The sequence below is a fragment of the Nisaea sp. genome, from assembly GCF_040217065.1.
Classification (GTDB): domain Bacteria; phylum Pseudomonadota; class Alphaproteobacteria; order Thalassobaculales; family Thalassobaculaceae; genus Nisaea.
The window spans coordinates 57,496-115,166 of record NZ_JAVJNX010000003.1; the positions used below are offsets into that span (position 1 = coordinate 57,496).

A 57,671-nucleotide genomic window follows, 5' to 3' on the forward strand; every position below is an offset into this window, starting at 1 on the left:
GAATCTTCAGCGTCCATCGCATTGATGTTTGTCGGCGTCGCTGCCTTTTTCTGGATCGTCCTAACGTTGTCAATCCGCAACGTCAACAAAGGGGTGCAGAGGACGACCAGGGAACACAAAGCGGAAGATCTTGAAAAGGATATCGACGCGGAAATTGCTGAATTGCGCAAGCAAAGAGGGTTTTCGAAACACCCTACAATTTCCGCCTGACCTTAAGAAACGGTGCGGCCTCGAAAACAACAATGCGGCGCGACAAGATAGCCGCGCCGCAAACCTAATTTCAGCTGTTGCTGCCCATATCGAGCGTGCGCCCGATTGCCGTCGCAATTGGCCGCATGGCTTTCATCATGCCGTCGAACTCTGCAAAAGAGCTGGCCTGGAGCGGGTCCACTGCCGCGTTCCGTGGATCCGGGTGGACTTCCAGCATGAGGGCATCCGCACCAGCCGCGACAGAAGCCAGCATCATCGACTTCACCCACGGCTGCCAGAAGGTGGCGTGCGACGGATCGGTCATCACCGGAAGATGCGTGACTTCCTGAGCCGCCGGCACGACCTGGAGATCAAGCAGGAAGCGGGAGGTTGCCCGGTGTGTATGCGGCACGACCACGCCGCGCTCGCACAGCACGATCTGCGGTTCCATGCCGAGCCGGTCATGCTCAAGCGCGATATATTCCGCCGCCATCAGCCAGTCCCGGAGAGAGGAACCATACCCGCGCTTCAGCATTACCGGCATCCCGGTCTTGCCGACCTCAGTCAGCAGCGGATAGTTCTGCATGTTCCGGGTACCGATCTGCAGCATGTCGGCATGCTTGGCGACGATCTCGATCTTGTCGATTTCCATCACCTCTGTGACGATCGGCAGACCGGTTTCCTGCTTGGCAACGGTCAGCCATTTCAGACCGTCTTCCCGGCTTTCGAAGAATTTCGGGCTGCGATACGGGAAACTCAGCGGCTTGAAGGCTCCGCCGCGCAGGAAGTGGCCACCGGCGGCCTTGATTGCCTTGGCGCTCTCGACGATCATTTCCTCGTTCTCGACCGTGTTCGGACCGGCCATGACCGGGATCAGCGGCCCACCGATTTCGATGCCGCCGCAGGTGAAGACCGTTCTGTGATCCGCTGACTTCTTTGCGACAAGCGGGATCTTTCCGGCAATATCGTCTTCGGTCAGGTCTTTACCGGGGAATTTGTTCTCTACGGCCATGATGCGTCCTCTCCTGCGGAAAATCGTTTTCTTCAGCGCGCGTTCAATGTCGATAAGACATAGTCTGTGATACGGGCAAGCAGATTGAACGGCCCCCGACGCTCAAGGTCTGCCGCCGCAGCCCTGGCGTTCGCAGCAAACCGTTCCTGGGTGAGCGTCGCCGAAACCGCCTGCACAATATGCTCGGGCTGGAACTTGTTTCCGCTTTTCATCACGGTGGCAGAACCGAGTTTACCGAGATATTCCCCGTTTTTCTGCTGCTCGAAATGCCGCGGCACAATGCATTGCGGTCGGCCGATAGCGAGCACCTGCTCCAGTGTTCCGATACCACCGTGATGAATGACAACCCTGGCGTCCGATACAGCTTGTTCAATCGGCCGCGGCGCATCGTGGATCGTCAGGCCGCGTTTCCGCCATTGCGTCCGGACTTCTTCATTCGCGTCACGCAAGTAGATGTCCCCGCTCCAGCTGGAGGCCGCCAGAGCCTCCAGGACCTTCTGCGTTCCGGCATATCCGTGAGAGAGATACGCAAAATAATCCTGCACCGACTCTTGCGTTGTCGGCGCGGAAAGCGGCTGCAACGGAGATGCTTCCGTGTTTTCCCGGAAGCTGTGATAGGGGTCGAGCTCGGGAATCGTAACGACGAAATTGCGCGCTCCATGCATCAGCGCCGGGACCCGGTCGGGCAACGTTTTGCCGCGGCGGCGCTGAACTTCCTGAACGGTCTCCAGCAACCGTGCCGGTGCGACACGGTTCGGGGCGTCCTTGAAGGTCCGGAACTCCGACCAGTTGCCCGGCGGCAGCGTAAACCAGTCACCAATCGGAACCACTGGCCGCTCGCCGAATGCGGCGAGTCCTGCGGTCGGCGAATAATCCGTAATCAATAGATCCGGATCGAAACTATCGATGATGGCGGCCCACCCATCTGTCAGGGCGGTAAGCTTGTCCGGCTCGACATAGCCGACGGTCGCCAGAACGTCCCCGATGGAGGCAATCACTTTATCACGCACCTCTGGCGGCGCGTACGGTGCCACCAGAGGTGCCTGGAAAACTCTGAAGCCCGCATGCACGATCATCGAATGCGTGACGATCAGGTTGCGCACGACAAAAGCGCATTCGACGCCATTGTCCTTCAGGATACTTGCGATCGGCAGCAATCGGCTGACATGCCCAAGCCCGTCACCGATTTCCCATGCAAACAGAACCCGCTTCATCTGAGCGCTTTCATTGTCTGCATTTCACGCAATGCGGCGCCGACATTTTCTATGACGCCGGGCCAGTCACCCGGCGTGGCTTGCCGGAACAGGCGCGCAGAAGGATACCAGGGACTTTCGTCGCGATGTTGCAGCCAACGCCAGTCCGGGTTGTGGGACAGCAACACGAAAACCGGGCAGCCCATGGCCCCGACAAGATGGGCCACTGACGTACAGGTCGTGACCGTCACATCGAGTTGACGGACGATCGAGACCGTGTCGGTGAAAGAATTGACATCCCGGCTCAGCGGAATCAGCGCGGGCGGTGCATCCGCAAGATCGGCCTCGCGCGGGCCCTTCTGCAAGCTATAGCACTGCACGCCGTCCAGCCCGAAAAGCGGAGCGTAATACTCGACCTTCGAAGACCGGATATCGTCACCCGGGAAAGCCGGGTTACCGCCCCAGACGACGCCGACATTCAGTTTCGCCGGATCAAGGCCGGGAATCGGAAAATGGTCCGGGCCGATGGAGTTGATGTAGGGCGCTTTCGGCAGATCATCGAGTTCCCTGACACCGAGCAGTTTCGGCAGCGACAATTGCGCGATATGGCAATCGAATGCGGGCTCCTGTCCGGGCCGTCGCGGGACCAGCTCGACCATGTCCTTGTAGTCGACATAGACGTCAAGAATCTCCGGATGTGCCTCCAAGAGGATACGCCCCTTGCTAGCTCCCGCCTGGGCCCGCCTGACGGCCTCGGGGACGAAGCGGAGAAACTGAAGAGCATCTCCAACGCCCTGCTCGGCCACGATCAACAGCGTGCGGCCCTCAAGCGGTGTGCCATCCCATTCCGGTTGCGTCACATCGCGCTTTTTTGTTGGGAAGGATTCCGTCTCCCAACGCCATTCATACTCATCAAACCCCTCGCCGAGCTGGCCGTCCGCCAGCAGGGCGAGCGCCAGGTTCCAATGGAACGTCGCTTCACCAGGGCGGCACACTATGGATCGGCGGAACGCCAAAATGGACGGCGTCATGTTTGCCGCCTCTTTCTGCAGATTTCCCAGATTATAGTAGCCGCCCGCATTGCCCGGCTCAGCCAGCAACGCACGCTTGAGAGCCCGCGCGCCCTCCTCGAACTGCAAATTGTGGCGGTAGGCCGACCCCAGATTGGAATAGGCCGGGGAAAAATCCGGCTCAAGCCGGCTGACCAACTCGTAAATAGCCGCCGCACCGCCGTATTTCTTGATGCGATACCGAGCGTTGCCCAGTTCCAGAAGGCCATCTCGAAGTTTCGGGTCGAATTCCCGCGCCCGACGAAGAACCCTCAGAGCACGCTCCTTCTCACCGATCTCATAGTAAAGAACGGCAAGATCACGCATACCCGGCACGAATTTAGGCTTCAGATTTACAGCCGCTTCATAATGCTCCAGCGCCGCTTTCGTCACGCCCTTGCGATAACAATACCCTGCAGCGGCGTAGCGAATTATCGCATCGCTCGGCGTGTTTTTGAGTGCCACCCGAAATACAGCTTCGAGCAATCCGTCATCGCCGATCTGACGCGCTAGATCGACTGCAACCCGATTGAAGGCCAGATCCCCGGCCGCCGCCATTTTCAGGCCTTTTTCGAGGCATTGGCGGACTTCTTTCTTGTTCTTCCGTGCCCACGCCGCTTTGGCTTCAGCACCCATCAGAATGGCTGTGCTGCCGACGTCCTTGCGCATCTCCGCGATCGCACTGTCAGCCTCTTCAAGCTTGCCATCGGCAATATGTTTGAGGGCGGCGGTGGCGTCTCGGAAAAGCTTTGCCCGGGCCGGGAGGTCCATCGGTTTCATTGTTCACTCAACTTTATGAGGCCAAACTTCGCCAGCCAGGGCAACGTACGATGCAATCTCGACCATCTCCGGTCGTCGATCCATTGCTCGATCTCTCCGACCGTCACTTTTCCGCTTGCCGAAACTCTTCGCAGCAACGCAGCCGTCTGCTCGCTCGGGAGCATCAGTTCCTGTGAAAAGGTACAAACTTCGTGAGCAAGGATAGCCTGGAAATCCGCATCCGGGTCGCCACCGTCAATCGTGACAATATTGTCCGCACCAAGCGCAAAGCTCGGATGCGGTGCGAAGATATGGAATGGATCCGGATAAAATGGACTGGCGGTTTCACTACTCTGACGCGGGGCGACTTCCGGCGCTTTCTCGCGAATATCCCTGAGCTCCAGCCAAAGATCCTCGTAGGACCGGATGATGACGGACCAGTCGTAAAACGCCCGGGCACGGTTCCGGCCGGCCTTGCCCATCGCTGCGCGCAATTCCGGATCTTCCGCCAAACGCACCAGAGCATCCGCCGCCGCATCGAGATCACAGGACGTCACCATGCAGGCCCGTCCGATAAACCGGTCATAATCATCCCGCCCGGTCTGGTAGCGGAAGGCTAGGTCGATGCCGTCCCCTGCCGCGGGCGCAGTCGTGGGCACCCGAAACCCGGTTTCTCCGTCGATAACCGTATCCTTGTAGCCATCCCAATCGCTGACGACCGCCGGCAGCCCCGCCGCCATCGCTTCAATCGGCGTCAGGCCGAAGGTCTCCTGAATATTGTCCGACAGAGAGAGAAAAACATCCGCTCCCTGCCACGAGGCATGTACGAGGTCGTCGTCCTGGCCATCAATAAAATGTACGGATGCGGTCTTCGCAAACTGCTCCGCTCCGGTCCGGTACATCGACATGATCCGGTCGTTCGGCGCCTGGCCGACCATGACCAAATGGACTTTGCGCCCCGGCATCCGTTTTGCCGCCCGCTCTGCCGCAAGATACATCGGGACCGGATGGGCCTTGGCGTGGAATGTGAAGCGGCCGAGGAAAAGGATGACGAAATCCTCGTCAGCCGCGCCGATGCGATTCCTCAGCATCTGCCGCGCCGTCTCGTCTTTCGCGTATCGACTGCCATCCACACCAAGCGGGATGACCGGCAGCTTTAGTGTCGGCTCGATTTTCACCCCGGTGCGGCGACCGAGATAATCCGCGTAGTTTTCCATGGTTCGCGTCACCACATCGCGCGCGACCTGCGACGTGCAGACGAGAGCGTCCCAAGGCTGCAGCGGCAATAGAAGAAAATTGGACAGACCGGCAATGATCCGGTCCGAAGAGAGCGTATGCGTGACACCGCTAAGGCTGTAGGCACGTTGGTTCCCGGCCCGGCGTTCCCACGCAAACGCATCGAAAGTAGGACCTGCGATCATCAGGCATTCGGTCGAAGCGTCGGCCTGCAGCATCGAGTCATGCCGTTTGACCGGCCGATTCCTCCGGTCACGCTCCTGCGCCATTTCGGCAAACTCGGCTGCATGCTTATCACTACCGGTCACGCTGACCAGCTGATTTGCACGACCGTGCCGGAACATCCCGGTCAGGAACCCCGACCCGGCAGAGTGCCGGCCTTTGATACCAGGTCTGTCCGCCCTGTAAGCGTCCGGATGATAGTGAATTGCGCAAACGGGTACGGACGACACTGAAAACCTTCCGGATACGGAAAGACGCGGGAACGGAGATTGGAATGCGTTGCGTTTATAGAGGATGGTACCTCCGGTGCAAAGGCCTCTGCACCTCTGCGACAAACCTTCCCTTTCTGAAGGGATAGCGACCATGCTAATGAGACGCAAATTCGAAATGCCAGGACGGAATGCCGAATGAGCACCACAGCCAAGGATGCAGGCCCTTTACGGATCTATGTCGGATGGGATAGCCGAGAGCCTATCGCATACGACGTCTGTGAAGACTCTCTACAGCGCCATAGTCAGTCCGAGCTTGAGATTGTCCCACTCAAACTGGACGATTTGCGCAAGAAGGGCCTCTACAGCCGTGATGAAGATCCGCTGGCCTCGACGGAATTCACCTATACCCGATTTCTGACGCCGCATCTTGCAGGCTACCGGGGCTGGGCCCTGTTCTGCGATTGCGATTTCCTCTGGACGACCGATGTCGCAAAACTCTTCGCACAGGCAGATGACAACAAGGCGCTGATCTGTGTTCAGCACGACTACAAGCCGACCGAACGAACCAAGATGGACGGCAAGCCCCAGAGTGTTTATCCGCGGAAAAACTGGTCCAGCATGATGCTGATCAATTGCGGCCATCCGGCGAACGCGGTCCTGACGCCGGACGTGGTCAACCGGGAGAGCGGCGCTTATCTGCACCGATTCCAGTGGCTGCCGGACGACCTACTCGGCGCCGTAGACCATACCTGGAACTGGCTGGAAGGCTGGTACGACAAACCCGCCGACGGCTCCTATCCGGCAGCGATCCACTACACCCGCGGCGGCCCCTGGTTCGAAAACTGGCAGGATGTCGATTACGGGGATCTCTGGGTCGCCGAAAGCAAACGGATCAGCCCGTCAGGAAGCGCCTGACAGCCTGTGTTAGTGCGGCTATCGGACCACCCCATCCGGAGTCCGCGCGCCGAAACAGCTGCAGGGTCGGATACCAGCCGGTGCGCGGAGCTTTTCGCCCCCAGAACCAGAGGGGCGATCTTGGCAGCAGCACAAAACCAGGCCGACGCAACGCGCCCGCCATATGGGCATTGACACCGGATATCGACACCGTCGCATCCAGTGCTGTGATGAGAGCGGCGAGACCGTCGAGATCGTTCCGCAAATCTTCCAGCGGCGCCGGATGAAGGTTCCGCGGCCAATCTCCGGCGCCCTCGCCGCTTTTGGCGACGTCGTATTGCAGGCTGACGAAGGTCACGTCGGGCGTATCCAGCAAGCCCGTCCAGTCCGTCAGCTCGGTCGATTTCGACCAGGACGTCCGCTTCCCGCCGCCGCCCCAGGAAAACCCGATCTTTGGACCCGGGCCGAATTCCACCAGATTTTTCCGGAACGTGGACACGCGCTTTGGATCCGCACGCAGGGGCAGCAACGCTTTCCGGCCTCCGTCGCGCGCGTAGAAGCGGGCAAGCAATGCCGACGGGGCATGGAAATCGAAGTCCCCGAGCTCGACCTGTGACCCACCGCGCGGCACGACAGTCACGTCCGGGAAGCTGCGCTGGGCAAGCGAGACCAATCGCGGGTCCATTTCCAGGACAACCGCCGCGCCCCGCCCCGCCAGCCACGCGGCGAGAGGGGAAAAGACAATCTCGTCACCGACCCCGAAATCACCCCAGACGAATATCCTGACGCCATTGGGGTCTTGCCCAAGCCATAACGGCAACGCCGCAAGCTCAAGCGTCCGGGCCTCCGCGTGCGGTTCCGTCCAGCGCACGTGATGCGCCCTGTAGCCACCGGTCACATCCCCCTCACCGATCCGCAGTAAAGAGGAAAGCCAGAGCGCGTCCCAATGCTGAGGCTTTTCCACCAGGGTCCGGCGCAGTGTCTGCTCCGCAGCCGCCGGCTCTCCACAATCAACCAGGGCGGCCGCAAGGTTAGCCCGGGCGTCGATCGCGGTCGGGTCGGCCCGCAGGGAAGCACGGTATAGGGAAACAGCGTCACCGAGGGCTCCTGCCGCATGCCGTAATGCCGCAAGATTCAGCGCCGCTTCAGCGAACTCCCTGCCCTGCGGTTCAGCACAGCAGAGCGCATGAAGAAAGGCGGTTTCCGCATCACTGTCATCGTCGCCCTGTAGCGATTTTCCGGCCTGGACATAAAGCCGCGCCTCGGCCGGATGGAAAACCAGGGTTCGCCGCACCCTGACGGCAGCCACTCGCGCCCCCCGCTGCCCATGTAGGCAGATTGCATGAGCGAGGGTCACTTCAGTATCCGTGTCGTACCGGGCCAGGAATCCGGCGGCACGATCGGGAACAGGGACCCGCATTTCGGCGCATGCCGTCAACAGCGCGACCAATGGGCCTGAATTGTCCGGGTCGGCGAACAGGGCGTAGCGTGTCAGGTCGGCAAGGCTTGATATCGCCACGGTGCGCCGACGCGCGACGGCAAGCAGATTGGCGTAACCCGCACCGTCTTCAGAAAATAGGCAGACATATCTCTTCAGAATGATCTGTGCAGCCGCCAGATTCCCTGCCCGGAAAGCGGCACCAGCTTGTGCCTTGAGCGCAACGCGCCCGGTCTCTGAGACGGGAGGTCGGATCACGCACCCATTTCTGACCATAGCGTCAGATCGCTGGTCTTCGTCACATTCCACCCCATGGCTTTTGCGACATCGGCCGGAATGCTGTCCGTCGCCTCCGGCAGTTCCCCCCGGCCCAGTTTCTCGATAATATCCTTTTGCAACGGGAGGCAAACACGCTTGAGATCGTAACGCTCGACCACGGCCTTGCGGGCCGCCTTGCGCACCGGGTCGAGCTTCTTGCCTTTTTCGAGTGCATCCACCACCGCTGCCGCGAGCGCATCGGCATCCCCATACTCGACCAGCAAACCATTCTTGCCATGCCGGATCACTTCACGCACAGGTGCGGTGTCGCTGGCCACGACCAGACACTCTTTCGCCATCGCTTCAAGCATCGACCAGGACAGCACGAATGGATAGGTGAGATAGATATGAGCCTTGGAGATCGATAGCATCCGGCCGAATTCCTCGTACGGCAACCGACCCAGAAAATGCAGCCGAGAGGTATCGAGCGAGCGGTGCGGAATCAGGGCATCTTTCCAGCTGTCCGCATAACCCGGGCCGTTGCCGTAGCTCACTTCCTCGCCGCCGGTGATCAGGATATGCGCGTTCGGACGCCCCTTCAGAATCTTGTCGAGTGACTTGGCGATCACGTCAAATCCCCGGTAAGGCTCGAGGTTACGGGCAACATAGGTGATGACTTCGTCCTTGGCTGTCAGGCGGCGGCCATCCGCGAGGTCGATATAGGCTTCCCTGTCCCTGACACAGGCATCCGTGTCGATCCCGTCATGCACAACCGTCATGTTCTGCCGGAATGCCTTGGGATGTGTCGACCATTGCCAGTAGGTCGGAACATATCCCCAGTCCGACGCCGCCATGCTCAACAGCATGTGGGCATTCCGCACCCGGGTCCGGCAATCCCGATCGATATCCGGCCCTTTGTTGACAAAATCGGTATCCGTACCGTGTGACCGGTAGAAGAACTCGTTGAAACTCAGCAGCCGGGCCTTCGGAAACACATCTTTCAGGAAGATGGCTTCGCCCCAGCCTGTATGGGCGCAGATCACGTCGGGCTCGAACCCGGACGCCTGAAGCTTGAGGCAGGCCTTCGTCGTCCCCTGGCCGTGCAGGATCTGGTCCTCATACCGGTCGAAATATCGGTGCGTCGGCTGTCCTGCCTGACGATGCAGCTCGTACTCGACCTTGCGAACACCGGGAAGGTTCGGCTTCCTTGGCTTGGTCAGAAACACAACCTCATGCCCGTCAGCAGCCAGCGCCGGCGCCAGGTGCTTGAATTGGCCGGGCATGTTCTGATGTACGAACAGGACTTTCATCGACGCTGTACCTTGTTGTCACAGGAGGAGAATTATCATTGATACTCTAACCGCACACGCTTATGAATTCCCCGAACATGCGATGCAAGCTCGGCTTTGAGGAAGTACGCGGAATTCCAAGGCGCATTCTCAATTCAGATAACGTCGGGGTATTCTGCTATACTCCAGCAATAGATTAATAAGTACGGACAAGATCTTTATGGCGAAAGCAAAAACGCCGTCAGAGGCCAGTTCGGCGCTCGACGACCCGTTGCGGCATATTTTCGAAGGGTGCCGAAGCGCTTTCGTCACCGCTGGCGTGTTCAGCTTTGTCGTGAACATGCTGATTCTGACGATGCCTCTTTATATGTTCTCGTTGTTCTCCAGGGTTTTGGGGACCGGCAATATGGCAACACTGACGCTGCTCGCAGTGATGGCCCTTACGGCCTTGCTGGTTCAGGCGTTGGTCGACATTGCTCGTACTTACGTCTTCACCAATGTCAGCACCTGGATTGACGAGCAGATTTCGCCGCGCTTATTTGAAAAATCCGTTCTTGGCGGCATCTCACGGGGGCAGGGCGGCAGTGACGCACTTGAGCAGCTGCAGGGACTGCGCCAATTTCTCTCTGGCCAAACTATCTTTCAGCTTATGGATGTGCCGTTCATTCCAATTTTCATGATGGTGCTATTTGCGCTGAATTTTGGTATCGGCATGACGGCGACCCTCGGCGGCCTCATTCTGCTTGGCCTTGCCGTTGTCAACAAAATGATCTCCGACGGAAAACTCCAGAAAGCATCAGCGGCAAATAGTAGGGCCCGGAAAATCAGCCGCGCTGCCATCGAGAATGCTGACATCGTTGAAGCGATGGGCATGCGCAAAACGCTGATGGACAACTGGTCAATGTACAATGTCCTGTCCTTGAAACTTCAGAACAATGCCAGCCAGGCATCCGGAATCGTGCAAGCCTTCATCAAGATGATGCGCATGGGTATTATGATGGCTGTTATGACGGTGGCAGCAATTCAGATTGTCGATCCGACAAGCGGCCTGTCGCGTGGCGCCATGATGGCCTCTGTCATTCTCGTATCCCGCGCGCTTATGCCTCTGGAAGCGATCGTGACTTCTTGGGCCCAGGTTGCCGACGCCGTCCAGAGATACAGGTATCTTTCCGACCTTCTGACGAATACCGCAAGCAAGCCCGAAGACAGCGTGTTCCCGCTTGAACCGAAGGGTGCACTTTCCGTCGAGAACGTTCACTTTCAGATTGGAGGCATGAAGCGGCCAATTTTATCACGGGTCTCCTTTGATCTCAAACCGGGAGAGTCGGTTGCGATTATTGGTCCTTCAGCGGCCGGTAAAACCACCCTCGCCCGCCTGCTCGCCGGCATCGATAGGCCGAACGCAGGCGTGGTCCGTTTGGACGGCGCTGATGTTTTCCGTTGGCCGAGCGACGATCGGGGCCGACACGTCGGATATCTTCCGCAACAGGTCATCCTGTTTGACGGTACCATTCGGGATAATATATCGCGCTTCGATGGCACCATCACGAATGAGCAAGTGATCCAAGCTGCAGAAATGGCCGGCCTGCACAAGATGATCCTGCAGATGGAGCAAGGCTACGATACTCAAGTCGGGTTTGGCGGCTCTCTGCTCTCCGGCGGTCAGAGACAGCGGGTTGGCTTGGCACGTGCTCTACTGGGTGATCCGAAGCTCGTTATTCTCGATGAGCCGAACGCCAACCTCGACACGGAAGGTGACAGCGCCCTCCGTCAATCCATCGAACTTTTAAAATCACGCGGCGCGACTGTTGTCGTCATCCTGCACCGACCAAATATTCTTCAAATCGTGGACAAGATCCTCGTCCTACGTGATGGCATGGTGCAGAAATTCTCCGACCGTGACGAGGTCATGCCTTTAATCGGCGGAGTGGCTGCCCAACCTAAAATCGAAAAGCCGTCTGTTAAAGCCGCGGCGGAAATATAACTGGAGTCCTCAATGGCCGAGACACTTCCCACTCCCAGTGGCGACCTAATGCTGAAGAGGCTCCCCATATCTGCTCGACAAATCGAGCATTATAACGCGGTTGGCAAGCCAATACTAAGAGACGGGACGTGGAGCAAGGCTTCGCTATTTGGCTGGACAGTGTTGTTTGCATTCTTCGTTTTGTTCGGCGGTTGGTCGGTTGTCGCCCCTCTGGCGAGCGCTGTCAATGCGCCGGGAACGCTTCATGTCGCCAGTGAACCTCAGGCCGTGCAACATCTCGAAGGCGGGATTGTGGACGAAATTCTGGTGCACGAGGGCGACACTGTGGTGAAGGGTGACGTGCTCGTACGCCTGAATCCTCTGACTACTGATTCCCAGATCGCACAGCTGGAAAACCATCTATTTGCGTTGTTAGCAGAACGGGCCAGACTAGAAGCGGAGCGTGACGGGCTTACAGAGGTTGAGTTTCCCGAACGCATTCTGGACCAGAAAGACGATTCTGATGTTGCAAGCCTGATCCAGCGTGAACGGAACCTCTTTCAAAAACAGGCGAAGTCGTTAAACGATCAGAAGCAGCTCTACGAAGAAAGAATTGCGCAATATAAGACACAGATTGACGGCTCTCTTGACCGGATTGAATCAACGCGCAAACAGATCGAGTTTGTTGATGAGGAGCTCTCCGGAGTCCGTACTCTTTTTGAGAAGGGCCTAGAACGCAAACCACGTGTGCTGGCTTTGGAACGCGGGAAAGAGCAGCTCGTCAGCGCACTGTCCCAGCTGAAAACAAATATCGCGCAGTTCGAGCAGGGTATTAACGAACAAAAGCTTAGGCTTTCAGCTTTAGAAAACCAGAGAGAAACCCAGATTTCCGACCGTTTGCGGGAAAATGCCCTGCAGCTGAAAAACCTTCAGGAGCAAGAAAGTGTCTGGCTCGACAGACAAAAACGCTCCGAGATCCGGGCTCCGATGAGTGGACAAGTAGTCAATTTGAAAGTTCACACCGCCGATGGAATCGTCCGGTCTGGTGAGACTCTGATGACCATCATTCCGACTGAAGACGAATTACTGATTACGGCTGAAATAAAGCCGAAGGATATTGACGTTCTGCTCGTCGGAGCGCCGGTTCAGCTCCAGCTTACGGCTTTTAATCCCAGAACCACACCGCCGATCGAGGGAACACTGACCTCGGTATCCGCTGACACCATGACCAACTCCTCTGGCAAACCCTATTTCGAAGCCCGCATTGTCATGGACCCGAGATCTCTCGCAAAGCACCTTCCAGACACACGGTTGACCGCAGGAATGACTGCATCGGCTCTGATTTCGGTGGGCGAACGGACTTTATTCGAATACATCGTGACTCCATTGAGCCAGAGCCTGAACCAAGCCATGCGGGAGCCATGATCACAACGACGATAGATCTGTCCAGCCATGCATCTGATGGCTAATGACGTTATGGGTGCAGATTTATCAGAAGAGTCTGCAACGGCAATCAGTAGATTTCCGCTTCGTGTAATCCTGTCCACAGGCGAAAAATTGCTTGGACAAAAGCGATATGGAACGGCTGAAAAGGTCTTCAATGAAGCTCTGCAGAAGAAGCCTTGGTCTCTGCGCGGGCTCTCCGGGCTTGGCACGGTCTATATCGCGACGAACAAACCCGAAGAAGCAGCGCGGTGCTTCAGACGGGTCATGTTGTACTATCCGGACCGCCCCAAAGCCATGGAAGGTTACGGCCATGCGTTGTCCTTGCTTGAGGACTTTGCTCATGCACGATCCTGGTTCCAACGCGGAGTTGTGACTGCCCCTGAATTACGTTCTGTTTCCATTGCGCTGGGCGTCACCCAATTGAGGCTTGGGGACTGGCAGAAAGGTTTTACCCTCTATGATCTTCGGGAAGGCGTGGCCACTTTGGGCGCTTCGATCGGTCAGGAAAACATCTGGGACGGGCGCGCTGACCTGAACCGGAAAACGATCCTCGTTGTCGGCGAACAGGGTTATGGCGACCACATCCAGTTCCTCCGGTATTGTACATTGTTGAAGGAGAAGGGCGCGCGCGTCTTCTTCTTCACGCGTGAACCGTTGCGCAGGCTTTGCGAATGGGTCCCGTCCATCGACAAAATCCTCGTCGACGGGCAAAAAGCAGCTTTCGACTATGGCGTAATGGCTATGAGCTTGCCAAGGCTCTTCAGAACGCAGCCTGACACTATCCCGTTCACATCTCCATATATTCTGCCCCCCTGGGACGCTGGAGCCGCTACAGCTCAAAATTCCAAACCGCGAATCGCCATCGCTTGGAAAGGCAACCCTGCGAACTCACGAGATGACGTTCGGTCCTGCCCTCCCAACCTAATGGAAGACCTTATTAGGAGCACCGCAAATGCCTCCTTCCACGCATTGCCATTCGACATTGGGACGGAGAAGAATACGGTTCTCTCCCGTCTCCCGACACTCTGTGACGCTGATGCCAACTTCAGCGATGTCGCGATGGCACTCGAATCGATAGACCTAATCATTTCTGTGGATACGAGCCTCGCCCATCTCGGCGGAGCGATCGGCAAGCAGACATGGTTGCTCATTGGGCGTCAGCCTGACTGGCGTTGGCTCACTTCCGGCGAAGACAGTTTATGGTATGATAACGTTCATCTTTTCCGAGTGGCCACTGATTGGATGCAATTGATTGCCCGGGTGAAAGTCCGTCTGGATCGCTTCATAATCGATCATGTTTCACGAATTTAGACATACCGACTGATGGATAAAAAGGATCAAGAAGTGACCGCTTCCGCTACCCTCCATTCTATCGGCCGTGACCACGCGGTTTCAATTCTTGAGACGCCCGGTGACTCGGAAGCTTGGGATCGCGCCGGTCAGGACTGTATCCGCCTTCAGGATGTCCCATCGGCTCTCAGCTCGTTCAAACGATCCGAAGCCTCGGGACCTCCATTCCTGCAAAACTATCTTTACCGTCTCGCAATGGCGCTGGAGATCAGCGGGCAATTCGATGCAGCGGCAGCGCGGTATATCCGGGTCCACAGGCAAGGATCGGAACATTCACGGGACGCTCTATACCGAGCGATTTGCTGCCTCAACCAAACCAAAGCTCAGAATGAGATTGCCGGATTGTTGGTGTCCCTAAATCCTGCAGAATGGCGTGAATACCAGCATCTGGGACTTATCGGCGGATCAGCCATGTCAAAGCTGGGAAAGCCTTCACAGGCGGCGAGTTGGCTGCTCAATGATCCCGATATCTCGGCTCCCGATACTCCCGCTCGGCTCCTGCTCAACGCTATGATTGACGGCGGAACGTCGGTCGGCAGTTCAGAAGATGTCAGGCGCTTCATTTTCGAGTCAGCCCACACGATTTTCAGAGAGCTTCCATTGTGCCGAAAGCTGCTTCGCTGGATCCTCCGGTGCGGTCATGGAGAGACCTTGGCCTCCATCATTGTAGATCCACGGATTGTCGCACTCAGTAACGGTGCAAACCTTGGCTTTGCAGCAATTTTTTTTCGCGATGCCGGCTTAAACGATAAAAAAACACTCGCCAGCCGCAAAGCCCTCGTTCTGCGCCCGGATGATCCCAATGCACTCCGCTCCATTTTACCGGACGAGAACGGATTTCACACATTCGGAGCCAACTCCGCAATCCTCTGGGCAAAGGCCGTGATCATATGTCCAGAAACCGAGGATTTCTCAGCCAACGAAGCTATCATAGCTCTTAAAATTGCCGATCTGGAGATCCTGACCACACGGTACCTGATGCGCGCGGCCAACCGTTTCAAGGCAAGCCCGATGCTGCTCTACAATGTTGCCTCCCATCTCAATGAAAAAGCACTGGCCGAGATGGCCACGCCCCTATTGAGGCGGGCAATTCTCATGCATCCGTCCTATGCGAAAGCTTGGAGTTCCCTCTCCGTCTCCATGTCAGTAATGCTCGATTTTGAGCGGGGTCTCAAAGCTTCGCTCCGGGCATTGATTGTCGATCCGAAACTGCAATCGGGTCATACCAATCTTGCCATGGCCTATCGTGGCCTAGGTAGACTTGATCTCGCCATTCAGGCGGGAAAACGACAGCTCGAAATCTCCCCGAATGACATCATCGCGCGTATGGGAGTTGCCTTCAACGATCTGTGTATCGGCGCGATTGAAGAAGGTTTTGAGTATTACCGATCTCGGTGGGCTCAAAAAGGTTTCCCGTCACAGAAGCGGCCCTTTCCGCAGAAGGAATGGACACTTCAAAAAATTCCGAAAGACGGGAAAGTCCTGATCTATATGGAACAGGGCATGGGTGACGAGTTCATGTTTTCATGGTTCCTGCATTATGCGGAAGAGTGCGCGCCCGGTAAGATCATTGTCGAATGTGATCCTCGATTGACCAAGATATTCTCTCGATCATTCCCTTCGATCGAATTTTGGCCCTTGTCTAGCCCGGTACAAAAGCGGCTACTCGCCCGTGACGTTCTATACAAAATTCCTATCGGTCATCTCCCCAGTTTGTTCACCCCACGCATTCGCAAGCTGATTACTGACCGCTGGGCGTTGGCACATCAGAAGTGCGTTGCCGGATATGGCTGGATTATCCCGGACTTTAAAAAAGTTTCGCAATGGCGCCACAAGCTCGCATCGATGGGATACGGTGAACGTGTTTGCATCGGCATTTCCTGGCGCAGCGGGAATATTACCCGCGCACGAGAATCACAGTATCTCAAGCCAGAAGAGGTCGTTGAGAGTCTTCCAGATGATTCAATCGCTGTGATACTGCAATATGTTTTTGAAGATTTTGAGCTTCAGGCGATTAAACGGGCAGCTGCTGAGCGTGGAATTGACGTCGTCCGGTTCGACGGCCTGGATCTAAAGAACAATCTTGATGACGTTGCAAGTCTGAGTGCCGCTCTTGATGCGATTGTGACCCCGTTGACTTCCACGGCTTTCATAGGAGGTGTTGTTGGCACACCGACCTGGGTATTTCGAACAGCAACAACAGGTAATATTTGGCAGCAACTTGGAACGCCCCGTATTCCTTGGATCCCCTCGATTCATCTCTTTTTTCGAGGCGCGCATGCGCCTTGGGATCCAACCATCTCTGAAATGCGCCAGGCTTTGTCCGATGCGCGGAATTGGCTTCTTGCTCGACGTGCCAACGCGAATATCGTTTCTGGCGGGGACACGGTGTGACGGATAACTCAGATGTTCTGCGCCTTCCCGAACGATTATTTGAGAGCGGAAACTTTTATCTCCCTTTGAAACAAAGCTCGGGAGATCACTCTGCACTCCACCTGCAGATGCCCGTGGCATTGCTCGAGGACGATGGGCTCAAGCGGTTCATATTCGCTGAATTTCATGGACCCGGGTTTGAGATTATTGAACGCCGGTTGCTCTGCAATCTCTTGGCGGAAGGTGGCATGTTTATCGATGTTGGCGCCCATTTCGGCCTCTATTCGATCGTCTTGGCTGATTCTGTTCCAGATTTGCAGTGCCTCGCTATTGAGCCAGCTGTCGATAACATGCGAGTTCTGTCAGAGAACGTCGCTGCTAACGGTCTTTCTGGGCGGATTACGTTGGCGGAGTGTGCCCTCGGGGACCACACGGGGATTGGGCACTTACGGTCAAATTCGAGCATGGGAAATCACCTTGCTGGCCATAATTCTGCGCCAAGGGAGTCTGATATTCCGGTGCAAGTTCAGACACTTTGTTCGCTTTTGGCGTCTGTCCTACCTTCGGATTATCGGACCGGTCCTCTGTGGATAAAAATAGACACTGAGGGACGTGAGGCGAGCGTGCTCAGAGGGGCTGAGGAGCTATTCTCTGCTGGTGTCGTGGAAGGCGTTCTGTGGGAGTTTCGCGTTGGTCACCTAGTAAATCCCGACACCGATTCAATTGTTTCTTTTTTTAGAAAATATGATTTTGAATCGTTCTCAGTGAGCCACAGCAACATGATTTCGGTCCGCGGAAGAAAGGCAAAGAAAACTCTTTTGGAGCTCGGATTCTTAGCGAGACTCGAATCTCATACCTCGTAGTAGCTGGCAATGGCGTCGGCAACTAAAACATCGTCTTCATAGTCGAGATCGAGTGACCGCCATCCGCCCATCACATGGATGGCGGCGCCTTCATCATAAAGCTTTCCTGTTTCCAAGAAACTCTTTGCGCTGAATATGTAGATTGCACCGTTGACGGCCCATGCCGTGTCGTGGTGTTGACGCATCGCCGTCTCGTGTTCCTGATGCCGCATCCCGAGGCTTCCCTGTGCGTCAGTTGTCCCGAAAGGCGGGGAGGGTGGCGCCCGCCATCGGCACACGGATACGCCACTATGGGTCCCCATATTCTCCATTTTTCGAAGCAGGTCTTTGATATCTGCACCGGTACGAAAGGGGGATGTCAGCTGCAAGAGAACGATCGTGTTTTCTTCCAGGTTGTTTTCTTTGATGACGTACCGGATCACGTCTTCAGTCGAGCTCTGATCTTGCGCCAGGTCGACGGGACGTCGGTCACACTTTAAGAGCGGATATCGCTCCGCTGATTCAACGAGCTTTTCGTCATCGGTCGTGAGGATGGTGCGCGCTATCGCTCCGGAATCTCTAATTGACTCGACCGTACGCTGCAAGAGTGAGCTCCCGCCGATACTCAGACGATTCTTGTTTGGGATTCTTTTCGACCCCTTACGCGCGGGAATGATAGCAACGGAGTCGACGCTAGACATTGATTTCATTGCAATCGCCCCAACAACCAAAACGGGCGGGCCAAACTGGCCCGCCCGCTCATATTAAAGTTGGCCGTACGACTTAGCTGAAAGTGAAGTCGTTCAGATCCAGCGTGGTAACACCGGTCACCCGGATCACCGTGTAGTCACTCGTACCGGAGCCGTTAATTGCAACGGTGACCTCACCGGTGCCAGCTTTCTGGACAAGGCTGTTGGTACCACCGGTAAGCGTCGTGGAAACCTGGAACGCCGGGGTCAGACCGCCGGAGAAGCCGAAGCCAGTCAGGTGAATCTTGTCGCTGCCATCTTCGAAGCTGAAGACGATCGCAACAGTGCTGTTCCCATCACCAACGGAGCCACCAGCAGCAGCCTGGATCACGAAGGTATCATTGCCGGCACCGCCGTACAGTGAATCTTCGCTGGCGCTCGAGGACGAGCCAGCCATGCCATACATGACATCATTTCCGTCCGAACCATACAGGACATCTGACCCGCCGGTGGATCCATACATGATATCATTGCCGGCACCACCTGACATCAGGTCGCTGCCACCTGTACCGCCTGTGGCGTACATGATGTCATCACCGTCATCACCGAACAGAGTATCGTTGACGGCACTGCCGGCAACCATGCTGTCGTTACCGGTACCGCCATAAAGCAGAACAGCGGAGGTGTTGGTCAAAGCACTGAGAGTATCGTCGCCAGCGCCACCATATAGCGTGTCACCGCCGATCGAACCACCGATCAGATCGTTACCGGCATCGCCGAAGATAACATCGCTTTCTGAGCCACCGTTCAGGGAGTCGTTGCCGTCGCCGCCATACAGGGTATCGGCTCCAGCCGAACCAAAGATGCTGTCAACACCGTTATTGCCATGCAACAGATCGTTGCCGTCACCACCGGAGATCACATCATTGTCCGCGCCACCGAAGATGGTGTCGAGGCCAGCAGCGCCGAGAAGAGTGTCAACACCAGCGTTACCGTAAATCAAGTCGTTGCCGCCGGCACCAGTGATGGCGTCATTGTCGGCACCACCGAAGGCAATACCACCCGTGCCCATGACAATCGTGTCAAGGCCCGCTCCGCCATACAGAGTATCTGCACCACCAGAGCCGACAATGTTATCAGCGCCCATGTTTCCGTAGATCAGATCGGCATCCGCACCGCCGGAAATGTTGTCGTTATCCTGACCGCCGAAAATCGTATCCGAACCGGCACCGCCGAGAATGGAGTCGCGACCAGAATTACCATATATCAAGTCTGTACCGGCATCGCCGGAAACGGTGTCGTTACCGCCGCCACCAAAGACTGTATCGGAACCGTCACCAGCAGTGATGGAGTCGTTTCCGAGGTTACCGTACAGCGTATCGGCGCCGGAGTTACCGTCGATAGTGTCATTACCCTGGCCGCCATAGACCACATCCGAGTCGCCATCGGCGAGAATGCTGTCATCGGCAAGGTTTCCGTAAAGAATGTCGTTACCGTCGGAACCGGAGAGCGTGTCCTGCCCTTGACCACCAAACATGGTGTCCGCGCCGGACCCGCCGAGAAGAGTATCGGTACCTGTGTTACCATAGACGAGATCCGCACCACCAAGCGCAGAAACAATATCCGAACCACCGAGTGCGGTGATCTGATCGGAATTGCCTGTGCCAGTAATCGTATCCGTCGAACTGGTGCCCGTTATCGTTGCCATTACAACCCCCTAGTTAGCATCAAAGCTACACCAAACCGTTCTGGGTTAGCTTTGGTGCTGCAGGTGGATTTCGTCAACCAAAAAATCCTGCACACCAAGCGAACGCCAGTCCTATTGCTAGCCGCGACGAAACGGCTCGCGAGATTTATTACACCGCTTGCCCAATGAACGCAAGCGGTTACCGGACAATTTTAGAGCGGGAAAATACCGCTGCCGGTGATCTCGCAGGCGCTCGCTCAGTAATCCGGGCAAGGCGTAGTCACTCACCACTAAATCTTTTAAATCAAACAGTTATGTAGAAATTTATCTCTTTTAAGTCGATCTTACCGGAACCGGGACGAATTCTACGCCCCCTCAAATACGCCGAAGCCAGATCGATCAAGGGGAAATCCAACCCGTAACCGTGTCTTCTCGGCAACAGATTACACACCGATCGGATATACAGTCCGGCGAAAACTACTGAAGCGCGTCGCGTACCGCGCGACATATGGACTCCGGATCCTTGCTGGAGGGTGGCCAAAGCAAGGTTGCATACGGCAGCATCGCTGAATGTTGCGCACCGACGCGATAGCGCCAGTCACGCTGAACTGGTTGCAGCAATGCCACAGACCGGGTCCCGACCGCACTCGCCATCGGGACGATCGCCGTGGCCAAGGTAACAACCACGTCGACGGCCGCCAAGGCATCCGTGAGCCCGAGCAAATCGTCACGCACGTCGAAGTCAGGCCGCACAACCCGCTCTTCACCAAAAAGCCCCACCAAGACACTCCACTCCTCGTCCGCCATACCATATTGCAGCGGGAGGAAAACGGCATCTCCAACATCCAGGAGGGCTGAAAATCTCTCGATCTCTATGGAAAATGATCGATGCTGCAGCGGCTTTGTACTGCGCCAAGCGAGGCCGATGAGCCGCACGGCCGTGCCACCTGTCAGCCGATGCCTGACTGCCGCCACCCGGTCGGGGGCCGGCCGCAGCCAGCCTGCGGGTGTCTGCCGCTCGGCGAGGCCCATGCGATGCGGGAGGCTGAGGAGCGGCAACTGCGCCTGGAAATCCGAGATATCAACAGGTGTATCGAGTCGTCTCGGCACGGGTGTGACAGAAGGGAAGCTTCGCCTCACAAGCGGCACCAGACGCGCATCGATTTCCACCGTAAACTGCTCGGGACGAGCAGCGAGCGCTTCTAGATAGGCCAGTCCCCAGATTTCGTCCCCGACCCCCTGCTCGCCCCAAAGCAGTATCTTTCCGTCTGAAGACTGGTCTGGCTCCCAGAGCGGCAGGTCGTAGGACGCACACGGCCAGAGTGTGCGCTCGGTCGACGACGTCTCCACCGGCGCATACCACCTGTCCTCATAGGCCGCCAAACCTTCAAGGTAACGGCCTGACTTAAGCAGCATAATAGCGAGATTGTTTCTGAAACGCAGGTCATCCGGGGATGCCGCAGCGGCCCGGCGCATATTATCTAGGGCGTGCCTGACGCTACCAAGGTCGTGAAGCACTGTGCCATAGGTAAAATAGCGCATTCCGTTGCCCGGCTCGAGAACCACCAGCCGCCGGGCAATCGTCAGTGCCTCCGTAAGCTGTCCAGTACGTTCGAGAATCGCCGCCCGGTTGGCAATAGTGGCAAGCGCTCCAGGTGCGAGAATGTCAGCCCGGTCGAGCAACCCAGTCGCGCGCGCGAAAGCGCGCTCTTCGATAAAATAGCCTGCCGCCGCGATATGGGCGTTGAGGCTAGCCGGATTGCAGACGAGTTCACGGCAATAACAACGGCAACTTTCATCGTTTTTGTTTAAACACTGTAAAAGAACTCCTCTCAGCCGCCAAATGTCACCAGTCAAAGCAGACGATTGAAGAATTTTCTCAACAACCTCAAGCGGCTCAAAGATCTGACCACGCGACACCTGGCGTTCAATCTGACCTGTCCCCATTTCGCCAGAGGCACCGAGCATCCAGGCGCACGACTGAAACTTCCATCGTTTTGCACTGCCCGGCATCAATGCAGAGAGATTCGCATAGCTGCGTGGAGAACCTGGCTCAAGCAGCGCAGCGCGCCTCAGGCTGCGGACTGCCTGACTGCCTTTGTCTGTCTGTATATGCAGGTTCGAAAGATTGATGTGCAGACGAAAGTCATCCGGAATCAGAACCAGTGCCCGAAACAGCGACAGCCGCTTTCGATCCAGTCCACCGCTGGCAAGTGCCGCCCAACGCATACCGTCAGATGGGTTCAGAATGGCAAGAACCTGAAGAGCGACGCGCTTTTCGTCGCCCGCAAGGTCCCCATGAGAGAGCCGGCTCAACAGCAGGGTTTGAAACTCATCCGTTGGACTTTCGCCACGCCGGCCCGTTTTGGTGGTCATCTGATCATTGCCATAGCCGTGATCTAGAGCCCGAGACGCTCGGACTTCGGAGCATCCTTCAGAGCGACCCAACCGCCGACCTCCATGCTCCGGTAAAGGGCATGGAGAAAGGCGAGCGCCTTGCTGCCCTCGTCTACCGAAACGGGCACATCCGTCTTTCCGGCGCGCCAGCAATCGATCACCTCGCGAATATAGGGGCCGTGCCCGAGACCGTAGCTGGTCGGGACCTCCTGTGAAAACCTCGCCTGCACGTCTTCGTCCCCGGCCTGCGGCTCGATCGACTCCCAAGTCTCGACCAGATTGATCGCCCGGCCGCCGACCTTGGCCAGCGCCTTGTCGCCTACAATATGGAGCGAGGCCTCGAAATCCCGCGGCCGCGCCGCCGTCGTGGCCTCGATAGTCCCCATGGCGCCGTTCTCGAACCGGACGATCGCGGTCGCGGTATCCTCGGCTTCGAGCCTGTTGATCACGGCCCGGCCCTGGGCGCAGACCGCCTCGATCGGGCCACCGAGCCAACGCATGGCATCGAGATGGTGGATGGCCTGCTGGGACAGCACCCCGCCATCCATCCGCCAGCGGCCATGCCACGGATCGTCGTAATAGGACTGGTCCCGGCTCCAGTGCACCCGGACGCCGACGGAGACCAGTGTGCCGAACCGGCCTTCGTCTACGGCATCACGCAGAAAGCGCATCGCCGGATTGTAGCGATTCTGTTTGATCTCGGCGCAGATCAGTCCGCGCTCGCGGGCGATCTTCGACAACTCCTCGGCATGCTCGAGACGCAGAGCGACCGGCTTTTCGACGATCACGTTGATCCCGGCCTCGAGCGCTTTCTTTGCGTGCTCGTAGTGATTTCCCGACTCGGTCAGGATGCACAGCAGATCAGGCTTTTCCGAAAGCAGCGCATCCATGTCGGCCACCACCGGGCTGCCGCCGATATCACCGGCGAAGGAGTCCGATTTGGACCGATCGAGATCCGTCACCGCCACGACATCCGCGATATCCGTCAACTCGTCGCGAAAAACCTCCCGGTACCGCGCCGAAACCCGACCGCATCCCAGAACCCCGATCCGCGCCCGATTCGCCCTGCTCGCTTCCATCCTCGCCTCACTCCACTTGCTTTGACCATATTATCGAACGACGTTGCCGACCTGCACTTTCTCGCGTCAGGACTTCTCGCCGTCGCCCAGATAGGCGAACCAGGTTTTGGTCGCATCCGCGATCGAATCCGGATCCCAGAGCGGGGCGTCCTTCCAGCGTTCGATATCGGCAAGCATCAGCGCCACACCGTCCTCGAAGGACACTTCCGGCGCCCAGCCGAGTTCGCTCTGCAGCTTCGTGATATCTGCCCAGGTCACATCAGGCTCGCCCGGCCGTTTCGGAACATAGACAACCTCGCCGCCGATCAGTTCGACCAGCCTGTTGATCGACTGCGGATTGCCGCCGCCGGCATTGTAGATCTCGCCGCTCTTCTCCGTCAGCGCGGCCGCATGAAATGCCCGTGCCAGATCGGACGCGTAGATGAAATCCCTGCGCTGCGTTCCATCCCCGACCACCGTGAAGGGCTTGCCCGCGAGTTTCTGCCGCAGGAACACGCCAAACACGGCGCCATAGGCGCCGGTCGTCCGAACCCGCGTGCCGTAGGCGTTGAAGATCCGGACCGAATTGGCAGGCAACCCGTAAACCTGGTGCCAGTGCAGCACGGCCTGTTCGCCCTGATATTTGCTCAGGGCATAGGGGTATTGCGGTTGTGCCGGATGCGACTCGGCGGTCGGCGTATCCGCCAGTCCGTAGCAGGAGGACGAGGCGGCGTAGACAAACTTCTCGACTTTGGCCGCGCGCGCGCATTCCAGGACATGGACCGTGCCCTGGGCGTTCGTCATCATGTAATCGACGGGCCGCTCGATCGAAGGCACGATGTCGCCGATTCCGGCGAAGTGATAGACGAGTCGCGCACCGTCGAAGGCGGGTTTCATGGCGTCGGCGTCCCGGATGTCCACCTCGAAGATTTTCAGATTCGGATTGTCCGCATGATGCTTCAGGTTCGATCGGTGACCGCCGACGAAATTGTCGACAACATGCACGTGGAACCCCTCGACCAGCAAAAGGTCGACCATATGGCTGCCAATAAAACCGGCCCCGCCGGTGACGACCGCAATCCCGCGTTTGCTGTTTCCCACCATCGAATCCAAATCCTGCTGTTGAATTTCGCGCGCATCTTCAAGATAACTCGCTGCTTAGCACAGGATATGGCAATTCGGACAGTATGACCCAAATCGCCGTGTCTGACACAGGACAGGCGCGCAATGCCGAGCAAGTGGGTTCTCGAATCCGATCTGATTTTCCTGGAGCCGGCTGCGCGATTTGCCGGGCTCAACCCGAATGCCGTTCGCGCCTATCCGGGGCCAACGAGGGTCGCCGCCCTGATCTATCCGACTCCCTTCTGCCAAAAGTCCATCGACTTCATGCGCACCTTGTCGCACCTCGTTGCCCGGAACCGCAGTTTCGAGCTGTTTCTGGTCACGGTAAATTCGGAAAGCGATCTGCGGGAAACGGACCGGACGCGCATCTATCCGGTGCTGGACGACCAGACCATTGCGCTGCTGGCGACGATCAACGAGTCCGACAGCTTGAGCCTGGCGGAGCAAAGCCGCCGGGTGGAGGATGTTCTGGAGCGGTTGAAACGGCGCGCATCGAACGCATTGCGGGACGAAATTGCCCGTTTGTATGACAAAGACGGGCGCTGATATTCTCTGAAGATCGGAGTACCGTGTCATGCCGCCCCCTTGAACGGAAACACTGCATCGACTAATGAACACGCACGGGCTCCTCGGGCGCCAGCAAGCAACCGACGCGGAACCACTATCAGATCAGGTCCCTATGAAACAGATCCTTGCAACCATTGCTCTCGTGTTGAGCCTCGCAGCCTGCACGTCAGAGGAAGAAGCCATCGATGGTCGGTGGATCGGCACGATTTCTGACGAAGCGCGCAGAGAGCTCCGGATTGAAGGCAAAATAGCCGGCGACGCATTTGTCGTGGTGTTCGAGCCCGACATCATTCACCTGAACGACACGGTTCGAAAAGCTGAATATCTGTCACACAAGGGGCGGACGCTGGTCAAATTCAAAAACGAGAACCGCGTCATGACGATATATTTCGACGAGGATCACAAGACCAAGATCCGGATGACCGCCGTCAGCTATTTCCGGGCAAAGATCTACGAGTTCGAACTGCACCGTGACGGCGACTAACGGAAGAATTCCAGTGTAGGGCCTCGCCAAAGCATGAGATCAAAATACATCGGAATTGCGTGGTCCGTCTTCCTCAAATCGGGTTGGGGAATCTACGGCTACCAGATCGCCCGGCATCTGGGCTTGAAGACGAAATTCACCCCGGTGATGCTTGAAGACATCGGCTTGGATGCCTGCGACACGCTGGAATCTGCACTGATATCCAATGTAATTGAAAGGCCTCTGCAACAGCGCCCCGATAGCCTGATCCCATTCAAGGGCACCGGCAAACGCCTCCCTTTTCCCGTCCTACATGCGCGCGGCGGGGACGTCCGACCACAGTTTTCGAAACACTCGCGTGGAGTTCTCGGTTCTCGCAACCACGCGCTGACTTTTTTCGAGAACGCAAATGTCCGGAAGTCGGACGTGGAGATTTACAACAACTTTGCCAGTGTAACAGCAGGTTCGACCTGGAATGGCGATCTGCTGAAGGCTGCGGGTGTCGAAAAAACCGGCGTGATTTTCCAAGGCGTTGATCCGTCGCAATTTCATCCGGCCCCCAAGAAAGGCCTGTTCGACAGGCGCTTCGTGATTTTCGCCGGCGGAAAAATGGAATTCCGGAAAGGGCAGGACATCGCTTTGGCCGCTTTGAAGATATTTATCGACCGGCATCCTGAAACGCTTCTCATATGTGTTTGGGGCAATCAATGGCCCAATAGCTGGTCCTACGGGCAGTTTGCCCAATCGCCGCATATCGATTCTGTGCCATTATCCGATGCAACCGGACAATTCCCGCTCAATAAATGGTTTGGAGCTTTCGGTCTGGATCGCCGCAATACATATGCCTTCGGCAACTACCCTCATAGTGAGACCCAAGGATTGATGCGTGAAGCCGATGTCGCCTTGTTCCCCAACCGGTGCGAGGGAGGCACAAACCTGGTTGCGATGGAGGCCATGGCCTGCGGGATTCCAACCATTCTGTCCAGCAACACCGGGCATCTCGACATCATTCACGACGGGGCCTGCCTGCCACTCCGCTCCCAGTCGCCCGTGCCGTCGCCGGCACCAGGCTTCGATACGTCCGGTTGGGGCGAGTCCTCGGTCGAGGAAATCGTCGAGGCCCTGGAGTTCGTCTATCAGAACCGTGATGCTGCAGCCGCGATCGGCCTGCACGGCGCCCAGAAGATGCATGAACTTACCTGGGACCGGCAGGTCAGTGAATTGCTCACATTTATCGAATCTTATGGCCTCTCCTGAAGCCAGCACGGCTTCCCGTGACAACCAGCCGGTTCATGCGATCGGATGGTTCGACGGGCGCTTCGGTTACAATGTCCACACCCGGAATTTTTTCGAATGCTTGTCGAGAATTTTACCTGTCGTGGCCTCCCCGCTGATTGGTCATGACGGACCGTGGCGCGAGGATCGCGCCGCGTTGCAAGAGCTTCCGAAACTCCTTCCGCGTGCGAGCATCGCTCTTCTCTATGGCGACATGATGGACATCCTGGACGGCGCTCCGGGCCGGCGGATCGCTTATACAGTCTGGGAATCAACGGAGTTTCCGCCCGGCTGGCTGGACAAGCTCAAACGCGCAGACAAGATCTGGATCCCGACGGCTTGGGGCCATTCGGTGCTCATTGATAACGGCATTTCGGCTGACCAGGTGCAGGTCGTCCCTGAAGGAGTCGATCCACAGCTGTTCAATCCGGAAATCCCACCGACCGACGCGCTGAAGGCATTTAGCGGATTCAAGTTTCTGAATGTCGGGCGCTTTGAAGCGCGCAAGGGCACACAGCTTTTAATCGAAAGCTTCGACAGAGAATTCGGCCCGAATGACGATGTCCGCCTGGTCCTCGCATGTGACAATCATCATGATCCGGAATTCGATATTGCCCGCATTCTGCGTGATCTTTGGCTTCAGCGCCCGGATCGGATCGTTGTCATCCCGCCAGTGCGGAGTCATACTCGGTTCGCCGAGCTCTATCGGGCATGCGATGCATTCGTTTCCCCGTTCCGCGCTGAAGGGTGGGGATTACCGGTCAGCGAAGCCATGGCCTGCGGATTACCCGTGATCGCAACGAACTATAGTGGACCAACCGGTTTTCTGGACGAGTCAGCTTATAAGCTTTCCTACAAACTGGTGCCGATTGAAGATGACTATTATCGGTCCGCGGCCAATGTCGGGGGATTCTGGGCGGAACCGAGTCGCACCCATCTCAGAAAACTGATGCGCGAAATCTACGAAAACTCGGAAGAATCGGCTCGGCGTGGGCGCGCTGGTTCCCGCCACATCCTGGAAAACTTCACCTGGATGGACGCAGCGCGAACCGCAAGCAACCTACTATCGGACTAAGTGCGCGCGTTCGATCAGCCGTCTCCAGACCTCGAGATTTCCGGGGAACGTAGCGTCGACGCTGTTATTTTTTGCAACGGCTGACGCCCCGTCGATAAGCCGCCGGCGCCATGCCGGGTCGGCCTCCAGACGGCTGAGTCCAGCAGACAATTCCTCGGCAATGATCTCGAGCGTTGCGCTATTGATCCAGATCCCGTTTTCCGCGTCGGCAATACCGGATAGGCCTCCGCCATGCGACCCGGCGACGACCACACCCGACGCCATCGCATCCATCAGGGGGATTGCAGATCCGCAGAGGCTCCGAAAAGAGAACAATGTATCGCAGCGCGCAAGATCGTCGCGCCAGCGCTCAGGCATCTCGGAATCCAAGTGAACCCATTGACAGTCAACAAGTTCCGGCATTCTGCGTATCAGGACACTCTTGACGAAGTCGATTACGAGTCGCCCTGCCCCGAAACAGCCGATTAGAGGTCTTCCGGAGCTTGCCAACGGCGGCCCGACATGATCGTCGCATCCGATATAATTCGCAGAAACCGTTATTGTTTCGACCGGTTTTCCCAACGCGAATTTCTGCAGCATTTGCCCTGCAGCCATCCCCGGCACCAACGTTTCGACGACAAGACTGGAAGTCCGAACCCAAGTCTGGCCAATCATAAAAAAGGCATAGGGGTTCCATATCAGAGGAGCGTGTGGGATCCGGCGCTCGTCGAGATGGCGGCGCAGAAACTTGCGGCATTCGATATCGAATACAGCAACCGTCCCACTGTTAGGAAGAGCAGGTGACTGATCTGAAAATTCGTACAAATCGGCTTCCAGCCCTTCGGCGCGCAACCGATCAATCTGTCCCTGATAAAAGCGGCGCTTTTCCGCGGGTACCGGTTCTCCCTCGGCCAGAACAAAGGCAATCACAGGAAAGATCTCCAGAACGCGAGAAGCGCGTCATCCATGGCCTGGTGCGTATATCCGCCTATGGTCCGCCGACCGGACTCGACAAGTTCCGCAAAGGCACCCGCATCCGCACGCAGTGACGAAACTGTCTCGGCAAGCAAGGGAACCAGATTGTCCGGCGTCGCCTCGTCGTACCAACGACCATTTTCCGGCGTTGCGTAGTCGAGACCACCGCCACCGTGATAACCGACAACCACGCAACCGTTAGCCATGGCTTCAAGCGGAGGGAGTCCAAGCCCCTCATTCCGGCTGAGTGAGAGAAAAACCGCACTCTCCGCCATTATGGCCGCAACCTCGTCGGGATGCTTGTCATGGATGCTGATAAAGGGCGTGTCGGCGATCTCCGGATAAAGATACCGGAACCGGTATGTGATAGTGCCGCATTCGACCAGACGCTTACGGGGCATGTAACAAATCTGGACTTTCTTCACGAATCGCTCGCTCCTGCCGGGCCGGATCGGCGGACGAATGATGATCGGATCGGCAACCCCGTGGACGCTCCGCAAGTGGGCCGCAATGGGCTCGGATACACAGTTGAAAGCGTCAATCGGGAAATCCGCCAACCGCTCGTGCGGCTGCAGTGTCCCGCCAAGGAAATAATGATTCTGACAAAAGAAGACCCGCCTCACCGGCATCGCCAAGAAACGATCAAAAACTTCCCGGGGAAGCGAGTCGTGAAGAACGAGAATATCGTCGGGTGAGATTGCCAACTGATTGCTGTTCTCGAAAACCGCATCCTGGTCGACCCATCGGGGAAGCCCTTTCTCATGCAGGCTGGCCAATTTTGCGTCGAATCCTGCGCGCCGTAGACTTGCGACGTGGGCCGCCTGCACGATCACGCCGCCAATGGGCAGGTCGAGATTCTTCACCGTAACGTAGATTATCTGGACCATGGATTTCCGATGAATCGAATCATTCTGACGGATCAAAGTAACGCTTCATGCCGAGCCCGGAAAAAGGCACCGCAGCCAGAAGGCGTTCTACGATACTGTCTGTCGCCCGTCCGTCGCCGTAAGGATTGATCGTACCCGCGCAATCCATCATCGCTGCTCGGGCAATCGCATCGGCTATGGCATGCCGTTCCGGAGGACAGTCGATCACCGAAGCCGCCCGGAGCCGTCCGTCCTGACGCGAGCCGATATTTACCGTCGGAATACCGAAGGACGGCGCTTCATAAAGCCCGCTGGACGAGTTTCCGACGACGATCGATGCGTGCCGCAATACCGAGAGATAGAGCATCTGGCCAAGAGACTTGCGGGCAAGGATATGTGAGGAACGGGCCGCTGTTTCCTCGAGGACTCGGTTGAGAGCCTCTCCACCGGTATCCGCATTGGCGTATGTAATCAGCGAAACATGATCATCCGGAAGCGCCTCAAGCGCGGCGAGCAGCTCTTCGAACTGCTCCACCGGTGCGCCCTTGTCAGCCGTCGCCGGATGGAAAGTGACAACGAGCAGATGCGCCCCCAGCGGCACACCTACACGCTCAGCCACCTCGTCACGGGACAGCAGATTGAGCGACTGGATCGAGTCGAGCGCCGGCGATCCCGTCGTCAGAACCATCGCCGGATCTTCGCCCATCCGAATCAAACGCGCGCTGGCCTCATCGTTGGTGGTGAAATGCAGATGGGAGAATTTCGAGATTGCATGACGCAGGCCATCGTCGAGCGAACCCGACGTCACGTCACCGCCAGCGATATGGGCGATCGGGATATTCAGGAGATATGCGGCCGCGGCCGCCGCAAAGGTCTCGAAACGGTCGCCCAGCAACAGCACAAGATCCGGCCTTTTCCTCTCCCAGGCCCGGGTAAAACCGGCCATCGCAGCACTGGTCGAGAGCGCGATCTCCGCATGGCTGCCGCCGGTCGCGTCGCAATCGATCCTGCCCGCAACAGCGAACCCGGCGGACTCAACCTCTTCAACCGTATTGCCGAAGCGCGGCGACAGGTGCATGCCCGTAACATAGAGATCGAGCGCGAATTCCGGCGCCGCCAGAATGGCTTCATAGACCGGCTTCTGGATGCCGAAATCAGCGCGGCTGCCGGTCACGCCGGCGATGGTTTGAACCTGCACGCTATCAGATCCCACGACCCAGTTTCGGACTGCTCGGCAGATTGACGATGCGATCCACCAGCTCTTCGGTAACCGTGAGCGACGCCTGCGGGCAATCGCTGTTGAAAGACAGCTCGTGCATTGGCGTCCAGCAGGGACGGGCCTGGATGCCGTCCGCATTCAGCGCCTCCAGCAGTGCCTCGCGCGCTGCCCGGTCCGGAACCATGACCACATTCAGCCAGTAGTTGCTCTCGCAGCCCTCCGGCTGACCGAAAAACTGTGCGTCCGGCAGATGCGCCAGCGCCGTGCGATAGCGTTCCGCCAGCACCCGCTTTTCCGCCAGGAATTGCGGCAGCATTTCGAACTGGGCGCAACCGAGCGCCGCGTTCAGGTTCGGCAGCCGGTAATTATAGCCGACCTCGTCATGGTCAAAGGCCCAGCGGTGCGGCAGTTTCGCCGTCGTTGTCAGGTGTTTCAGCCGCTTTGCCAGGGCTTCGTCGTCGGTGACAACCGCGCCGCCACCGCCGGTCGTGATCGTCTTGTTGCCGTTGAAACTGACGGCGGCCAGCTTGCCGCAACTTCCCATCAATCGGCCGTTCCGGGTCGAGCCGAGGCTTTCCGCCGCATCCTCGACCAGGTCCAGGTGCCAGCGTTCGGCAACCTCGACCAGCCGGTCCATCCGGACCGGGTGCCCGAACACATGCATCGGCACGACCGCGCTGATCCGGCGCCCCGTCCGGCGGTTATAGGTCGCGCCGTCGCGACTCTCGGCAATCTCCCCGAGATAGGCGTCGAGCGCATCCGGGTCGAGCCCGAGCGTTTCATGCTCGCTGTCGACGAAATGCGGCACCGCGCCGGCATGATGAACCGCATTGGCGGAGGCAACGAAGGTCAGGGCCTGGACCAGCACCTCGTCATCCCGCTGCACGCCGGCGGCGACCAGGGCGATGTGCAGGGCAGCCGTTCCGTTGACGCAGGCAATGCCGAAACGCGTTCCCGTCGCCTCTGCGCACAGGGCCTCGAAGCGGTCGACATAGGAGCCGACGGAGGAAACCCAGCCGGTATCGATGCAATCCTTCACATACTCCCATTCCCGGCCGATGAATTCCGGCTCGTGCAGGGGCAGCGGCCGGGTCTCGGGAAGCACGGACCGGACCGCGTCAACGATCGCCGACGGATCGAACGCACTGTTCTTCAGAAGCGCACTCATCAGACCTGGTACCCTTCGGGATAGCGGGCGAGATTGGCCGGATCGGAGAACCATTCGATGGTCTTCTCCAGCCCCTTGTCGAAGCCGGCCCGGCCGCCATGGGCCGGTGCCCAGCCGAGAATGTCCTCTGCCACCGAAACGCCGGCGAACAGCCGCTCAACCTCGCTTGCATCCGGCCGCATGCGCTCTTCGTCCGAGATGATTTCCACATTCCGCCCCATCACCCGGCCGATGGCGGCCGCCGTCTCGCCGATGGAGATCTCGAATCCGCTGCCGATATTGGTGACCCGCCCGATGGCGGCATCAGCCAGCATCGCAGCGGCGAATCCGGCGGCGGTATCCCGGACGAAGGTAAAGTCCCGGGTCGGTGAGGTCGCCCCGAGCCGGATTTCCTCGGCGCCGCGGGCAAGCTGGGTGATGATGGTCGGGATCACGGCCCGGGCGGACTGGCGCGGGCCGTAGGTGTTGAACGGGCGCAGGATTGCGACCGGCATGCCGAAGCTCTTCTCGTAGGACAGCGCCAGATGATCCGCCGCCGCCTTCGATGCCGCGTAGGGGCTCTGCGGGTTGACCGGATGTTCCTCGGTGATCGGCACGAACTGGGCGGTGCCATAGATCTCGCTGGTCGAGGTGCAGACGACGCGTTCCGTCTCCCAGAGACGGGCCGCCTCCAGCACGTTCAGCGTGCCGGTGACGTTTGTGTCGATATAGCTCTCGGGTGCCTTGTAGGAATAGGGAATCGCGATCAGGGCTGCCAGATGCAGGATGGCCGAGGCGCCTTTCGCCATGCCGACAACACAGCTCCGGTCGCGGATATCGCCGAGTTCGATCTGCAGCCCGCCGCGCAGCTCTTTCGGAATGGTCTCGAGCCATCCCGTCGAGCCGAAGGAATTGTAGAGCGCGAGCGCCCGGACTTCCCGGCCCTGTTCCAGAAGTGTTTCTACCAGATGCGAGCCGATGAACCCATCGGCGCCGGTCACCAGAACCGGACCCGTCATGCCTGTCCCCATATTGCACTCGCGCGCGGGCAAGGGCCCTCAGCGCATTGTCGCACGGACGATACAACAATCGGTTTGCGGCGCGAAGCCACGCAATTGTATCGATTTGACGCGACATGGTCGTCAGGCGGCGACGATATGCCCGCCTTCAAATCCCCGCGTCCGCATGGCGTTGCGGGTATCGACCACGAGGCGCGCATGTTCCGCGATCAGGCCGTACTCCACATCGTCGTGGTCGGTCACGATCAGCACGGCGTCCGCCGCCGCCAGCCGGTCCGCCGTCAGCGCCTCGCTCTTGCAGCCCGCGAGTGCACCGAATTCCCGGGAGGGCAGGATTTCCGGGATCCAGGGGTCGTGGAAGCCTGCCTGCGCCCCCGCGGCCCCGAGTTTCTCCAGAATGGTCAGGGCCGGGCTTTCGCGCTGGTCCGCCACGTTCTTCTTGTAGGCCATGCCGATCAGCAGGATGTCGGCGCCATTCAGCCCCTTGCCGGATTGCCGGTCCACCGCCTCGCGCAGCCGGTCGATGACGTAATCCGGCATGGCCCGGTTGATCTCGCCCGCAAGCTCGATGAAACGGGTCGACTGCCCGACGCTGCGGGCTTTCCAGGCGAGATAGAACGGATCGATCGGAATGCAGTGCCCGCCGAGGCCCGGGCCCGGATAGAAGGGCATATAGCCGAACGGCTTGGTCGAGGCCGCCTCGATGACTTCCCAGACATCGATATCCATGGCGCCGTAAATCACCTTCAGCTCGTTCACCAGCGCGATATTCACCGCCCGGAACACATTCTCGGTGATCTTCACCGCTTCCGCCGTCGCGGCGCTCGAGACCGGTACGACCTTGTCCAGCACGGCGCTGTAGAGCGCCACGGCAAGCTTTCCGGAAGCCTCGTCGACACCGCCGACCACCTTCGGGATCCGGCCGATGGAATAATGCGCGTTGCCGGGATCTTCCCGCTCCGGCGCGAAAGCGAGGAACAGATCCGTGCCGACCGTGCAGCCCCCATCTTCAAGAATTGGCCGCAGCACCTCGTCTGTTGTGCCGGGATAGGTCGTCGATTCCAGCACCACCAGCGCGCCCGGTTTCAGCACCGGCGCCAGCGCGGCGGCCGTATCGCGGACATAGCGCAGATCCGGGTCGCGCTCCGGCGTCAGCGGCGTCGGCACGCAGATCAGCACCGCGTCCGCATCGCCCAGATCGGCGATGTCCGCCGTGGCCCGGAAATCCCCCGAAGCGATCTGCGCGCCCAGCCCGTCCACCGGGATATGCGGCAGGTAGGAGCGCTCCGCCACCAGCGCCGTTATCTTCGCACCGTCGATATCGTAGCCGGTCACCCGGAACCCGGCCTTCAGGCAGGCCAGCGCCAGGGGCAGACCGACATAACCCAGCCCGATCACGCCGATCCGCGCGCTCTTGTCGGAAACTCTGTTGAGGAATGCTTGCACCGTCATGGGATCTGTCCGTAGCCTGAAGCAGGTTTACACGCAAGCACGGGAGAAGAGGCGATGGCCGGTCTCAGCGACGCGCAAAAGGACGCCTTCTGGCGCGACGGCTATCTCACTATCGAAAACGCGGTCTCGCCGGACCTGCTCGGACGGCTGCGCGATACGTTCAGCGGCTGGGTCGAGGAAAGCCGAGGCCATGCCGCGCCCTATGGCGAGACCATCAACAACAAGCCGCGTTTCGACGTGGAGCCCGGGCACAGCGCCGAGAAACCGGGCCTGCGCCGGGTCAACGCGCCGGTCGAGGTGTCCGAGGCCTATTACGAGGCGATGGCCTCCAGCCACATGACCGACTGCGTCGCCGACCTGATCGGCCCGAACCTGAAATTCCATCACTCCAAGATCAATTCAAAGCTGCCCGGCGGCGCCACCCAGGTGAAATGGCACCAGGACTTCCCCTTCACCCCGCACACCAATGACGACGTGATCACGGCGCTGCTGATGGTGGATGAGGTCACGGACGAGAACGGCCCGCTGGAAGTGCTCCCCGGCTCGCACAAGGGTGAGATTCACGGGCTCTGGCATGACGGTGTTTTCACCGGCGCGATCAACGATGCTGTTGCGGCTGAATGCCAGAAAAAGGCCGTCCGCAGTATCGGCCCGGCAGGCTCGGTCTGCCTGATGCACACAAGGCTGCTGCACGGCTCCGCCCCGAACCGCTCGGCAAACCCGCGCACGCTGTTCATCTCGGTCTATTCGGCGGAAGATTCAGTGCCGGTCTCGCCCAGCCCGATGCCGAACAGGTTCGAAGGCACCATCGTGCGCGGCGTCCGGACCGGCCGGGTGCGGTCGATCCCCTACGAGATCACTCTGCCGCAACTGCCTTCGACCGCGTCCTTCTTCGACCAGCAGGCGCAGCACAAGGCGTGAGTCCCGCTCCCAACCAGCAACATCGTCATCCCGATGAAGATCGGGATCCATGATGACGGTCCCCGCTCTATGATCGGTGGATCCCGACCTGCGTCGGGATGACGGCATAAAGAATGGAGCGAACCCTCAGATCCCCGTCGCGCCCTCGCGGATGAAGGTGCCGCTGTTCAGGTCGCGGATCGCCTGCCGCAGCTCTTCCTTCGTGTTCATCACGATCGGGCCGTGCCAGGCGACCGGCTCCCTGATCGGTTTGCCGGCGACGAGCAGGAAGCGGATGCCTTCGGGGCCGGTGGTGACGCTGATCTCGTCACCGCTGTCGAACTTCACCAGCGTGCGGTTGCCGGACATGTCGCGGGCTGTCATCTCCTCGCCCGCGAACTCCTTCTCCACCAGCACGCCCACCGGATTGGAGGCGTCCCGGAAGCGTCCGGCGCCGGCGAAGATGTAGGCGAAGGCGTTTGCGTGGGTGTCCACCGGCAGCCGTTTGGTCGTGTTCGGCGGCACCGAGATGTCGAGATAGAGCGGATCGGCGGCGATGCCGTCCACCGGGCCGCGCTTGCCCCAGAAATTCCCGGTGATGATCTTCACTTTCGTGCCGTCATCGTCCGTGATTTCCGGAATGTCGCCACCGGAAATATCCTGATAGCGCGGCGTCGTCATCTTGTGCGCGGACGGCAAATTGGCCCAGAGCTGGAAGCCGTGCATCTGGCCGGCCGCATTCCCGCGCGGCATCTCCTGATGCATGATGCCCGACCCCGCCGTCATCCACTGCACCGAGCCGGCGCCGAGCACCCCGTGATTGCCGAGGGAATCGCCGTGCTCGACCTCACCCGCCAGCACATAGGTGATGGTCTCGATGCCGCGATGGGGATGCCAGGGGAAACCGGCGGCGTATTTCGCCGGATCGTCGTTGCGGAAATCGTCCATCATCAGGAACGGATCGGTCTCGGACGTATCCCCGAACCCGAACACCCGATGCAGGTGGACGCCTGCCCCTTCCATGGTCGGCTGGGCACGGGACTCGGATTTCACGGCACGGATCGACATGGGATTTCTCCAAAACGCGGGGCACGGCAGAACTGCCGCGCTTCATGAGAGATGGGATGATGATAACAGATTGGGAGAGGGAGATTGTTCGCAGGCGCGGACAATTTGTTCCCCTTGATCGTCATCCCGCCGGAAGACGGGATGACGACAAGTGTAAGGACGCGCAATAGCTCTTCACCCTTCCCTCTACCGCCTCACCTGCGCTAAACCATCACCCAGCTTTTTCTGGCGGTTCTCCGCCGCTTTCCGAACGCTTACCGGGACCGGTTCATCGTGCAGGACTTTCTCGACAACGACCCGAGGATCACGACCTCGAAATACGCCGCGATCCTCGGGCTGACCCCGTCCAAGGGCGCACGCTCTCCGCTGCTCTGGAACGCCGCCTTCACGGCCGCCAGCCTTGATGCCGCGATGGTGCCGATGGATGTGACGCCGGCAAATCTGGCCGGGCTGGTCGCGGCGCTGAAAGCCGACACCCGCTATATCGGCGGCGCGGTCGCGGTGCCGCACAAGCAGGCGATCGCCAAGCTGCTGGACCGGCTGGAGCCGGAGGCGGAACGGATCGGTGCGGTGAACGCGATCTACCGGGACGGGGATCAGCTTGTCGGTGCCAATACGGACGGGGCCGGGGCGCTATCTCAGATCGCGGATGCGCTGCCGGATCTCGCCTCCCGCAAGGCGGTGCTGATCGGGCTCGGCGGGGCCGGGATCGCGGTCGCGGCCTATCTGGCGGGGGCGGTGAAAGAGCTGGTGGTCGCCAACCGGACCCCGGCGAAAGCCGAAGAAGCAGCGGAAAAGCTCGGCACGCATGTTTCGGCGGCGGCGCTGCCGCTGACGGCGGGCCTGCTTTCGGACTGCGGCGTGCTGGTGAACTGCACATCGGCCGGATATCAGGACGGGGATGCGGGCACGCCGCTCGGTGCGGATGCCGACGCCTTGATCGCCGCGCTGCCGAAGGATGCGCTTGTCTACGACATCATCTATCAGCCGGCGGAAACCCCGCTGATGAAACTGGCGGCGGCGCGCGGGCTGAAGACACAGAACGGGCTGGGCATGAATCTCGACCAGGCGGTGATCGCCTTCCAGAAAGCCAATCCGGGCGCCCTGTCGATCGATGCAATACGCGACGCCATGCGGAATGCGGGGTAAGCCAGAGCATGAAAATCAGACCCGTCAGCGATCAGGACACGCATTTCAAGCACGGCGTGATCCTGCTCGGCGACCATGCGGATACAGTCGAGGCGGAAGCCTGGCCGATCTCCCTGGACGCGATCCGGCACGAGCCGCTGGAAACTGTCGCCGAAGAGTTCGACATCGTCGTCCCGGCCGACCATCTGTCCTCCCCGCCGCTGCTCAGGGCCGGGACGAAACCGGCTTTCCTGGTGCATGATCTCGACGCGCTGGAACGCTTGCGGGCCATGCAGGAGACGGGCGACCTGAAGGGAACCATCTTGTTCGCGCCGACCCTGGTGGCGCGCATCGAGCTGCACCGGCTGGCCCGGCCGACGCTGAAAGCCGCCCGGCCGATCCCGCTCGGCAAGGTGCTCGAAGAGGCGGACATAGCGGAAGAAAAAGGCGGGCCCGGCATTGCCGCCGCGCTGAAGCCGACCGTGCTCGGCAAGAAAGCGCTCTATGCCCTGATCGAAGGCGCCGCGCTCGATTTCGGGGTGGTGGATGAAGACGACTGGAGGCAGTCATGATCAGTGTCGTGCTCAGGGCCAAGAACGAGGCCGCCTGGATCGGCCGCTGCCTGACCGCGCTGAAACATCAGCGGGTGAAGGATATCGACGTCATCCTGGTGGATAACGATTCCACCGATGACACGCTGCCGATCGCCGAAGCCTATGGCGTCAACATCCAGTATATCAGCCGCGCCGAATTCTCTTACGGCCGGGCACTGAATATCGGCATCGCCGCCGCCAAATACGACACCGTGGCGCTGATCTCCTCGCACTGCGTGCCGGTGGACGAGCTTTGGGCCGACTATTTGCTGGCCCATCTCGGCCCGGGCGGGGACCCGAAGCTCTGCGGTATCTATGGCCGGCAGGAGCCGCTGCCGGACACCAGCGCCATCGACCGGCGCGATCTCTGGACCACGTTCCGGGACGAGCGGGTGCGCCAGCGCCGGGACTACTTCTTCCACAACGCCAATTCGGGCATCCGCAAATCGATCTGGGACGAGCATCCGTTCAACGAGGAGATCCGCGGCGTCGAGGACCGGGAATGGGGCAAGCGGATGATCGCGCTCGGCCATGAGATCCTCTATGAGCCGGGCCTCCGGGTCTATCACCATCACGGCATCCATCAGGGCCGCGACGAGGGCCGCGCCAAGCGCGTCGCCGAGGTCATCGACTACATCCGGACGAGCGCGCCATGAGTGACATCCTAGCCATCATCCCGGTCTATTCCGGCGCCAGCTCGACCCCGAAGCTGGTAAAGCCCCTGCATGGCGCCTCCAGCCTCGTGCGCACCATCGAAGCGGTGCTGGAAGACCTGCCGGACGCCAATGTGGTGCTGACCGCCGACGATGACGCGGTGAAGGCCCAGGCCGCCCCCTTCGCGGACCGGATCACCATCCATGACCGCACGGCCGAGAGCTATTCGGACGCGCTGGTGGACGTGCTGAATGCGCATCCGGCGAAACAGGTCGTCGTGGTCGAGCCGACCCACCCGTTCCGGCCGCGCGGCCTGATCCGGCGCACAGCCGAGAACCTGGCGGCGCGGGAGCATCTCGACAGCGTGGTCTGCGTGCGTGAATTCGAGGCCAGCCTGTGGCGGCTCGATCCCGACCGCACCATCCAGGCGCTCGATCCGGGCGGCGACCGGCGCAGCTCGACCTATTTCCAGGAAGTCGTCGGCCTGGCGCTGGCCACCCGGCCGGAGCTGATCCGCGAAGGAAGGCGTCTCGGCGACGCGGTCGGCTTCGAGGTGGTCGACCAGTTCTGGGCCCTTGTCGATATCCGCGACGACATGAGCCTCGCCATGGCCGAAATGGTCGCGGACCGCTTTACCGAACTCAGGAATTCAATCGCATGACCAAGTCCGACCGCGTTCTCGCCATCCTGCCCGCCCGTGGCGGCTCCAAGGGCCTGCCCGGCAAGAACGTCAAGCCGATAGGCGGCAAGCCGCTGATTGCCCATTCCGTCGAGCATGCACTGGCCTCCGGCGTCTGCGACCGGGTGCTGGTCACCACTGACAATGACGCGATCCGCGATGCCGCCGTCGCCGCCGGGGCCTGGTGCCCCTTCATGCGGGAGGGCTCGCTGGCTGAGGACCTGACACCGACCGAGCCGGTGCTGAAGGATGCGCTGGAGCGGGCGGAAGAGATCGACGGGCCGTTCGGCATCGTCGTCTTCCTGCAGCCGACGGATATCTTCCGCAAACCGGAATGGATCGCCGAATGCGTGAACCGGCTGAAGGCGGACGACAGTCTGGAAACCGTCTTTGTCGCCAACAAGACGCACAAGAATTTCTGGTCCCGGAACGAAGCCGGGGAATGGCAGCGGGTATTCGACTGGATGGCTGTCTACGGCCCGCGCCAGACCCGCAAGCCGCTGTTCCGCGAAGATACCGGCCTCGCCTCCGCCATCCGCGCCGACCTGATCCGGGCCGGCAAGCGGACCGGCATGAAGGTTGATATCCTGGAAATCGACGATTTTGCCTCCGGCATCGACATCCACGACGCCTTCGACCTCTACATGGCCGAAAAGGCTCTGGAGTATTTCGCGAAGAACGGCGGGCAATAAGCCGGAAAGACGGCGACTTTCATCCGCCGTCCCTCTCCCTTAGGCTCTGCCCCATGCCTGCGGATCTAATCGACGCGCTCAAAGACGCGATAGCGGCTGGTGACTGGCACCGGGCGCTGCCGCTGTTGCGCGCACGGGCCGAACTGGAGCCAGACCATCCGCGGCACTGGGCGAATCTCGCCTCCGTGGCTCCCCGGACAGGCACGGACCCGGTCCCCGCCCTGCGCCGGGCGGTCCTTCTCGCCCCCGACGCGCCCGGATATCTGAACGATCTCGGCGCGGCAGACCGGGACGGTATGACCGCCGCCGCGCGGCTTCTGGTCCTTGCCCCCCTGCACGGCCCCGCCACCATCATGCGGGCCTTGAAAGCTTTCGGGGACGGGAAAATCCGGCTGGCCCGAAGCCTGCTCTCGAAAGTGCTTGTCGCCGCGCCGGATACTGCCGAAGCCTGTTATCTGCTCGCCCAGGCCACGGAACAGGACGGAATGATCTCCCGCGCAGTTGGTTTATATCGCACGGTCCGGGTACTCGACCCGGCCGACCGGCAAGGGGCCGGCCGCGCCCTGGCCCGCCTCGGGGCCGGACCGCTCGAGGCGGCGTTCACGCCCGCTCACGTGAAAATGGTGTTCGACGGATATGCGGAGAATTTCGACACCCATCTGACCGGACGCCTGAAATATTCGGCTCCGGAAAGCCTGCTGCGGCTAGCCCGCGCCTGCGGCGCCGTCGCGGAAGCGACATCCGTGCTGTCCGTCCTCGATATCGGCTGCGGCACGGGGCTTGCCGGCGCCGCCTTTAGGCCACATTGCCGCCACCTCACCGGCATCGACCTTTCAGGCGAGATGATCCGCCGCGCGGAAGCGAAAGGCATCTATGACCGGCTGCTCACCGGCGAGGTGACCACGATCCTGCAGCAGGAGCGCGAGACCTACACGCTCATCATCGCCGCCGACGTCACATCCTATATCGGCGATCTGACCACCTTCCTCGCCACTGTCGCCGTCCGGCTGGCAGTTGATGGAACGCTGCTGCTGACCGCGCTCGAACCGGCACCGGGTAAGGCGCCAGGCATTGGGCCGGACGGCGCCCATATGCACGATCTCGCGATGCTCAGGCGCTGTGCAGATGAGGCGGGCCTGTCGCTGAAGACCTATGAGCGCGGCGCCATGCGGGAGGAAGCAGGCCAGCCGCTCGCAACCCTTTTCGTTGCCTTCACAAAACGGCGGCAAACCGGCGTTTGACCTGCGCCGCTCCCGGCTGAAACCATGAACCTGAAAAATCTGATTATTAGACGGAAATATTGACCAGGGAGCCGCGCTGCAGATCTTCGGCGAGGGCAACCCGCTCAGCCGCTTCCGCCTCGGACAAAGCCCGGCGGCGCTGGTCGGCACGATCAGAGGCAGCTGAAGCGGCACTTTGCGCATCGCTCAACTCGGCCTCCCGCCGGGCGAGAACATCCTCGGCCGACCGTAGCGCCGACTGCGCTTGCGAGACGGCTGCGCTTTGCTGGCTGGACGAGCCGAGAACCGTAGTGGCCGCAACAGCCGCGCTGTTTTCCGCAGCGACCGGTGCGCCAGAATCCGCGGGCGAACCCCCTTGCCCCGTTCCGCTGCGGTTCAGGCTATTGAGTTGGGGCGCTATCGAAGCCGTCGCTGTGATGGCCATTTCTGGATGTCCGGTTCCGGCCCGCCGGGGCGGGGCTTCCCTTCGATATGGACATGAATGTAGCCGATTTCAGCCCTTCCGTCGACGCGCTCCCTTGACACTGCCCCCACGCCGTCCGACAAGGGTTTCGCTGACGGTTCCCGCCCTTTCGTCCGGAGGGGGGATCAAAAGGGAACGCGGTCGGTTCGGCGTGTCTGCCGGATCAAACCGCGGCTGCCCCCGCAACTGTAGCCGGCGAGCGGTCTGTCCCGAAGCCACTGGACGCAGGATTTCCTGCATCCGGGAAGGCGGACAGAACGTGATGACCCGGCGAGCCAGGAGACCTGCCGCCAGCATCGTCGCCCGCCTTGATCCGGGGTGTGATCAGGGCACGGTCTTCCGTTCGGTGACGAGAGCGCAACGCACCGGTCCAAGGCATCATGCCGTGGAAGGCCCAGGAGACAGACATGACAGAGAAGATCCCCGCCACCGTTATCACCGGCTTTCTCGGCGCCGGCAAAACCAGCCTGATCCGGCATCTGGTCGAAAATAACGGCGGCCGCCGCTTCGCCTTCATCATCAATGAATTCGGCGATCTCGGCGTCGACCGGGAGCTGCTGACCGGCTGCGGCATCGAGGGCTGCAGCGAGGAGGATGTGGTGGAACTCGCCAACGGCTGCATCTGCTGCACCGTGGCGGACGATTTCCTGCCCGCCATCGAAGCTATTCTCGCCCGGCCCGAACGCCCCGATCACATCATCATCGAGACCTCCGGCCTCGCCCTGCCGAAACCGCTGGTGAAAGCCTTCGCCTGGCCGGAAGTGCGCACCCGCATCACCGTCGACGGCGTGGTCACCGTGATCGACGCGGCCGCCGTTTCCGAAGGCCGCTTCGCCGACGATCACGACGCGGTGCAGGACCAGCGCACGGCGGACGAGTCCCTCGATCATGAAAGCCCGCTGGAGGAACTGTTCGAGGAACAGCTCCAGTGCGCCGACATGGTGGTGCTGAACAAGACCGATCTGCTGGATGAAGCAGGGCTCGCGAAAGTGCATGAAATCGTCGCGCCCTATCTCAGGAGCGCGGTGAAGACTGTCACCAGCGCCCATGGCCGGCTTGGCGCGGACGTGCTGCTCGGCCTCGGCGCGGCAGCGGAAGACGATCTCGACAGCCGCCCCTCGCACCATGACGACGGGCATGAGCATGATCATGAGGATTTCGACAGCTTCGTCATGCCGCTCGGCGTGATCGAGGATGCGGAGGCTCTTGAAGAGCGCATCATCGCCACCGTCGAAAGCCACGACATTCTGCGCGTGAAAGGCTTCCTCGACATTCCGGGCAAGCCGATGCGCCAGGTGATCCAGGGCGTCGGGCCGCGCATCCAGCGCTATTTCGACCGCGACTGGCAGGCAGGCGAGACCCGCGCTTCCCGTCTCGTGGTGATCGGCCATCACGGGCTCGACCGGGACGCCATCGCCAGCGCCATCGCCGGGTAATTCCACCGAACCGCACAAGGCGGAAGCTCCATGCATCTCCTCGCGGCAACTCCCGGCTCGGTCACGGACGGCAGCGAAGCTGTCGATCTCGGCCAGACGCCGGGCGATATCCTGTTCCTGAGCGCGGCGGACACCGAACTCGCCTGCCTCGCGCAAGGCTATGCTCAGGTCACGGCGGGACATAACGGCCCGTTCCCCAGCCTGCGGTTGGCGAACCTGATGCAGCTCGGCCACAATCTCTCCGTCGATCTCTATGTCGAGGAGATGGCCGTCCATGCGCAGCTAGTGGTGGTGCGGGTGATCGGCGGCACGGGCTACTGGCCCTATGGCGTCGAGCAGCTCGCCGCCGTCTGCCGGAAAAAGAAAATCCCGCTCGCCTTCCTGCCTGGCGACGACCAACCAGACCCGGAGCTGACCAGCTGCGGCAGTCTCGATACCGCCGCAACACAGCGGCTCTGGCGCTACATGATCGAGGGCGGGATCGGCAATGCCGCCGAGGCCATCCGCTTTGCCGCCAGCCTGATCGGAACCGAGACTGAATGGCGCGAGCCCGCACCGCTGCCGAAGGCGGGATATTACCTGCCCGGCAGGGCTCATCCGTCTCTGGAAGAGGTACTGGCCGCGTCCGAGCCTGACGCGCATCCGGCGCCCATCATCTTCTACCGGGCGTTGGTACAGGCCGGCAATACGGCTCCGGTGGATGCACTGATCGAGGCGATGCGTTCTGAGGGTCTCGCCCCGGTGCCGATCTTTGTCTCCAGCCTGAAAGACCCGGTTTCCGCCGGGCTTGTGCGCGGGACCATCGAGCAGGCGCCGCCGGGCGTGATCCTGAACGCCACCGGGTTTGCCGTCTCCAAGCCGGGCGCACCGGGCACGGAAACCCCGTTTGACGGCGGCGATTGCACGGTGCTGCAGGTGATCTTTTCCGGCGGCAACCGGGAGAATTGGGAAGCGTCTACCAATGGCCTTTCCGCCCGCGATATCGCCATGAATGTGGCCCTGCCGGAGGTCGACGGACGGGTGTTGACCCGCGCCGTTTCCTTCAAGGCGGAAGCTCGCCGGGATGAAGCCACGGAATGCTCCCTCGTCAGCTATGAGCCGGTGCCGGATCGTATCACCTTCACGGCGAAGCTCGCGGCATCATGGGCCCGCCTGCGCGCGACCACTCCGAAAGAGCGCAAGCTCGCCATCGTGCTTGCCAATTACCCGAACAAGGACGGACGGCTCGGCAACGGCGTCGGGCTGGACACACCGGCCGGAACCGTCACCGTGCTGCGCGCACTGGCCGGGGCCGGATACGGCGTGCGGGATATCCCGATCAACGGCGATGCCCTGATCGGCAGACTCTCTGTCGGGCCGACGAACGATCTCTCGGACCGGGTCTCCCGCAAGGGCGGGGCTCTGCTGTCTCTCGACGCCTACAAGGCTGCTTTTGCACAGCTTCCGAAGGCCGTGCGCAGCGAGATCGAGGAACGCTGGGGCGCGCCCGAGAGCGATCCCTTCGTTTCCGGCGATGCCTTCCGGCTCTCCGTGCTCAGTCTCGGCAACGTGCTCGTCGGCATCCAGCCCGCGCGCGGCTATAACATCGACCCGACGGCGAGCTATCACGACCCGGATCTGGTCCCGCCGCATGGCTATCTCGCCTTCTATATCTGGCTGCGAGAACAGTTCGGCGCCCATGCCGTCGTGCATATGGGCAAGCATGGCAACATGGAATGGCTGCCGGGCAAATCACTGGCCCTGTCCGAGAGCTGCTACCCCGAGGCCGTGTTCGGCCCGCTGCCGCACCTCTATCCCTTCATCGTCAACGATCCGGGCGAGGGCACGCAGGCCAAGCGCCGTTCCGCCGCAATCATCATCGACCATCTGACACCGCCGCTGACCCGGGCGGAAAGCTACGGCCCGCTGAAGGAGCTGGAAGCGCTGGTGGATGAGTATTACCAGGCTGCCGGGGTCGACCCGCGCCGCCTGAAGCTGCTGTCCCAGCAGATCCTGGAAAAGATGGCCGCCATTGGCATCGACAAGGATCTCGGCCTCTCCGACCGGGAGGGCGAGGCGGAAAAGCTGAACCGGCTGGACGGCTATCTCTGCGAGCTGAAGGAATTGCAGATCCGCGACGGGCTGCATGTCTTCGGCGCCGCGCCGGAAGGCCGCCTGCTTGACGATCTGCTGACCGCGCTGGTCCGTGTGCCGCGCGGCCAGGGCGACGGCGGCGACGCCTCCCTGCAACGGGCGCTGGCCCGTGACCTCAAACTTGAGCTGGATGGCGAGCCCTTCGATCCGCTGGCCGCCGACATGGGCCTGCCATGGGAAGGCGCCCGGCCGGATGCGCTTGCGGATGTCGATGATCAAGTCTGGCGAACCCATGGCGACACGGTCGAACGGCTGGAACTGCTGGCGCACGACCTCATCGCCGGACGGCGCATAACTGCATCCGAATGGGAGCGTACCCAGGCCGTACTGGAGGCGGTCGACAACCATCTGCGTCCCACGGTCGCAAGCTGCGGCGATGCGGAACTCAAGGGCCTGCTGACCGGCCTCGCCGGGCGCTTCGTTGCTCCCGGCTCCTCCGGCGCGCCGACACGCGGGCGACCGGACGTGCTGCCGACCGGCCGGAATTTCTATTCCGTCGATACCCGCACGGTGCCGACCCCCGCCGCCTGGCAGCTCGGCTGGAAATCCGCCTGCCTGTTGCTGGAACGCTACCGGCAGGAGAATGGCGCCTGGCCGGAGCGGCTGGCAATCTCCGCCTGGGGCACCGCCAACATGCGGACCGGCGGCGACGATATTGCCCAGGCCCTCGCCCTGATGGGCGTTAAGCCTGAATGGGACGTTGCCAGCGGCCGCGTCACCGGCTTCGAGATCCTGCCCGCCTCCGTGCTCGACCGGCCACGTGTCGATGTCACCTTCCGGGTCTCCGGCTTCTTCCGGGATGCCTTCCCGTTCCAGATCGACCTGCTGGACAGTGCCGCCCGCGCGGTTGCGAAGCTGGACGAGCCCGCAGCGCAGAACCCGCTCGCCGCCCGCTACAAGAGCGATGCGGCAGCTTTCGAGAAAGCTGGCGCCAGCCGGGAGGCGGCGGAGAAGCAGGCGGGCTACCGCGTCTTCGGCTCCAAGCCCGGCGCCTATGGCGCGGGCCTGCAGGCAATGATCGACGAGCAGCTCTGGGAAAACGAGGAAGATCTCGCCAATGCCTATGTCGCCTGGGGCGGCTATGCCTACGGGCAGGGCGCCGAGGGCGAGGCCGCGCATGCGCTGTTCGAATCCCGCCTGAAGGATGTGGAGCTGGTGCTGCACAATCAGGACAACCGCGAGCACGACCTGCTCGACAGTGACGACTATTATCAGTTCGAGGGCGGTATCACTGCCGCCATCCGGCATCTTTCGGGCGCCCAGCCGGTGGTCTATCACAACGACCATTCCCGGCCCGAACATCCCCGTATCCGCTCACTCGAAGAGGAAGTTGCGCGTGTCGTCCGGGCCCGGGTGGTCAATCCGAAATGGATCGCGGGCGTGATGCGGCATGGCTACAAGGGCGCCTTCGAAATGGCCGCCACCGTCGACTACATGTTTGCCTTCGCCGCCACCGCGCATTGCGTCGGCGATCATCATTTCGATGCCATGTTCGACGCCTATCTCGGCGATGACGAGGTGCGCACCTTCCTGGAGCGGCACAATCCGGCCGCGCTGAAGGAAATGGCGGCGAAGCTCAGGGAAGCCCTGGATCGCGGGCTATGGCGTCCGCGCCGGAACGCGGCGCACGAGGAATTGACGGCATTGGCTGGTTGACCGATTGAGGTCGGGCGGTGCGATGATGAAAGACGAGGGAGAGAAACGATGAGCGACGAGAACATCGAATCCGGCAGCGAGATCGATCCGGAAAAGGCCGCCCGGCACGCCGAGAAGATGGCGAAGAAGAAAGCCGCCCGGAACAAGATCATGGCCACCAAGACCGAGACCGGCGGTTTGCTGATCGTCCATACCGGCAAGGGCAAGGGCAAGAGCACGGCCGCCTTCGGCATGGTCTGCCGGGCCATCGGCCATGGCATGAATGTCGGCGTCGTGCAGTTCGTCAAAGGCAAGTGGGAGACCGGCGAGCGCAAGGTGCTGGAAGCCTTCGCCGATCAGGTCTCCATCCGCACCATGGGCGAGGGTTTCACCTGGGACACCCAGGACCTGAACCGCGACATCGCCGCCGCCCGTGCCGCCTGGGAGCAGGCGAAGGAACTGATGGCGGATCCCGAAATCGACATGGTGCTGATGGACGAGCTGAACATCGTCCTGCGCTACGATTACCTGCCGCTTGAAGAGGTCGTCGAGACCCTGAGGAACAAGCGCCCGGACCTGCATGTCATCGTCACCGGCCGGAACGCCAAGGAAGAGCTGATCGAGGCGGCCCATCTGGTTACCGAGATGACCCAGATCAAGCATCCCTTCCGCTCCGGCTTCAAGGCGCAGGCCGGGATCGAGTTCTAGGGACAGATCAGCGGCAGCCGTGCCCGCAGGGTCGATGCGATGCCGTTGATCTTCGGATCGCGCGCGTAGCTTTCCCACGCGCCGTCGACGAAATTGACATAGCGCGTCGCGCACAGATCGCGGAACGCGTCGAACCGCGCCCGGTCCGCCGGTGAGAAGAAGATATGCCGGCGCTGCGGCTGCTGGACTGCGATCTCGATCCGGACGTCGCCATAGAACGACCGGCAGATCTCCTGCACATGCTCCTGCAGATCCGGCACGCTTTTTCCGTCCGGCATATGCTCGACCGTGACGCAGTGCTCACCCTCGCGAGGATAGCTGAAAATGCGCGTGACCGGGCTGCCCGTGCTGTAGACCTGCATATAATGGGGATCGGCGGGAAGTCCGGGCCCGGAAATGCTGCCCGCGCTCACGGTGATATCGACGAAGGGATCATCGAGGCGCCCCAGTCCGGCGGCGGCAACCACCGGGGTCGGGTTCGCCGCCCAGACGATCAGGTCCGGCCTCAGAGTCTCGCCACGCAGCTTCAAAATGGCAGTGTCATCTTTGAACCGCGGCACGACCGGCTGGCCTGTGCAAACAATGACGCCTGCCTCGGTCAGAATGGTTTCGAACACATCGAAAAAGGCGTTGTAGCCATGGGTCGGCAGACTGCCGATCGGCCGCCCCTCGCCCCGGACCGTGCGCGGCAGACCCAGCAGATCGTCCGCAACGGGCGAGCCGGTCTTGAGAGCGTCTATCTCTTTATCGTCACTGCGCAGGTAAAGCCGGCCGAGCTGGACGTTGTAGGCATTTCCCGCGTCAATTGCCTCCGGATCGGCTCCGATGTGCCTGAGCCATCCAAGCACGGCCGCACCGATGGCCGGTGGATAGCAGCGCATCCTGTCCGCCAGACTGGCGCAGGCGCGGTAGGTCTCAGGATCGGCAAGACCATCCGGCGGCGCATCGAAAACGGGTGCCTCGAAATCCTCGTGAGAAACCGGACCGAACCCAAGATCGGTGTGGGCACCGTAATAATGGTCGAACCTGTAGAGGCTGCTTTGCAGCGCGCCCGGCAAAGCCTTGTGCCAGGCCTGTTCCGTGCGCAGATACTGGCAGCCGTTGAAATACCAGCGCCCGTCACTCTCGAGGTCCCGCAGGATGCCGCCAAGCAGCGGTTTCGCCTCGTAGAGCGTCACCTGGAAGCCGAGACGGGAGAGATCGAGCGCAGTCGCGCACCCGGTGATACCGCCGCCGACAACGGCGGCTGTCTTGCTGCCCCGCTCCGTATCGTCACGCATCGCCGCTACGCCGCTCCAAGAGCCGGGTTGGTGTCGATATCAGGGATCGAGAAAACGGGTATTGGTGACAAATCGGCGATCCTCTTCACGCGCCGGCGATCCGGTGTCGGGACCGGCCATCTTTGCAATCCTACAGGAAGAGGCCTGTCAGGAGGCAACCTGCGTCTTCATTGGAGCGCATGTCCTTCACGCCGGGACATAGACATCCTGTGTGCCGGGCAGGCCGCGCAGGCTGAAATCGCCGAGTTTGCGCACCGGAACCGGCAGGCAGTCGGCGAAGGTCTTCGACATCAGGATCGGCTCATGCAGGGTGCGACACTTGGCACCGAGCCGGGCGGCAAGGTTGACGTCCTTGCCGATCACCGTGAAGTCCAGCCGCTCGCCGGAGCCGACATTGCCGAAAGCCACCTTGCCGTGATGCAGGGCGATACCCGCCTTCACCTCGACATCGGCGCCCCATCGCGAGGTGTCCAGCGCATCGAGACAGGCCTGGCCCTCTATCGCCGCCTCAAGGGCCCCGCCCCGGCAAAGCCGGCACTCCCCGGTTCCGGAGGCGTCCTGGAAGATCGCGAGAATCCCGTCGCCGGTGAATTTCAGCACCTCGCCGCCGCGCGCGAGGATCGGCGGGATGATGCAATCGTAATAGGCGTCCAGCAGCTCCACCGTCTGTTTGTCGCCGAGCCGGTCGGACAGCAGCGTGAAATCGCGCATGTCGGCGACCAGAATCGCCGCCTCCATCTTGTTGACGACGCCGCGCCGCACGTCGCCCGCAAGAATACGGCCACCGGGCTCGCGCCCGACATACATGGCCAGCACATCGTCCATGCTGCGATAGACGGACATCAGCTCCAGCACGATCTTGGCCGTCGGCATGACCTGACGGAGCAGGGCGATATCACGCTCGGAAAAGCCCCGCGTCTCCCGGCTGGCGAAGGTAAGGGCATTCTGCATGCCGTTGGCGAAGATGATCGGGACGCAGAGATAGTCCGTATATCCGAGCGCCTTCAGGTCGGCCAGGATCGGAAATTCCGCCGCGCTTTCCTCGTCGATGGCGCGATGCAGCCAGCTCTTGGTCTCGTGCACCAGGCGGAGGGGACTTTCCTGATAGATCCTGGCATTGCCCGGCGCGTAATGCCAGGGCTCGACCTCCACCCCCTGCCCCATCCGCCACTCGCAGAGCACGCCTTCCTTGACCGCGTGCAGCACCATCAGGATGGCCGTACCCCGCTCGACCGGCACGCCTGCCAGCGCCAGCCGGCGGCAGAACTCATCCCAGAGCCGGCCGAGATCACTCCGTTCGCGGGAGACCTGCAGCAGCCAGTCGGAAATTTCGCGCGCGGTCAGCATATCCTCGGCGCTGAGGATCGACGGCAAGGCAGCCGGACGGTTGGTGAGCGTTTTCATGCGCGGGTAGATGGGGCGGAAGTGGCTCCACGGCAAGGCACTTTTACGTCAGGTGATATCAGCGAGGCTCAAAAGTGTCCCGGCCGAAATGGCCCGCACGGCGCGCCGGCCGATCACCATGTCCGCATGCGACGGTGCGATACCGTCACCCGGCCGCAGATATGTCAGGTCGGCGGCCTTGATTTCGGCCCCTTTGGCGATATTCGAGCGGGCGGCAATGCTGCGCCGGGCAACGAGCGCCACCTTCCGCTCCGCTTCCGTCGGTTGCTTGCGGCCCGTGCCGATAGCTGCTTCGGTGATCCGGATATTATCCACCATCCGCTTCAGCTCTGACGGGTCGAGCGAGGCCTTGTGATCCGGACCCGGTAGAGTCTTATCAAGCGTGAAGTGCTTTTCGATGATCGTTGCGCCTCGCGCTACGGCGGCGATGGTCACGGTATCGCCGAGCGTATGATCAGACCAGCCGACAGGATGCCCGAATGCTGTTCGGAGCGTGTCCATGGCCGCCAGGTTCGCATCCGACGGATCGGCCGGATAATCGCTGACGCAATGCAGCAGGCTGATATCGCCCGCGCCACACTCAGCCAGCCAGCCGAGCGCCTGCTCGATCTCCCCGAGATTCGCCATACCGGACGACATGAGCACCGGCAGCCCGGCTTGGCCGATCGCCCGCACCAGCTCTGGATTGGTGATCTCGCCCGACGGTATTTTCAGCCGCCGCACATTCAGGGACAGAAGGTGGTCGAGGCTGACCGGGTCAAACGCCGTTGACATGAACTCGATGCCGAGCGAGGCGGAATATGCGGCCAATTCGCTAAAGGCTTCCAGCGGCAGCTCGAGGCTGGCCAGCATATCCTTCTGGGAGCCCCCGGCTCCGGTGTTTGCCTTTTGATATTCCGCCATCGGGGCAGAAGAAGCGACAATGGACTCCAGCGAAAATGTTTGGAACTTGACCGCATCCGCGCCAGCTGCGGCTGCGGTTTCCACCAAACGGCGCGCCATGTCGAGGTCGCCGTTGTGATTGATCCCGGCTTCGGCAATGACGAAGACCCGGCCGGCTTCCGAACTATTCTGCATGTATCCTCACAGCACTGTCGCGCCCGGTGCGCGCTTGCGGATCAAGACTGCGGGGACACCGCCCCATAATTCGTCGGCCCCTGCATCGGAGGCCAGGAAGGATCCGCCGCCAATAACGGCATTCGGTCCGACCGTACGACCGTGGGACACGGCCGCGCCGATGCCGATATAGGCACCAGCCCCGATCCGGCAATCGCCGCCCACGGTTGCGCCCGGAGCGAGCGCCGCATAATCGCCAAGGGTGCAATCATGCTCAAGGATCGCGCCAGTGTTCAGAACGCAGAAAGCACCAATTTCCGTCCCGGGATTCACAATCACGCCAGGCATCAAAACGCTCCCCTCTCCGATCAAGACCCCTTCGGCCATTTCGGCGGACGGAGCCATGACGGCAGGGAAGCTGGAGAAACCGGCCTGCTTGTAGCGGGTCACGGCCTCCCTGCGGCGCACACCTTCACCGAGAGCGATGATGACGGCCTCCCCACAGCCATCTTCGAGGAAAGGGCCTTCGTCCTGTATTGGCCGTCCCAGGAAAGACGCGCCCTCTGCCGGATTCCGGTCAATGAAGGAGACAGTGTCGAACTGACCACCAGCCTCAACCATCATGGCGATGACCTTGGCGTGACCCCCGCAGCCAACAATATGGACCGGAACTCGTGGCACAATGCGTTCCTTACGTGCGAACCTGTCTGTTCGCTCTACGCGGCGGTTCATGCATCGTCAAGAAGGCTGCGCAGCCCTTCCCGGTAGGTAGGGTATGCCAGCTCGACACCAAGCTCGGATTTGAACCGCGCGGTATCGAGCCTTTTGCACTCGGAATAAAACGACCGCGCCATCGGAGACAGCTCCGCACTGTCGAACGGAATCGGCTCTGGCGGGTCCATCCCGAGGAGCGCCGCCGCATAGCGGATAACATCCCCGCTGGGACAGGCTTCGTCATCCGCGACATTGTAGATGCGGCCGTGATTCGGTCGCTGCATCGAAGCCGTCAGGATGGTTCCTATATCGTCGACATGGATGCGGTTGAAGACCTGCCCCGGCTTGTCGATGATCCGGGCCTTGCCGCTGCGCAACTGGTCTATCGCACTCCGGCCCGGCCCGTAGATCCCGGAGAGCCGGAATATCTGGACCGAGACGTCTGTATCTTCAAAGGCGGAAACCCAGGCACGTTCGGCCGCAAGACGCCGTGTGCCACGCGCAGAACCGGGATTTGGTGCGTCATCCTCATGCACGAAAGCGCCAGCACGATCGCCATAAACGGCCGGCGTCGAGAGATATCCAACCCACGTCAGGTTTGGCAGAGCGCGGAGAACTGATAAATGAAAACGCAGTGCAGGATCACCGTCTTCGTCCGGCGGAATAGACGCAATGATGTGGGTTACCCCCGCGCATGCCTCAGCAACACCATTGATCGGCTCTTTTCCCGAAAAGACATGCATCTCGATCGTATCTCCGGCATCCCAGCCATCATGCATACGCCCGCTGCGGGTAGTCCCGCCGACCTGCCAGTCTTTGTCTGTTAGACGTGCAGCCAGCCGGGAGCATGTATAGCCGAGACCAAAACAAAAGAGTTTGCCCGAAGCGGGGCCGGCGAATGGCGCCGAATGCTCATTCATATTTAAATCACACCCAATGTGCTGTTGAGGGGTATGGCACGCTGCATCAAATTCCAGCTTGTATCCTGCCAGAATCGAAGCCTCTCGGGAGGCAAAAAGCTTGCTTCAACACCAAGCAGCCGTGCTAGGAATTCTGCGCAGTGCGGCAATCCACCAATTTAAGGTTCCCATGTACAAGTATCCAGCTCATGTCGATATTGATTTTTCGAGCTTTGCGCCAGATAACTCCGATCCATCAACGCGTTACGGGCTTCCCAAGGATATCAAGTTCTGTACCAAGTGCGTGATCTCGAATCAGCGCCCGAATTCTTCGGTCGAGTTCAAACACACAAAGCAGAGCCGCAAGGAAACCATCTCCCTTGACGAAGACGGAGTTTGCGACGCCTGCCGCGTTGCCGAGGAAAAACACACGACAATCGACTGGAGCAGTCGCGAAGAGGAACTGATTGCGCTCTGCGACAAACATCGCAGCACAGATGGCAGCTACGACTGCCTCCTGCCCGGATCAGGTGGCAAGGATAGCTTTTATGCGGCGCACATCCTTAAAACAAAGTACGGGATGCATCCGCTGACCGTTACCTGGGCCCCGCATATCCACACGGATTGGGGATGGAAGAATTTTGAATCATGGATTCACGCCGGATTCGATAACTATCTGTGCACCCCTAACGGCAGGGTACATCGGCTGCTGACCAGGCTCTCGGTCGAGAATCTCTATCACCCGTTTCAGCCCTTTATTCTTGGCCAGAAAAATCTGGCGCCGAAGCTGGCCGAGCGCTTCAACATCCCGCTTGTCTTCTATGGCGAGAACGAAGCCGAGTACGGCAATCCCAAAACCGATGTCGTCACGCCGATCCGCTCAAACACCTATTACGCGTCCAAGGATTTCGACAATATCTATCTGGGCGGTGTGTCGCTGACCGAACTGCAGCAGGATTTCGGTCTGGAGGAGCAGGATTTCATCCCTTACATGCCGGCCGATCCTGATCGGCTGGAAAAAGTTGGCATTCAGGTCCATTACCTCGGCTACTATCTGAAATGGCACCCACAGAGCGCTTATTATTATTCTGTCGAGCATGGCGGATTCCAAGCCTCTCCGGAGCGCACACCCGGCACCTACAGCAAGTACAACAGCATCGACGATAAGATCGACGATCTGCATTACTTCTGCACCCACGTGAAGTTCGGCATCGGCCGGGCAACATATGACGCCGCACAGGAAATAAGGTCCCAGGACATCCTCCGCGAGGAAGGCGTCGCCCTGGCAAAGCGCTTCGACGGCGAATATCCGGACCGGTTCGAAGCGGATAATTTCGCCTATATGAGCATCACCGAGGACCAGTTCCCGGTGGCGGCCAAGAATTTTGAGAACCAGAAGATGACCCGCGACTACTTCCTGCATCTGGCCGACCGGTTCCGCTCGCCGCATCTCTGGCAGCGCTCGGAATCCGGGGAATGGTCCCTGCGTAGGACCGTCTGGCAACAGAATTGACGGCTGTTCTCGGAGACCGGTGACATGCGTCCTATCCGACTGATTGCCCGCCTTGATATCAAGGGCCCAAACCTGATCAAGGGCATCCATCTGGAAGGCCTGCGCGTGATTGGGGACCCGCAGGCCTATGCTCAACGCTATTACGAGCAGGGCATCGACGAGATCATCTATATGGATTCGGTCGCAAGCCTTTATGGACGCAACAATCTCAGCGAGCTCCTCGAACATACAGCCCGCCACGTATTTGTCCCGATCACGGTCGGCGGAGGCGTCCGGTCTGTCGAAGATGCGCGCAGGCTGCTCCGCACCGGCGCGGACAAGGTCGCGATCAATACGGCGGCAATCTCCCGTCCAGAGCTGCTCTCGGAGATTGCCGAAGAGTTCGGCAGCCAGGCTGTCGTCCTCTCCGTCGAGGCGAAGCGGCTGAACTCGGGCCGGTGGGAAGCCTACACTGACAACGGCCGTGAACATTCGGGTCGCGACGTGGTCGAATGGGTCGAGGAAGCCGAGAAAATGGGCGCTGGCGAGCTGCTGCTTACCTCCATTGATCAGGAAGGTACCCGCAGAGGCTTCGATATTGAGCTTCTGAGCGCGATTTCGAACCTTGTCAGCATACCGGTCATCGCCTCGGGCGGCATGGGATCAACCGCCGATCTCGTCTCCGCCGTCGAGAACGGACATGCGGATGCCGTCGCCATGGCCGATATCCTGCACTATGACCGCATGACGGTTGAATCGATCCGCGGCGAGGCGCTCGCCGCAAACATGAACATCAGGGAGCTGTCCGTGTCATGAGCACGCCCAAGGTGACAGTCCTCGATTTCGGCATCGGCAATCTCTACAGCGTCTGCCGTGCCGTTGAAAAGTCCGGTGCGGAGGTTGCGCTGGTCGACAAATGCCCGCGCGCCGATCAGGTCGAACGCCTGATCCTGCCCGGCGTCGGCGCTTTTGCGAAATGCCTCGATGCGATGCGGCGTTTCGGGGCCGTGGATCTGTCACGGGAGTTCGCCGAGACCGGCCGCCCCATGCTTGGCATCTGCGTCGGCATGCAGGCGCTGTTCGAAATCGGCGAGGAATTCGGTGAGCATGCCGGAATCGGGATCATTCCCGGCCGGGTCAAGCAATTGAAACCACTTGCTGGAAACAATGCATTCAAATTGCCCCATGTCGGCTGGGCACCGCTCGAATGTCCGCGCCCAGGGAGCTGGGATTCGAGCCCACTGCGATCAGTCAAACCGGGTGAATATACCTATTTCGTGCACAGCTATCACGGCATTCCCGATCAAAACGGGAGCATCCTGGCGACGACAACCTACGACGGGATCAAGATCACCGCAGCCGTGTCGAAAGATAATGTCACAGGTGTGCAATTCCACCCGGAGCGGAGCGGTCCGGTCGGGCTCCGGATTATGGAATCCTTTGTCACATCTTAGGCGATCACTATGAAATAACGGACTGACGTCAGTCTATCGGTGTGATTATGAATAGAGAATCGCCTATTTTTTCGGCCTTGGCACTGAACCCGATCCCCGTCACCTTCACCAGGTTAGTCAGCTTCTGATTCAATTCCTTGAGGCCGAGATCGATCTTCTTTCGCTGATACGGAGAACGCTGGACACCGACCTTAAGGCCCTTCCCGTCTCGGTAAACCGGCCCCGACGACATCTCTACCTCAAGATTATCAACGCCATGAAAGATGCCAGCGGTGGCGAGAATCTTGTCCAGCCCTGAAATATGCTGTCTCAGCACCGAATCGCGATCCTCCCGGATCGCCTTAACCGCGCCCTTTCGGTCCCTGATACCCATTTCGACGGCACTGAAAAGGCTTTCCATCTCCCTGAAAACAGGAGTCACCAGATTTGAGAGGAAAATGGACTCCACCCAGTTCGTATAGAAAGCATATGCGCCAACGGGCACGCCGAGCACCATGGCTTCCGTGCCGGTCGTACAGGTGTTGTGGATGAAATAGTCAGCTCCCAAAATCCACGGTACGGCCGAGCCTTCGAAGACAACATGGATACGCTCCTCACCGGACAAAGCGTCCTTCCATGCCTCAACATTCTCGGCCGGGTGGGGACGAACGATCACTTTATGGTCAGGAAAGCGGTCGCGAAGCTTGCGGATCATGACCTTGAAGCCGGCCATGTTCATAACCTCGAGATCGTAAAAGTCACTCAGGAACTTCCGATCTTCCGCATTCTCGCGGTCGATATATCCTACGTTCTCGCAGACCTGTACGAAATTTTCGGGTTTCCCCCAAGCCGTGTTTACATAGCCAAAATTGGTGTTGATCAGGATATATCGTCCATACTGTGCGCGATATTTTTCCGCATCTTCATTGAATGCTTGAGTGAACTCCTTGCGCAGCAAGTCGAAGCGCGGATTGCCGGTGATCATGAACCGGCTGCGGTGTTCCGGAAACTCGTCCACATAGATGTCGAACTGGTTCTGTCCCTGGAGAAAGAAACGGTCTATCAGCGGCAGTGAATCCGGGCAGATTTCCTTCAATACAAACCGTCTGTCGGCAATCGCCGTGACTTCTTCATCGATTGCTACGATACGGTGGCCATGCTTGCTGGCATGGTGCATCCAGTTCGACTGAACTTTGTTGCTGCCCTTAAAGAACACGATACCGGGAGCGAGATTCTGCAGGTTATTGATCAGGAGCCACTGCTGGCCGATGACCACACGATAGCCTGCCTGCATCGCTGCAATAACGAGCAACAGGCGCGCATTGAGTTCACGGGCGGACTCTTCAAT

The 57,671-nt window shown here is 60.0% G+C and carries 49 protein-coding genes and 1 riboswitch (2 of these 50 only partly in view); of the genes, 24 read left to right on the top strand and 25 right to left on the bottom strand.

What is annotated here, in order from left to right:
- On the top strand, window positions 1–210 hold the 3' portion of the coding sequence (locus RH950_RS01265) for a hypothetical protein (RefSeq protein WP_350052901.1). Its footprint begins 18 nt before the window's first position; the window shows 210 of its 228 coding nt (coding positions 19–228); its start codon lies beyond the left edge, outside the window; it ends in the stop codon at window positions 208–210.
- 70 nt (window positions 211–280) lie between these two features.
- Here the strand turns inward: RH950_RS01265 and aroF are convergent, their stop codons facing one another.
- Genes aroF through RH950_RS01285 form a run of 4 tightly spaced genes read right to left on the bottom strand, consistent with a single transcriptional unit; the run spans window position 281 to window position 5,746 of the window.
- Entirely contained in the window at window positions 281–1,201 is a 921-nt protein-coding gene (gene aroF, locus RH950_RS01270; protein ID WP_350052903.1) for a 3-deoxy-7-phosphoheptulonate synthase, read from the bottom strand.
- A gap of 32 nt (window positions 1,202–1,233) precedes the next feature.
- Window positions 1,234–2,415 carry a glycosyltransferase gene (locus RH950_RS01275; protein WP_350052905.1) on the bottom strand — a complete coding sequence of 394 codons (1,182 nt, stop codon included), beginning with the start codon at window positions 2,413–2,415 and terminating at the stop codon, window positions 1,234–1,236.
- Window positions 2,412–4,223, bottom strand: coding sequence for a tetratricopeptide repeat protein (locus RH950_RS01280; protein WP_350052907.1), 1,812 nt, complete (start codon window positions 4,221–4,223; stop codon window positions 2,412–2,414). Before RH950_RS01280 ends, RH950_RS01275 begins: the two co-directional genes overlap by 4 nt.
- The gene (locus RH950_RS01285; protein ID WP_350052908.1) at window positions 4,220–5,746 is read right to left on the bottom strand and encodes a glycosyltransferase family 4 protein; all 1,527 of its coding nucleotides are present in this window, start codon (window positions 5,744–5,746) and stop codon (window positions 4,220–4,222) included. The genes RH950_RS01280 and RH950_RS01285 overlap by 4 nt, the downstream gene beginning before the upstream one ends.
- Before the next feature lie 321 nt (window positions 5,747–6,067).
- Between RH950_RS01285 and RH950_RS01290 the strand changes: the two genes are divergently transcribed.
- Entirely contained in the window at window positions 6,068–6,787 is a 720-nt protein-coding gene (locus RH950_RS01290; protein WP_350052910.1) for a hypothetical protein, read from the top strand.
- Here the strand turns inward: RH950_RS01290 and RH950_RS01295 are convergent.
- Together RH950_RS01295 and RH950_RS01300 are read right to left on the bottom strand one after the other, a co-directional pair.
- The gene (locus RH950_RS01295; protein ID WP_350052912.1) at window positions 6,765–8,462 is read right to left on the bottom strand and encodes a tetratricopeptide repeat protein; all 1,698 of its coding nucleotides are present in this window, start codon (window positions 8,460–8,462) and stop codon (window positions 6,765–6,767) included. The genes RH950_RS01290 and RH950_RS01295 overlap by 23 nt on opposite strands.
- Entirely contained in the window at window positions 8,459–9,772 is a 1,314-nt protein-coding gene (locus RH950_RS01300; protein WP_350052914.1) for a glycosyltransferase family 4 protein, read from the bottom strand. The genes RH950_RS01295 and RH950_RS01300 overlap by 4 nt, the downstream gene beginning before the upstream one ends.
- A 199-nt stretch (window positions 9,773–9,971) precedes the next feature.
- On the opposite strand from RH950_RS01300, the gene RH950_RS01305 reads away from it, so the two are divergent.
- From RH950_RS01305 to RH950_RS01325, 5 genes are read left to right on the top strand one after another with little or no spacing between them, the layout of a single operon-like run.
- Window positions 9,972–11,735, top strand: coding sequence for a type I secretion system permease/ATPase (locus RH950_RS01305; protein ID WP_350052916.1), 1,764 nt, complete (start codon window positions 9,972–9,974; stop codon window positions 11,733–11,735).
- Between the two features lie 12 nt (window positions 11,736–11,747).
- The gene (locus RH950_RS01310; protein ID WP_350052918.1) at window positions 11,748–13,139 is read left to right on the top strand and encodes an HlyD family type I secretion periplasmic adaptor subunit; all 1,392 of its coding nucleotides are present in this window, start codon (window positions 11,748–11,750) and stop codon (window positions 13,137–13,139) included.
- Between the two features lie 27 nt (window positions 13,140–13,166).
- On the top strand, window positions 13,167–14,471 hold the full coding sequence (locus tag RH950_RS01315; RefSeq protein ID WP_350052920.1) for a tetratricopeptide repeat protein: 1,305 nt from the start codon (window positions 13,167–13,169) through the stop codon (window positions 14,469–14,471).
- Window positions 14,472–14,483: 12 nt separating this feature from the next.
- Window positions 14,484–16,904, top strand: a complete 2,421-nt coding sequence (locus RH950_RS01320) for a tetratricopeptide repeat protein (protein ID WP_350052922.1) — start codon at window positions 14,484–14,486, stop codon at window positions 16,902–16,904.
- Window positions 16,901–17,746, top strand: coding sequence for an FkbM family methyltransferase (locus RH950_RS01325; protein ID WP_350052924.1), 846 nt, complete (start codon window positions 16,901–16,903; stop codon window positions 17,744–17,746). The genes RH950_RS01320 and RH950_RS01325 overlap by 4 nt, the downstream gene beginning before the upstream one ends.
- Here the strand turns inward: RH950_RS01325 and RH950_RS01330 are convergent.
- The 5 genes from RH950_RS01330 to RH950_RS01350 form a co-directional block, all read right to left on the bottom strand.
- Window positions 17,734–18,435: an acylneuraminate cytidylyltransferase family protein gene (locus RH950_RS01330; protein WP_350052926.1), complete on the bottom strand. Its 702-nt coding sequence runs from the start codon at window positions 18,433–18,435 to the stop codon at window positions 17,734–17,736. The two genes, RH950_RS01325 and RH950_RS01330, sit on opposite strands and share 13 nt — an antisense overlap.
- 73 nt (window positions 18,436–18,508) lie before the next feature.
- Window positions 18,509–20,122, bottom strand: coding sequence for a calcium-binding protein (locus RH950_RS01335; RefSeq protein WP_350052928.1), 1,614 nt, complete (start codon window positions 20,120–20,122; stop codon window positions 18,509–18,511).
- Window positions 20,123–20,578: 456 nt separating this feature from the next.
- Entirely contained in the window at window positions 20,579–22,477 is a 1,899-nt protein-coding gene (locus RH950_RS01340) for a hypothetical protein (RefSeq protein ID WP_350052930.1), read from the bottom strand.
- A 23-nt stretch (window positions 22,478–22,500) separates the two neighbouring features.
- Window positions 22,501–23,577 carry a Gfo/Idh/MocA family protein gene (locus RH950_RS01345; protein ID WP_350052932.1) on the bottom strand — a complete coding sequence of 359 codons (1,077 nt, stop codon included), beginning with the start codon at window positions 23,575–23,577 and terminating at the stop codon, window positions 22,501–22,503.
- A gap of 66 nt (window positions 23,578–23,643) precedes the next feature.
- On the bottom strand, window positions 23,644–24,660 hold the full coding sequence (locus tag RH950_RS01350) for an NAD-dependent epimerase/dehydratase family protein (RefSeq protein ID WP_350052934.1): 1,017 nt from the start codon (window positions 24,658–24,660) through the stop codon (window positions 23,644–23,646).
- Window positions 24,661–24,783: 123 nt separating this feature from the next.
- Between RH950_RS01350 and RH950_RS01355 the strand changes: the two genes are divergently transcribed.
- The 4 genes from RH950_RS01355 to RH950_RS01370 all read left to right on the top strand — a co-directional run bounded on the left by RH950_RS01355 (window position 24,784) and on the right by RH950_RS01370 (window position 28,058).
- Window positions 24,784–25,224, top strand: coding sequence for a hypothetical protein (locus RH950_RS01355; protein WP_350052936.1), 441 nt, complete (start codon window positions 24,784–24,786; stop codon window positions 25,222–25,224).
- 133 nt (window positions 25,225–25,357) lie between these two features.
- The gene (locus RH950_RS01360; RefSeq protein ID WP_350052938.1) at window positions 25,358–25,729 is read left to right on the top strand and encodes a hypothetical protein; all 372 of its coding nucleotides are present in this window, start codon (window positions 25,358–25,360) and stop codon (window positions 25,727–25,729) included.
- A gap of 33 nt (window positions 25,730–25,762) precedes the next feature.
- On the top strand, window positions 25,763–26,965 hold the full coding sequence (locus RH950_RS01365) for a glycosyltransferase family 4 protein (protein ID WP_350052940.1): 1,203 nt from the start codon (window positions 25,763–25,765) through the stop codon (window positions 26,963–26,965).
- A complete protein-coding gene (locus tag RH950_RS01370; protein WP_350052942.1) occupies window positions 26,952–28,058 on the top strand; it encodes a glycosyltransferase in 1,107 nt (368 codons plus the stop codon). The genes RH950_RS01365 and RH950_RS01370 overlap by 14 nt, the downstream gene beginning before the upstream one ends.
- On the opposite strand, the gene RH950_RS01375 is transcribed toward RH950_RS01370, so the two are convergent.
- The 6 genes from RH950_RS01375 to RH950_RS01400 form a co-directional block, all read right to left on the bottom strand.
- On the bottom strand, window positions 28,047–28,967 hold the full coding sequence (locus RH950_RS01375; RefSeq protein WP_350052944.1) for a glycosyltransferase: 921 nt from the start codon (window positions 28,965–28,967) through the stop codon (window positions 28,047–28,049). The two genes, RH950_RS01370 and RH950_RS01375, sit on opposite strands and share 12 nt — an antisense overlap.
- Window positions 28,964–29,935, bottom strand: coding sequence for a glycosyltransferase (locus RH950_RS01380; protein ID WP_350052946.1), 972 nt, complete (start codon window positions 29,933–29,935; stop codon window positions 28,964–28,966). The genes RH950_RS01375 and RH950_RS01380 overlap by 4 nt, the downstream gene beginning before the upstream one ends.
- Window positions 29,919–31,076, bottom strand: a complete 1,158-nt coding sequence (gene neuC, locus RH950_RS01385) for a UDP-N-acetylglucosamine 2-epimerase (RefSeq protein ID WP_350052948.1) — start codon at window positions 31,074–31,076, stop codon at window positions 29,919–29,921. Before neuC ends, RH950_RS01380 begins: the two co-directional genes overlap by 17 nt.
- Before the next feature lie 4 nt (window positions 31,077–31,080).
- Window positions 31,081–32,265 carry a LegC family aminotransferase gene (locus RH950_RS01390; protein ID WP_350052950.1) on the bottom strand — a complete coding sequence of 395 codons (1,185 nt, stop codon included), beginning with the start codon at window positions 32,263–32,265 and terminating at the stop codon, window positions 31,081–31,083.
- Window positions 32,265–33,263 carry a GDP-mannose 4,6-dehydratase gene (locus RH950_RS01395; RefSeq protein ID WP_350052952.1) on the bottom strand — a complete coding sequence of 333 codons (999 nt, stop codon included), beginning with the start codon at window positions 33,261–33,263 and terminating at the stop codon, window positions 32,265–32,267. The genes RH950_RS01390 and RH950_RS01395 overlap by 1 nt, the downstream gene beginning before the upstream one ends.
- A 123-nt stretch (window positions 33,264–33,386) precedes the next feature.
- Entirely contained in the window at window positions 33,387–34,715 is a 1,329-nt protein-coding gene (locus RH950_RS01400) for a nucleotide sugar dehydrogenase (protein WP_350052954.1), read from the bottom strand.
- A gap of 54 nt (window positions 34,716–34,769) precedes the next feature.
- Between RH950_RS01400 and RH950_RS01405 the strand changes: the two genes are divergently transcribed.
- Entirely contained in the window at window positions 34,770–35,636 is an 867-nt protein-coding gene (locus tag RH950_RS01405) for a phytanoyl-CoA dioxygenase family protein (RefSeq protein ID WP_350052956.1), read from the top strand.
- Between the two features lie 126 nt (window positions 35,637–35,762).
- On the opposite strand, the gene RH950_RS01410 is transcribed toward RH950_RS01405, so the two are convergent.
- Window positions 35,763–36,683 carry a pirin family protein gene (locus tag RH950_RS01410; protein WP_350052958.1) on the bottom strand — a complete coding sequence of 307 codons (921 nt, stop codon included), beginning with the start codon at window positions 36,681–36,683 and terminating at the stop codon, window positions 35,763–35,765.
- Between the two features lie 273 nt (window positions 36,684–36,956).
- Between RH950_RS01410 and RH950_RS01415 the strand changes: the two genes are divergently transcribed.
- Genes RH950_RS01415 through RH950_RS01440 form a run of 6 tightly spaced genes read left to right on the top strand, consistent with a single transcriptional unit; the run spans window position 36,957 to window position 41,670 of the window.
- Complete coding sequence (locus RH950_RS01415; protein WP_350052960.1) at window positions 36,957–37,832, top strand: shikimate dehydrogenase family protein; 876 nt, start codon at window positions 36,957–36,959, stop codon at window positions 37,830–37,832.
- 8 nt (window positions 37,833–37,840) lie between these two features.
- On the top strand, window positions 37,841–38,383 hold the full coding sequence (locus RH950_RS01420) for a hypothetical protein (protein ID WP_350052962.1): 543 nt from the start codon (window positions 37,841–37,843) through the stop codon (window positions 38,381–38,383).
- Entirely contained in the window at window positions 38,380–39,060 is a 681-nt protein-coding gene (locus RH950_RS01425) for a glycosyltransferase family 2 protein (protein WP_350052964.1), read from the top strand. The genes RH950_RS01420 and RH950_RS01425 overlap by 4 nt, the downstream gene beginning before the upstream one ends.
- Window positions 39,057–39,719 carry a glycosyltransferase family protein gene (locus tag RH950_RS01430; RefSeq protein WP_350052966.1) on the top strand — a complete coding sequence of 221 codons (663 nt, stop codon included), beginning with the start codon at window positions 39,057–39,059 and terminating at the stop codon, window positions 39,717–39,719. Before RH950_RS01425 ends, RH950_RS01430 begins: the two co-directional genes overlap by 4 nt.
- Window positions 39,716–40,429 carry an acylneuraminate cytidylyltransferase family protein gene (locus tag RH950_RS01435; RefSeq protein ID WP_350052968.1) on the top strand — a complete coding sequence of 238 codons (714 nt, stop codon included), beginning with the start codon at window positions 39,716–39,718 and terminating at the stop codon, window positions 40,427–40,429. Before RH950_RS01430 ends, RH950_RS01435 begins: the two co-directional genes overlap by 4 nt.
- Before the next feature lie 53 nt (window positions 40,430–40,482).
- Window positions 40,483–41,670, top strand: coding sequence for a methyltransferase (locus RH950_RS01440; RefSeq protein ID WP_350052970.1), 1,188 nt, complete (start codon window positions 40,483–40,485; stop codon window positions 41,668–41,670).
- A gap of 46 nt (window positions 41,671–41,716) precedes the next feature.
- Here the strand turns inward: RH950_RS01440 and RH950_RS01445 are convergent, their stop codons facing one another.
- The gene (locus tag RH950_RS01445; RefSeq protein WP_350052972.1) at window positions 41,717–41,860 is read right to left on the bottom strand and encodes a hypothetical protein; all 144 of its coding nucleotides are present in this window, start codon (window positions 41,858–41,860) and stop codon (window positions 41,717–41,719) included.
- A gap of 351 nt (window positions 41,861–42,211) precedes the next feature.
- Window positions 42,212–42,439, top strand: a riboswitch (cobalamin riboswitch).
- Between the two features lie 101 nt (window positions 42,440–42,540).
- Between RH950_RS01445 and cobW the strand changes: the two genes are divergently transcribed.
- The 3 genes from cobW to cobO are packed head-to-tail and all read left to right on the top strand — an operon-like array spanning window position 42,541 to window position 48,045.
- Entirely contained in the window at window positions 42,541–43,569 is a 1,029-nt protein-coding gene (gene cobW / locus RH950_RS01450; protein ID WP_350052974.1) for a cobalamin biosynthesis protein CobW, read from the top strand.
- Window positions 43,570–43,599: 30 nt separating this feature from the next.
- Complete coding sequence (cobN, locus tag RH950_RS01455; protein ID WP_350052976.1) at window positions 43,600–47,358, top strand: cobaltochelatase subunit CobN; 3,759 nt, start codon at window positions 43,600–43,602, stop codon at window positions 47,356–47,358.
- Window positions 47,359–47,406: 48 nt separating this feature from the next.
- On the top strand, window positions 47,407–48,045 hold the full coding sequence (gene cobO, locus RH950_RS01460; RefSeq protein WP_350052978.1) for a cob(I)yrinic acid a,c-diamide adenosyltransferase: 639 nt from the start codon (window positions 47,407–47,409) through the stop codon (window positions 48,043–48,045).
- On the opposite strand, the gene RH950_RS01465 is transcribed toward cobO, so the two are convergent.
- The 5 genes from RH950_RS01465 to RH950_RS01485 form a co-directional block, all read right to left on the bottom strand.
- The gene (locus tag RH950_RS01465) at window positions 48,042–49,325 is read right to left on the bottom strand and encodes an FAD-dependent oxidoreductase (protein ID WP_350052980.1); all 1,284 of its coding nucleotides are present in this window, start codon (window positions 49,323–49,325) and stop codon (window positions 48,042–48,044) included. The two genes, cobO and RH950_RS01465, sit on opposite strands and share 4 nt — an antisense overlap.
- 186 nt (window positions 49,326–49,511) lie before the next feature.
- A complete protein-coding gene (locus RH950_RS01470) occupies window positions 49,512–50,729 on the bottom strand; it encodes an adenylate/guanylate cyclase domain-containing protein (protein WP_350052982.1) in 1,218 nt (405 codons plus the stop codon).
- Between the two features lie 48 nt (window positions 50,730–50,777).
- A complete protein-coding gene (gene neuB, locus RH950_RS01475; protein ID WP_350052984.1) occupies window positions 50,778–51,806 on the bottom strand; it encodes an N-acetylneuraminate synthase in 1,029 nt (342 codons plus the stop codon).
- 6 nt (window positions 51,807–51,812) lie between these two features.
- Window positions 51,813–52,466 (bottom strand): acetyltransferase, encoded by a 654-nt coding sequence (locus RH950_RS01480; protein ID WP_350052986.1) that lies wholly within the window; start codon window positions 52,464–52,466, stop codon window positions 51,813–51,815.
- A gap of 47 nt (window positions 52,467–52,513) precedes the next feature.
- Window positions 52,514–53,419: an SDR family oxidoreductase gene (locus tag RH950_RS01485; protein ID WP_350052987.1), complete on the bottom strand. Its 906-nt coding sequence runs from the start codon at window positions 53,417–53,419 to the stop codon at window positions 52,514–52,516.
- A 100-nt stretch (window positions 53,420–53,519) separates the two neighbouring features.
- On the opposite strand from RH950_RS01485, the gene RH950_RS01490 reads away from it, so the two are divergent.
- From RH950_RS01490 to hisH, 3 genes are read left to right on the top strand one after another with little or no spacing between them, the layout of a single operon-like run.
- Window positions 53,520–54,911, top strand: coding sequence for an N-acetyl sugar amidotransferase (locus RH950_RS01490; RefSeq protein ID WP_350052989.1), 1,392 nt, complete (start codon window positions 53,520–53,522; stop codon window positions 54,909–54,911).
- Window positions 54,912–54,935: 24 nt separating this feature from the next.
- Window positions 54,936–55,706: an imidazole glycerol phosphate synthase subunit HisF gene (hisF, locus tag RH950_RS01495; RefSeq protein ID WP_350052991.1), complete on the top strand. Its 771-nt coding sequence runs from the start codon at window positions 54,936–54,938 to the stop codon at window positions 55,704–55,706.
- The gene (gene hisH, locus RH950_RS01500) at window positions 55,703–56,344 is read left to right on the top strand and encodes an imidazole glycerol phosphate synthase subunit HisH (protein WP_350052993.1); all 642 of its coding nucleotides are present in this window, start codon (window positions 55,703–55,705) and stop codon (window positions 56,342–56,344) included. Before hisF ends, hisH begins: the two co-directional genes overlap by 4 nt.
- Before the next feature lie 28 nt (window positions 56,345–56,372).
- Here hisH and RH950_RS01505 read toward each other — a convergent pair whose 3' ends face one another.
- A protein-coding gene (locus RH950_RS01505; protein WP_350052995.1) for a surface carbohydrate biosynthesis protein crosses the window boundary here: on the bottom strand, window positions 56,373–57,671 show its 3' portion. 33 nt of this gene lie beyond the right edge of the window; 1,299 of the gene's 1,332 nt are visible here — the last part of the coding sequence; its start codon lies off the right edge, out of view; its stop codon occupies window positions 56,373–56,375.

Bases quoted from the DNA above. Each gene is read 5' to 3' on its own strand.
- aroF (WP_350052903.1), bottom strand. From the start codon at position 1,201: ATGGCCGTAGAGAACAAATTCCCCGGTAAAGACCTGACCGAAGACGAT.
- RH950_RS01275 (WP_350052905.1), bottom strand. From the start codon at position 2,415: ATGAAGCGGGTTCTGTTTGCATGGGAAATCGGTGACGGGCTTGGGCAT.
- RH950_RS01280 (WP_350052907.1), bottom strand. From the start codon at position 4,223: ATGAAACCGATGGACCTCCCGGCCCGGGCAAAGCTTTTCCGAGACGCC.
- RH950_RS01290 (WP_350052910.1), top strand. From the start codon at position 6,068: ATGAGCACCACAGCCAAGGATGCAGGCCCTTTACGGATCTATGTCGGA.
- RH950_RS01300 (WP_350052914.1), bottom strand. From the start codon at position 9,772: ATGAAAGTCCTGTTCGTACATCAGAACATGCCCGGCCAATTCAAGCAC.
- RH950_RS01305 (WP_350052916.1), top strand. From the start codon at position 9,972: ATGGCGAAAGCAAAAACGCCGTCAGAGGCCAGTTCGGCGCTCGACGAC.
- RH950_RS01310 (WP_350052918.1), top strand. From the start codon at position 11,748: ATGGCCGAGACACTTCCCACTCCCAGTGGCGACCTAATGCTGAAGAGG.
- RH950_RS01315 (WP_350052920.1), top strand. From the start codon at position 13,167: ATGCATCTGATGGCTAATGACGTTATGGGTGCAGATTTATCAGAAGAG.
- RH950_RS01320 (WP_350052922.1), top strand. From the start codon at position 14,484: ATGGATAAAAAGGATCAAGAAGTGACCGCTTCCGCTACCCTCCATTCT.
- RH950_RS01330 (WP_350052926.1), bottom strand. From the start codon at position 18,435: ATGAAATCAATGTCTAGCGTCGACTCCGTTGCTATCATTCCCGCGCGT.
- RH950_RS01335 (WP_350052928.1), bottom strand. From the start codon at position 20,122: ATGGCAACGATAACGGGCACCAGTTCGACGGATACGATTACTGGCACA.
- RH950_RS01340 (WP_350052930.1), bottom strand. From the start codon at position 22,477: ATGACCACCAAAACGGGCCGGCGTGGCGAAAGTCCAACGGATGAGTTT.
- RH950_RS01345 (WP_350052932.1), bottom strand. From the start codon at position 23,577: ATGGAAGCGAGCAGGGCGAATCGGGCGCGGATCGGGGTTCTGGGATGC.
- RH950_RS01350 (WP_350052934.1), bottom strand. From the start codon at position 24,660: ATGGTGGGAAACAGCAAACGCGGGATTGCGGTCGTCACCGGCGGGGCC.
- RH950_RS01355 (WP_350052936.1), top strand. From the start codon at position 24,784: ATGCCGAGCAAGTGGGTTCTCGAATCCGATCTGATTTTCCTGGAGCCG.
- RH950_RS01360 (WP_350052938.1), top strand. From the start codon at position 25,358: ATGAAACAGATCCTTGCAACCATTGCTCTCGTGTTGAGCCTCGCAGCC.
- RH950_RS01365 (WP_350052940.1), top strand. From the start codon at position 25,763: ATGAGATCAAAATACATCGGAATTGCGTGGTCCGTCTTCCTCAAATCG.
- RH950_RS01370 (WP_350052942.1), top strand. From the start codon at position 26,952: ATGGCCTCTCCTGAAGCCAGCACGGCTTCCCGTGACAACCAGCCGGTT.
- RH950_RS01390 (WP_350052950.1), bottom strand. From the start codon at position 32,265: ATGAGTGCGCTTCTGAAGAACAGTGCGTTCGATCCGTCGGCGATCGTT.
- RH950_RS01395 (WP_350052952.1), bottom strand. From the start codon at position 33,263: ATGACGGGTCCGGTTCTGGTGACCGGCGCCGATGGGTTCATCGGCTCG.
- RH950_RS01400 (WP_350052954.1), bottom strand. From the start codon at position 34,715: ATGACGGTGCAAGCATTCCTCAACAGAGTTTCCGACAAGAGCGCGCGG.
- RH950_RS01405 (WP_350052956.1), top strand. From the start codon at position 34,770: ATGGCCGGTCTCAGCGACGCGCAAAAGGACGCCTTCTGGCGCGACGGC.
- RH950_RS01410 (WP_350052958.1), bottom strand. From the start codon at position 36,683: ATGTCGATCCGTGCCGTGAAATCCGAGTCCCGTGCCCAGCCGACCATG.
- RH950_RS01420 (WP_350052962.1), top strand. From the start codon at position 37,841: ATGAAAATCAGACCCGTCAGCGATCAGGACACGCATTTCAAGCACGGC.
- RH950_RS01425 (WP_350052964.1), top strand. From the start codon at position 38,380: ATGATCAGTGTCGTGCTCAGGGCCAAGAACGAGGCCGCCTGGATCGGC.
- RH950_RS01430 (WP_350052966.1), top strand. From the start codon at position 39,057: ATGAGTGACATCCTAGCCATCATCCCGGTCTATTCCGGCGCCAGCTCG.
- RH950_RS01435 (WP_350052968.1), top strand. From the start codon at position 39,716: ATGACCAAGTCCGACCGCGTTCTCGCCATCCTGCCCGCCCGTGGCGGC.
- RH950_RS01440 (WP_350052970.1), top strand. From the start codon at position 40,483: ATGCCTGCGGATCTAATCGACGCGCTCAAAGACGCGATAGCGGCTGGT.
- cobW (WP_350052974.1), top strand. From the start codon at position 42,541: ATGACAGAGAAGATCCCCGCCACCGTTATCACCGGCTTTCTCGGCGCC.
- cobN (WP_350052976.1), top strand. From the start codon at position 43,600: ATGCATCTCCTCGCGGCAACTCCCGGCTCGGTCACGGACGGCAGCGAA.
- cobO (WP_350052978.1), top strand. From the start codon at position 47,407: ATGAGCGACGAGAACATCGAATCCGGCAGCGAGATCGATCCGGAAAAG.
- RH950_RS01465 (WP_350052980.1), bottom strand. From the start codon at position 49,325: ATGCGTGACGATACGGAGCGGGGCAGCAAGACAGCCGCCGTTGTCGGC.
- RH950_RS01470 (WP_350052982.1), bottom strand. From the start codon at position 50,729: ATGAAAACGCTCACCAACCGTCCGGCTGCCTTGCCGTCGATCCTCAGC.
- neuB (WP_350052984.1), bottom strand. From the start codon at position 51,806: ATGCAGAATAGTTCGGAAGCCGGCCGGGTCTTCGTCATTGCCGAAGCC.
- RH950_RS01485 (WP_350052987.1), bottom strand. From the start codon at position 53,419: ATGAATGAGCATTCGGCGCCATTCGCCGGCCCCGCTTCGGGCAAACTC.
- hisF (WP_350052991.1), top strand. From the start codon at position 54,936: ATGCGTCCTATCCGACTGATTGCCCGCCTTGATATCAAGGGCCCAAAC.
- hisH (WP_350052993.1), top strand. From the start codon at position 55,703: ATGAGCACGCCCAAGGTGACAGTCCTCGATTTCGGCATCGGCAATCTC.